We start from the raw sequence: 57,671 nt of genomic DNA on the forward strand, positions 1-57,671 counted from the left end.
AACCCCCGCTCTATCCACCTGAGCTACGAGGCCATATAGATTGCATGGCGGAGGGGGTGGGATTCGAACCCACGGCTCCTTTCGGAGTCACCGGTTTTCAAGACCGGCTCCTTAAACCGCTCGGACACCCCTCCAGCAGTAAGACGATAGATAGTATAACATAAACTTTATAACTAAACAAGAAGCTGTTTGCGCCAAATTTAAACAATAAAGCAACAAACAATATAATAATCTAATTGCATTAATGCTCTTAGCATTAATCAAAAAAACTTTATTCTAATCTAACCGATAAATTCCGTACCCATGTATGGAACCAGTGCTTTCGGAATCCTGATTCTACCATCTTCTTCTTGATAGTTCTCCAGAATAGCCGATACGGTCCTGCCGATGGCCAGTCCGCTGCCGTTTAAGGTATGCACAAACTCCACTTTTTCCTTAGGTCCGCGCCGAAAACGAATATTCGCTCTTCTAGCCTGAAAATCATTAAAATTGCTGCAGGAAGATATTTCCCTGTACAGATTAAAGCTTGGCAGCCATACTTCAAGGTCATACGTTTTAGCAGAACTAAATCCAAGATCGCCGGTGGATAAAGCAATAACGCGGTAAGAGAGTTCCAGTTCCTGCAGAATCGCTTCAGCATCCGCGGTCAGCATCTCCAACTCATGGAAGGAATTCTCCGGAAGGGAGAATTTTACAAGCTCAACTTTATTAAACTGATGCTGGCGGATCAGCCCGCGGGTATCCCTCCCGGAAGCTCCAGCTTCGGCACGGAAACATGCACTGTAGGCACAAAATTTAATCGGAAGCATATCTGCTTCAAGGATCTCATCTCTGTAAATATTGGTGACTGGTACTTCTGCTGTAGGAATCAGGAAATAATCGGTTTTTTCCACTTTGAAAGCGTCTTCTTCAAATTTGGGCAGCTGACCGGTGGAAAACATAGACTGCCGGTTGACCATAAACGGCGGAAAGACCTCCGTATAGCCTTTGGCGGCATGCCTGTCCATCATAAAATTGATCAAGGCTCTTTCTAGGCGCGCTCCGAGCCCTTTGTAGAATGTAAATCGAGTTCCAGTTACTTTGCCGGCCCGGGCAAAATCTAAAATATCAAGTTTTTCCCCCAACTCATAGTGGGTTAGCGGTTGAAATTCAAACTTCCTGGGTTCACCCCATTTGCGGACTTCGATGTTATCGTTTTCATCTTTACCAACCGGAACAGATGCATCGGGAATATTCGGGATCAAATAGAGTACTTCCAGCATTTTTTGCTCGATCTCGTTTAAACTGTCATCCAGCGTTTTAATGTTCTGACCAACCTCACGCATTTGAAGGATCAGCTTCTCGGCATCCTGCCCGCTTTTCTTCCGCCGGGCAACTTCTTCAGATACCTTATTGCGTTCCGCTTTCAGATTTTCCGCCTCAAATAAGATTTGCCGTCTTTTTTCCTCTTGGCGTAAAAAATCATCCAGGTTGATATCGGCACAGCGTTTCGCTAACGCTTCTTTGACAATCTCGGGATTGCTGCGCACAAATTTTAGATCGAGCATAACGGGCCCCTCCTATTTTCGATACTGATCAACGATGTTAATGAAATATTTATGAATTCTGGTATCGTCTGTAAGCTCGGGATGAAACGCGCTGGCCAGAATATGATCATCCCGAACCAAGACAATCTTTCCGGCATATACGGCCAGCACATCGACCTCCGGACCTGCTTCCAACACATACGGCGCTCGAATGAATACGGCCCGCAGATTTCCGCCTTCCAGTCCCTTAACCGGGATATCCGCTTCAAAACTCGCAATCTGCCGCCCAAAAGCATTTCGTTTGACGGAAATATCCAGAAGACCCAAAGAATACTGGCTGCTCTGATCAATTTTTTTACTAAGTAGAATCATGCCGGCGCATGTCCCAAAAATGGGAAAACCTTCACCAGCCATTTCTGCAATTTTGTCACCAAAACCGTCAATTTCGAGCTGCTTACCAATTGCTGTGCTTTCCCCACCGGGAATAATTAATCCACTGATTCCTTTTAAATCATCGACACTGCGGACTTCAACCGCCTCAACTCCAAGTCTTTCCAATAATTTGCAGTGCTCGCGAAAAGCGCCCTGGATAGCCAGGACACCAATTTTCTTTTTCATGCTCACCAGCCCCGATCCTGCATTCTTTCCGCCGGAGCAATCGAGGAAATCTCCAGACCAGGCATTGCTTCCCCAATTTCTTCTGAAAGCTTAGCCAGCATGTCCGGATCATTGTGGTGGGTGGTTGCGAGAACAATCGCTCTGGCTCTTTTGGTCGGTTCAGAGGATTTAAATATGCCGGAGCCAACAAAAATACCATCGCAGCCCAGCTGCATCATAAGGGCCGCATCGGCCGGGGTCGCAATTCCGCCAGCTGCAAAATTAACAACCGGAAGTTTTCCGTGTTCGGCAACATATAGAACTAAATCGTAGGGCGCGGCCATTTCCTTGGCCGCGGTCATCAGTTCCTCCTTTGGCATCGTGGTCAGTCTGCGGATATCGGCCATGACCGTCCGCATATGGCGCACAGCCTCGACTACATTGCCTGTTCCGGGCTCGCCTTTGGTGCGGATCATCGCAGCACCCTCACCGATTCGACGCAGGGCCTCACCGAGGTTGCGTGCACCGCAGACAAACGGCACTTTAAATTGATTCTTGTCGATGTGATAAAGGTCGTCAGCAGGGGTTAGCACTTCGCTCTCATCAATGTAATCTGCACCAAGTGCTTCCAGGATCCGGGCTTCGACAAAGTGTCCGATTCTTGCTTTGGCCATAACTGGAATCGTTACAGCCTCCATGATCTTTTTAACGATAGTCGGATCGGCCATTCTTGCTACACCGCCTGCGGCCCGGATATCAGAGGGTACCCTTTCCAGGGCCATAACTGCACAGGCTCCGGCTTCCTCAGCTATTTTTGCCTGTTCGGGTGTTGTGACGTCCATAATGACGCCTCCTTTTAACATCTCCGCCAAGCCCGTTTTTACTTTCCATGAAGCTACCTCAACCATGAATGATTCCTCCTAATAGATCTGTTAATCGTAATATTGTTCCCTGTTATAATCATTTTATTAATCGTTTATTCTTCTTCTTCTTTACTTACAAATTTAGCTACGGCCACAACCTTACTGTCGCCTGTCCTCATTGCGGTTACCCCCTGGGCCGATCTTCCCTGAACGGAGATGCCGCTGACTTCCTGACGTATCACAATACCTTCATCGGTAATGACCATCAGTTCCTGATCGGCGGTGACGACCTTGACGGCAGCCAGAGGCCCGGTCTTGGAAGTGACTCTGTGCCCGATGATGCCTTTGCCACCACGTCCCTGGATCCGGAAATCATCCAGTTCGCTTCGTTTGGCAAAGCCATTCTCGGTAACTGTCAGCAATTCTAAATCACTGGCGGTTTTATCGACAACATCCATCGCAATAACATAGTCATTTTTCCTGAGAGAGATTCCTCTTACACCTCGGGCTGTCCGTCCCATAGCTCTGACATCCTCCTCGGAGAAGCGGATCGCCAGGCCCAGGCGGGTTGCAATCACGACATCGTCATTTTCTTTCGTGAGACGCACGCCGATCAGTTCGTCATTTTCATCCAGCGTCAGCGCAATCAAGCCATCACTTCTTTTCGTGTCATAATCCTGGAGCGAAGTCTTTTTGACAATCCCGTTTCTCGTTGCTGTCAGCAGGTTGAATTGGTCTTTAAACTCCTTGACAGCAATCGTCGCGGTGACTTTTTCATCCTGCGCGAGACTCAAAAGGTTCACGATCGCAGTACCTTTGGCTGTTCTGCTTGCTTCAGGTATTTCATGCGCCCGCAAACGGTAAACCTTGCCGCGTGAAGTGAAGAAAAGAATATGATGATGCGTAGAGGCAATAAACAGGCTCTCCACAAAATCATTTTCTCCGGTAGACATACCGGTGACTCCACGGCCGCCTCTCCTCTGGCTGTGGTAGGTATTTAAAGGCAGTCTTTTGATATACCCTCTGTGCGTGACCGTAATCACAACGTCCTCATCCGCGATCAAATCTTCAATTTCCATCTTCGTCGCATCAAAAGTGATTTCAGAACGTCTCGGATCCGCAAATTTATCCCTGATTTCCTTCAGCTCTGCTTTAATAATTTCGCGGACCATCTTATCTGAGTTAAGAACAGCCGTGAGATAGGCGATCTCATCCATCAGCTTCTGATACTGGGCATCCAGTTTTTCGCGTTCCAAACCGGTGAGCCGCTTTAAGCGCATGTCCAGAATAGCCTGAGCTTGTCTGTCGCTGAAATCAAAGCGCAGAATCAGTTTTGCTTTAGCAATGTCATCATCCTTGGAAGAACGAATGATTTCAATGACTTCATCGATATAGTCCAGCGCCTTGCGCAGTCCTTGCACGATATGTGCCTCATCTTCCGCTTTCTTCAGTTCAAACCGACTGCGCCGGACAATAACCTCTTTTTGGTGTTTGATGAAGTATTCCAGCATTTCCTGCAGGTTGAGTACTTTCGGGGTATTGTCAACAAGCGCCAGCATATTGATCCCGAAGCTGTCTTCCATCTGGGTATGCTTATACAGCTGATTCAGGATGACTTGAGGAGTAACATCCCTACGCAGTTCGATCACGATGCGCATCCCTTTCATCGTGGTCTCATCGCGCAAATCGGTTATACCTTCAATTTTCTTTTCCTGAACAAGTTCAGCAATCTTTTCAATCAGCCGGGACTTATTAACCACATACGGAATTTCCGTAACAACGATTTGCATTTTCCCGTTTTTCTCAATCTTTTCGATATTGGCCTTCGCCCGGACCTTAATTGATCCTCTGCCGGTTGTGTACGCGCTGATGATACCCTCCGTGCCCATGATCTGGGCGCCGGTCGGAAAATCAGGTCCTTTAATGAATTTCATCAGATCTTTGATTCCCGGTCGGGACGCTCCATCCTCATTATCTTGACTGTCTATCAGATAAATGACACCGTCGATGACTTCGCCCAGATTATGCGGCGGTATGTTCGTGGCCATCCCGACAGCAATCCCGGAAGAACCGTTAACCAATAGGTTTGGGAATTTTGCCGGCAAGACGTCCGGTTCTTTTTCTCTTTCATCATAGTTCGGACTAAAATTAACTGTATCCTTATCAATATCAGCCAGCATATACGTAGCCAGCGGAGCCATCTTCATCTCCGTATAACGCATGGCAGCCGCTGAATCACCATCGATCGAACCAAAGTTGCCATGCCCGTCAATTAAAGGGTAACGACTGGAAAAATCCTGCGCCATCCTGACAGACGCATCATAGATTGAAGAGTCTCCATGCGGGTGATATTTCCCCATGCAATCTCCGACCAGTCTGGCCGATTTACTATACCCTTTATTAGGCGTCATCCCTAATTCATTCATCGCATAAAGGATCCTGCGATGAACCGGTTTCAGCCCGTCGCGTACATCCGGCAAGGCTCGACTGACAATTACGCTCATGGAATAATCTATAAATGATTTTTTTAATTCATCGGAAATCTCAATGGGCAAAACCTTGCCACTAAAAAGTTCCATGGACATGGTTCAACGCTCCTTTAAATATCCAGATTTCGTACATCCCTGGCATGTTTTTGAATAAATTCCTTACGGGGCTCTACTTTGTCACCCATGAGTATCGTGAATAACTCATCCGCTTTCATGGCGTCATCCATTTGAACCTGGAGAATGGTCCGGGATTCAGGATCCATTGTTGTCTCCCAAAGCTGTTCGGGATTCATTTCACCAAGACCTTTATAGCGTTGGATTTCTGTCTTTTCTCTGCCGACAGTTTCCATAACCTTACTCAATTCTTTATCACTATAAGCATATTGAATTTGTTTACCGTTTTTAATCTTAAAAAGCGGTGGCTGCGCAATATAAACATAATGATTTTCAATCAGCGGTTTCATATACCTGTAGAAAAATGTCAATAAGAGAATCCGGATATGTGCACCATCGACATCGGCATCTGTCATAATCACAACTTTATGATAACGGGATTTTTCAATATCAAACTCTTCAGATATTCCGGTACCAAGTGCTGTAATCATTGCTCTTATTTCTGTATTTCCTAGGATCCTATCCAAACGGGCTTTTTCGACATTCAGGATTTTACCTCGCAGCGGTAATATAGCCTGGAATTTTTGATTTCTTCCTTGTTTGGCTGAGCCGCCGGCACTGTCTCCTTCAACAATGTACATTTCACAGTACCTTGGATCCTTCCAGGTGCAGTCCGCCAGTTTACCCGGCAAAGAAGTACTTTCCAGCGCACTTTTTCTGCGCGTGAGGTCTCTGGCCTTGCGGGCGGCAAGTCTCGCTCTGGTCGCCATCAAGCCTTTTTCAACAATCTTTTTAGCAACGGCCGGATTTTCTTCAAAAAAGGTCGATAGACCCTCGCCAACCACGCTGTCGACAATGGATCTTACTTCACTATTGCCCAGCTTAGTCTTCGTCTGTCCTTCAAACTGAGGTTCCATGATTTTAACCGAAATAATGGCTGTAAGGCCTTCTCTGACATCCTCACCACTTAAGTTATTCTCATTGCCTTTTAAAATATTGTTTTTGCGCGCATAGTCATTCACTACCCTGGTTAAAGCAGCTTTAAAGCCTGCTTCATGCGTTCCGCCTTCTGTGGTATTGATATTATTGGCATAAGAAAACAGGGTTTCGGTATAGCTTTCGTTATACTGAAGAGCAATCTCAACCTTCGTATTATCTTTCTCCGTTTCAAATACAATCGCTTTTTGGTGAATCGGATCTTTATTTTTATTTAAATATTCTACAAAATCAATCAGCCCATTATTGTGATTGTAGACATCTTTCATATCCGTTCGTTCGTCGATCAGCGTAATCGTGACACTTTTATTCAGAAAGGAAAGCTCCTTTAAACGATGTGCCAGAACTTCATAGTCATAAACGATATCTTCGAAGATTTCCGGATCAGGCTGGAAAGTAATCATCGTCCCTGATCTTCCCTGGTACGTACCAATTTCCTTGAGTTCAGTCAGTGTTTTTCCGCGTGAATATTCCTGGCTGTACTTTTTTCCATCTTTTTTAATCTCAACACGCAAATTGACGGAAAGCGCATTCACGACGCTCATCCCAACTCCGTGCAGGCCACCGGAAACCTTATAAGCTTCATTATTGAATTTTCCGCCGGCATGTAATACTGTCAAGGCAACTTCTACTGCCGGCTTTTGCATCTTTGCATGCATATCGACCGGTATACCGCGTCCGTTATCTTTAACAGTAATACTCTCACCCTGATGAATGATAACCTGTATTTCATTACAGTAGCCAGCCATTGCCTCATCAATGCTATTGTCAACAATCTCATATACCAGATGGTGCAAACCACGGCTGCTGGTGGAACCAATGTACATACCGGGGCGCTTGCGAACAGCTTCTAATCCTTCAAGTACTTCTATCTGGCCGGCATTATAATCAGATCCGGGATTTATTTGATTTGCTAATTCCGATTCATTTTGCAAAGCTGTTCCCTCCCAAATTTATCCTTTAACCTTAATATTATACTATAAAAACTGCTTTCATTCAAATATGAAGACCTCCCAGATTCCGGAGGTCAATAAAACAACGAATCGTCTTTCTTAAAGAAAACTTGGCTGGTGCCAAGCCTTTGGCAGAAGCCTTAGCATTACTTAGATGTATCAAAAAGTACTTACACTTGCTGATATACTAAAAAATACTTCCGCTTTGTGATCTTTTCATTAACGTCGATGAAGAAATCGGAGATAGATAATATTCTGAATCCGTCATCACAAATGATTTTTCTTTTCCTTTTTCAGTAATATTCTGTACAGTTCCCTTTTTCATCATTTTATTCAACAAACTTCGGGAAATCTGACTGCTTCCTGCTGTATCCAAATCAAGAATCAGAATGATTTTGTCTTTTCTTACCATAATATTATTACCGATGTGTAAAAACATCAACTATTCCCTCCTTATATTTCCATTAAATACCCGATATACCGCTGCGTTCTGATTTAGACGATCATCTACATCCGTCATAGTGATGATCGTCTGTTTTTGCAGGGTATTGATATATTCAATTAAATAGTCCCTCCGATATTCATCCAATTCAGAAAGAACATCGTCCAACAGCAAAATTGGATATTCATCTTTTTCATTCCGAATGATTTCCATTTCAGCCAGCTTTAGACTGAGCACCAGAGAACGCTGCTGGCCCTGAGATGCAAACATTCTTGTATCATTTCCATTCAGATAAATAATTATTTCGTCGCGGTGTGGTCCGAATAATACAGCTTTTCTCTCAATTTCCTGCATCATTTTTTTCTCAAGTATTTCCGGAAAGCATTGTAAAGCCTGCTCTAAATCCTTTTTTCCTAAGGCTTGATAAACAATATCAAGATGGTCCTCATCCGAAAAAATACTTTGAAATATCTTTCTGCAGTGAGTATTCAGTTTATCTGTAAATTCGAAGCGATTAATGATAATTTTGGAACTAATCTCACAAATCTGCTCATTCCAGGCCTGGAGCTGAATTTTTAACAGATTAAAATTCCTTTCGTTTTTTAAAAGAATATTTTTCTGATGAACAGCCCGTAAATAAGCATTGAGCAGGGCAAAATGCGCAGGTCTAACCTGGGCAATCAACAGATCAATAAAACGCCTTCTTTCGTTGGGTCCTTTTTTGACAATATTTAAATCATCCGGATAAAAAGAAACCCCATTGACTGTACCAACATAATCTGAAAGACGTTTACAAGCCAATTGGTTAATCTTCATGACTTTTTTTCCGGTCTCGTAATAACTCTCCAGTATGAAGAGCCTTTCTGAAACCTGAAAAGAACCTGAGAGATAAAAATTTTTTTTTCCCCTGCGTATTAAATCATTTTCTGACTTGCAGCGGGCCGATTTACCGCTAATAAGATACCCGATTCCTTCAAGGATATTCGTTTTTCCCTGACCATTGGAACCCATCAGCAAGTTTATTCCCGGCTGGAAGTCCACCTTTTGTTCTTGATAATTTCTGAAATTAACCAAATGTAAGTCTTTAATATACATATTTAAACACGAATCATCATGCTAATTTCTTAGCGGCAGAACTAAGCATAAGTATTTATCATTACTTTCGGGCCTGAAGATACAAGGACTAGATGATCCAGATACTTCCATAACCACACTTTCGGTGTCAACAACTTTAAGCAGGTCGATGATATACTTGGCATTAAAAGATATTGCAACGTCCTCTCCATTCTGTTCCACTTCAAGCTGTTCAAATACTTTACCCATTTCCGAAAAATGATTGATGTTTATATGGGAATTTTCAATATTAAAACGGACCGTATTGGTCTTCAAGTAATTGTCTTTAGATAAAAGCGAGGCTCTTTCGACTGCATCCATCAATTTTCGAGTATATATCAAAAGTTTCGTGTTGCATGTTGACGGAATGACCTGTTTGTAGCTTGGAAACTGTCCTTCAATTAGACGGGTGACAATTTGAACCTGGCTAAATTTAAAAATAATTCTGGAATTGTTAAAACTGATTAAAATAATGTCATCATCTTCCATTAGCCTATAAATCTCGTGCAGGGTCTTGGCTGGAATAATCCCGTTGAATTCTTTCTGATTTCCCTGTAAAAATTCATTGCTGAGTGCAAGTCGGTGTGTATCTGTTCCGACAAGTGTAATATTTTCTTTATTCACCTGAAGCAGCACACCGGTAAAAACAGGTCTTGTTTCTTCGACTGAACAGGCGAATATTGTCTTACGAATCATACTTTTAAAAAGTAAAGCTGGAAGTTCAATACTTTCATTGGATTCAATATCAGAAATCTCAGGATACTCTTCAGGATCATATCCGTTTACTGCAAAATCAGAGGAATCGTAAAAGATATTAATATTATTGTCAGTGCTTTCAATTTTAATTTCGGTATCCGGAAGCTTCCTGGCAATTTCCGAAAAAAGCTTGGCAGGTAAAACCACTTGTCCTTCTTCCTGAATATTGACCGGAACCTGGCAGCGGATGCCAATTTCCAGATCAGTGGCTTCAAACCAAAGGTTTTGTCTTTCTGCTCTCAGTCTGACTCCTTGAAGTATAGGAAGCGTATTTTTAGAGGACACTGCTCTTTGTACAGTGTTAATTCCTAAAATCAAATCTTCCTTTTTGCATAAGATTTTCATCGGATACCTCCTATGTATTCTGACTCCAATTCAAAATTATAACATAACTATTTACTATTCATAATAAGATATTAATTTAGTAGTAACCGTAGTAGTATAGCGTCAAAAATTGTGGATAAAAGGATCTGAAAAGCCAAGTATAGTTTCTATCTGATTGGATAAAAGTATTGATATTATGTGGAAATGATGGAAAGATATCCACAATTTTTAATATACAGTGTGTTTAAATAAATAAAATAAAGGTTCATCAGATTCTAACTTGATTTAATCTTACTGATAATGTCATTGATACTCTTTTCAACCAACGGATCATTCTTTTTTAGTTCACTGATCTTTTCACAGGCATGAATAACTGTCGTATGGTCCCGGCCTCCGAATTTATCACCGATCTGTTCCAAAGAAAGATCTGTCATCTCGCGGCAGAGAAACATTGCAATTTGTCTTGGAAAAGCAATGGTTCTTGTTCTTTTCTTCTGTTTGAATTCATGAATGGACATCTTATAATGTTCAGCCACACTTTTTTGAATCATATCGAGAGAAATTAATTTTTGATTTTTTTGAGGGATCATATCCTTTAATATCTCTTCTGCCAGGGTAACAGTTATCGGTTGATTAGTGAGCATGCAGTAAGCTGTTATTTTACTTAAGGCACCTTCCAGTTCCCGGATATTCGATTGAATCTCGGAAGCAATGAAAATAATAATTTCATCAGGCACAATAAAATTTTCCAGCTCAGCTTTTTTGCGTAAAATAGCAATTCTTGTTTCGTAGTCAGGCGGATTAATATCCGTTGTTAAACCCCATTCAAACCGCGAACGAAGTCTTTCCTCAAGTGTTGGTATTTCTCTCGGCGGACGATCTGAAGAAATAATGATTTGTTTGTTGGCTTCATAAAGGGTGTTAAATGTATGGAAGAATTCTTCCTGGGTACCTTCTTTGCCTGCCAGGAACTGAATATCGTCGATTAATAAAATGTCAATTTTGCGGTAAGTGTTCCGAAATTCGACCTGTCTTTCATAACGGATAGAATCAATCATTTCATTTGTGAACTGTTCCCCCGTGACATAGAGAATTTTCATCGAAGGAAAGTTCTTACTGATCACGTGGCTGATCGCATGCATCAGATGCGTTTTGCCAAGCCCGCTGCCGCCGTAAACAAATAAAGGATTATAGGATTTGGCAGGAGATTCTGCAACTGCGAGTGCTGCGGCATGTGCAAAGCGATTTCCGTTGCCGATTACAAAAGTATCAAAAGTGTACTTTGGATTCAAAGAATGAGACAAAATACCAAAATTTACGCCAGGGGTTTCTATTGGAGTAAGATCGGACTGATCTTGCTCAGCGATAAAGTTTAGAGTAACCGGTGCATTCAGGTAATTTTGAACAGTAGATTTAACGAGAGAGGAATACCTGCTTTCCAGCCAGTCTTTTGCGAACTCATTGGAAACACTGATGGTTAGCCGATTGTTGGAAAAATCAACGAGCTTTGTTGAAGATAACCAGGTTTCAAAACTGGGCTTAGATAATTCATCTTTCAATTTCTCAAGGATATTTTCCCAGAAAGCGTTTAAATATATAATATTAGGAGACATAGAGAACCCCCTTATTGATAGTGCAATAGCATCAGTAAAAAAAAGTTATTCACAAATATCAGGTTATTTGTGGATAACACCTCGGATAAAGAAGAAAAATTATACACATCCAATCATCAAACTATGGGCCGAACATTTACATTTATCATAACAAGTTTTCATTTCGTTATCAACAGTTAATTCAGAGTATCCAGGAAACTTCACAAACAATCCGGAGCTTCTCCATATTGTATTCACCTAGTTATTAACCAGTTATTTTCTTGACATAATAAAAATAATTGGAGTATAATTTTCTGTAGTCTGTCTTTCGTTTTTTGTTAGATCTATCAGAAAACCTCTAACATCTTTCTGATAGATTTAAGTGCAGCTAAGGCTGCGGCTAATAGCTTGGTGCCAGCTGAGTTTTTATTCTTGGAATTATAAGGGGGTGTTTGCTTTGAAAAGAACATATCAGCCTAAATCCCGTCGCCATAAAAGAGTCCATGGATTCTTAGAACGCATGAAAAGTACTGGCGGTAGAAACGTTTTAAGACGTCGTCGTTTGAAAGGTCGTAAGAAGTTAGCAGTTTAGGGCCGCAAGTTTGTGGCCTTTTTTGTACTGAACGCCCTTTGGCAATGCAAGGAGGGCTATATGCTGCTGAAGTCTTACAGATTAAAAAATAAGGCCGATTTTCAAAGTGTCTTTACCAATGGAAAAAGTTATACCTCAAGACAAGTTGTCATATACATCTTTCGAGGAAACAACAAAAAATTTGGATTTATTGCTTCCAAAAAAGTTGGCAATGCAGTTAAGCGCAACCGAGCCAAAAGGCTTATGCGTGAAGCTGTCCGTTTGAATATAGGCGGATTGAAAACGGATTGTGAAATGATTTTGATTGCCCGTACGGCTATCAACAAAGCAACTTTGCAGGAAGTTGAAAAATCTGTACTATATATTTGGAGAAAAGCGGGAATTTATGATGGTAAGAATGCGTAAAATCATGGAAACGGTTTTTGTTTCCATCATCGTTTTCTATCAACGATTTATTTCACCTCTGAAAGGACGAACCTGCAGATTTTATCCTACATGTTCGGATTATGCGATTCAAGCAATTAAAAAGTACGGGATCATCAAAGGGATTGGGAAATTGTTAATTCGGGTTGTCAAGTGCCACCCTTTTCATCCCGGCGGATATGACCCAGTTTAAGGAGGGTTCTTGTGGATATCGTTTATCAGGGAATGGCCGGGATCTTAAAGTGGTTGTTCGATCTCTCGTCCATGATCGGATTGCCATATTGGGGTATGGCAATTATCATCTTTACCATCATCATTAAGATTGTTCTTTACCCATTGACCTGGAAGCAAATGCAGTCTATGCGCAAAATGACGGATTTGCAGCCCAAAATGAAAGTGCTGCAGAAAAAGTATGCCAATGACAAGCAGAAGCTAAATCAGAAGATCATGGAACTGTATAATGAAGAAAAAGTTAATCCTTATTCGGGGTGCTTGCCGATTTTAGTACAGCTTCCTATCTTGTGGATATTTTATAGAACGTTGGCGAATTTCCCTTACGGAAATGATGCCAGTGTCTGGTTTTTAGGTTTCAATATTACTCAGGCATACGGCTTTCAATTGTCCTATCATTTAATCTTACCGATTCTTGCTGGGGTGACGTCTTTCTTAATGACTAAAGTCTCGATGGCAACAAGCCCCACTAAGAGTCAGCCTGGTGCGAAAAAGGATACAGCTGAGGCCACTGCCGAACAAACTCAGAAAATGATGTTGTATGTCATGCCATTCTTTATGGCTTATATCGTAATTACGCTTCCTTCTGGTTTAGGTTTTTATCTTATAACGATGAACATTGTGTCGATCCTGCAAACTGTCTATATCAATAAGAAGTTGTCGGCAGAGAAAAAAGGAGCCTCTGTTGACTGAGGAGGTACACGAATGAAGGTTGCAGATAAAACTGCAAAAACGGTTGAAGAGGCTATTGAATTGGGATTAGCCGAACTTGGTGTCAGCAGAGATCAGGTTACTATTCAAGTGTTGGAAGAACCGGGAAAAAAAGGACTTCTTGGACTTTTTGGCAGCAAAATGGCTAGGGTCAGAATTAGTTATGAGGATGATCCAGGAGCACTGGCCTGTGAATTTCTCAAAGGGTTGACCCAGGCAATGTCCGTCGATGCCGACTTCGAGGTAGTTAACCGTGACGAACAGGTCAAAATAAATATCACCGGTCTTGATCTTGGCATACTGATTGGTCGCAGAGGGGATACTTTGGAATCCATACAATTTCTAACAAACTTAGCCGTCGCAAAAAAACTGTCTAATAAGACGAGAATCGTAATTGATATTGAGGGTTATCGGAAGCGCCGGGAAGAAACGCTGATTGTTCTTGCCAAAAGACTGGCTGAAAAGGTTAAGAAAAGCGGCAATAGAATTGTTTTAGAACCGATGAGTCCTCAAGAACGGCGAATTATTCATACGGCCCTTCAAAATGAATGGAAAGTAACGACTTTCAGTGAAGGGGAAGAGCCTCACCGAAGAGTTGTCATTGCTTTAAAACGGAATCATATTGAAAAGGAATAATAATGTAGAAGGGGGCAACCCCTTTTACTTTTCTATCAAAAAGGTTTATTATTTTGAGATAGAATGTCTTACTATTTCTGGAGTTGAGAAAAATGGATGATACGATTGTTGGCTTGGCTACACCGGCCGGAGAAGGGGCCATTCATGTTATCCGTTTAAGCGGAAAGCAAGCCCAAAAAATATTGGATGTTTGTTTTTGTCCCGTCCATCAGGATAAATGGCTGTCCGATACAACATTTACGCTTCATTTGGGAGACTTTTATGATGGTGCGATGCAGCTTGATCAAGTCCTGATCAGCAGGATGAAAGGACCTCGTTCTTTTACAGGTGAGGATGTCTATGAAATAAACTGTCATGGTGGATTGATACCGGCAAGAAGGATTATTGAAGCCTGTCTCCGGCAGGGAGCGCGCTTGGCAGAACCCGGTGAATTCAGCAAAAGGGCTTTTCTGAATGGGAAAATAGATCTTGTTCAGGCCGAAGCGTTGATTGACTTGATTTCCTCTAGGACAGAGTTGTCTGCGGACTTGGCTTTACTTCAGCTCGGAGGTAGATTGTCCTCCAGAATTAATGAAGTGAGACAGGATATTTTGGATATCCTATCCTATATTGAAGCAACCATTGATTTTCCTGAAGATGAAATTGACGATTTGGCACTGAAAGAACTGTCTGAAAAAATATTAAATGCTAAAGAAAATTCTATAGAAATTTTCAAAGGGAGTAAAACCGGTAAAATTATCAGGGAAGGTCTTTCCGCGGTAATTGCTGGTAGACCGAATGTTGGAAAATCCAGTCTGCTGAATGCACTTTTGCGTGAAGAAAGGGCGATTGTCACAGATATTCCGGGAACAACCCGGGATGAGATTCATGAATATATCAAAATTGGTGAAGTACTGCTTCACCTTACCGATACTGCCGGAATCCGAGAAAGTGATGATCCTGTCGAAACAATTGGCATTGAGAGAGCTTGGAAAGCGCTTAACATGGCAGATGTCATTCTGCTCTTGCTCGATGCCTCCGAGATCCGTTCTGGGAGGCTCACGAACGAAGAAAAAATAATTCTTGAGGAATACGCCAATAAAACGATTGTTTTAATTAATAAAATTGATCTTTTATCTTCTTATGAATTTAACGATACTTTTCTGCCTCCTGAAGTTTTTGCACTGCCGTTTTCTGTAAAAAACAGGATTGGCTTTGCTGAACTAGAAACGGAAATCCTAAAAAGAGTTTTTGAAGGAGAGATCTTCGTCACAATTGATCCTTTATTATCAAATATCCGTCAAATTCAAGCTCTGGAAAATTGCATTCACTCTCTGGAAAAAGCACTTGAAGCTGTCTATGCAAATGTCCCATTTGATTTGGTATCGATCGATGTCCGTTCAGCCCTTGAAGAAATCTCTTCGATTACGGGGCATCAGGTTCAGGAAGAGTTGTTAAATAATATTTTTTCCCGATTCTGTATTGGAAAGTAGGTTAATTGTGGATTATTTTGCTGGAAAATATGATGTGATTGTTGTCGGGGCGGGACATGCCGGATGTGAGGCTGCTCTCGCCTCTGCCCGTATGGGATGTGATACGCTGTTGCTTACGATTAATCTAGATAAAGTTGCGCATATGCCGTGCAATCCATCCGTAGGTGGTCCGGCGAAAGGCCATCTGGTACGGGAGATTGATGCGTTAGGTGGTCAGATGGGAATTGTTGCTGATGAGACAGCACTTCAGGCCAGGCTGCTTAATACGGGTAAAGGTCCGGCTGTCCATGCATTAAGAGTACAATCGGATAAAAAAGCTTATCATCATCGAATGTTAAGCAACCTATACAATCAGGCCAAGCTCACCTTGATTCAGGCTTTGGTCGAGCGGCTTCATTTTGATGGGGATAAACTTAAAGGTGTTGTCACGCGTACAGGGGCAATCTTTGAGGCAGACAGTATTGTTCTGACGGGCGGAACATACCTCAAAAGCAGGATAATAATTGGAGAAGCGCTTTATGAAGGCGGACCGGCCGGAGAGATTACCTCAGGATCCCTGTCTGAAGATCTGAAGCTGCACGGTATAGAACTTGGCCGGTTTAAAACCGGAACGCCTCCCCGGATTCTGAAGAGCTCAGTAGATTTCTCTAAGTTCGTAATTCAGCCGGGTGACAGCGAGCCAAAAAATTTTTCGTTTATGCCGACTAGAAGGATCTTTTGGGGAAATAACCCGGAAAATCAGCTTCCTTGCTGGCTAGGCTACACGACGGAAACAACTCATGGCATCATCCGCGATAATCTGCATCGTGCGCCGCTTTATACTGGCGTGGTGGAAGGCGTTGGCCCGAGGTATTGTCCTTCTATTGAAGATAAGGTTGTGCGTTTTGCGCAGCGGCAGGCCCATCAGCTTTTTCTTGAACCAGAAGGAAAAGACAGTGAGGAATTATATGTTGCGGGGATGTCAACCAGCCTGCCGGAAGAAATCCAGCATATGTTTTTCCGTAGCATTCCCGGCTTAGAAAATGTTCAGATTCTGCGGCCCGGATATGCGATTGAATACGATTATGTCAAACCGTATCAGCTCTCTTTGACGCTGGAAGTACGAAATCTCCCGGGACTCTTTACAGCGGGACAGCTTAACGGAACATCCGGGTATGAGGAAGCAGCCGGGCAGGGCTTAATGGCGGGAATTAACGCAGCGCTTAAAGCTTTACGCCGAGAACCTTTCATTTTGAAGCGTTCCGACGGATATCTCGGTGTACTGATTGATGACCTGGTCAATAAAGAGATTTGTGAGCCGTATAGGCTCCTGACCTCAAGAGCAGAATACCGTTTGATTCTACGCCAGGACAACGCTGATCTGCGTTTGACTGAAAAGGGAAAAAAGCTAGGACTAGTTGCAGATGACAGGTGGCAGATTTTTGAGCACAAGCTGAACAATCTGGAGGAGATCTTTCAGCAATGGAAGACCATCACATTTTCTCCAGCCAGTGCAGATATTCAAGAATTGCTGATCCAGGCAGGGTCTACTCCGCTCCGAAGTGGAATAAAAGCAGAGGAACTTATGAAGAGGCCGGAAATTATGCCGGACTTGCTTCCACGTTTTATGCCGGAGATGGAAGCGTATGATGCTGAAGTATTAGAAGAAGCGTTGATCCAAATTAAATATGAAGGGTACATTCAGAAGCAACAGGAAGAAGTAAACCGATTTATCAAACTTGAAGAAAAAGTTTTGCCTGTTAATCTGGATTATTTGAGAATCAAAGGTCTATCCAATGAAGCCAGACAGCGGCTTAACGGCGTGCAGCCGATCAACGTCGGACAGGCATCGAGAATCAGCGGAGTGAGTCCTGCAGATATTTCGGTTTTATTGATTTATCTGGAACAAAGCCGGAGGAGTATTTCTTATGAATGACCAATTTATGGAAGTGAATCTTAAGGAAACGCTTAGCATCTTGCACAATAAAGCCCGGGATGTCCTGAGTCTGGAGCTTTCGGCCGAACATCTTGAAAAATTTGAACAATATACAGTACTGTTACTCCAGAGGAACGAACAAATGAACTTAACAGCCATTACTGATCCGGCAGAAATGGTGATTAAGCATTATCTAGATTCTTTGGTGTTTGTCAAGTGGATAATGCATTATTGTCCTAATGGACAAATTGTTATTGCGGATCTTGGTACCGGAGCTGGATTTCCGGGTATTCCTATTAAGATACTGTTGCCGCAGATTAGACTTGTGCTTGTCGATGCGCTAGCCAAGAGAATTCATTTTCTGCAGGAGGTCTGTGATAGCCTTAGCTTGAAAGTCGAAACCTGCCATGCACGAGCTGAAGATATTGGCAGTAGCAAGGCATACCGGCAGCGATTTGATATTACGGTGGCTAGAGCAGTTGCGAAGTTGCCGGTACTGCTTGAATATGCAACTCCTTTGCTGAAAGTTGGCGGAAGATTTATTGCAGCGAAGGGCATTAATCCTGAAAATGAAATAACTTTGGCTCAGAACGCTTTGCGTATCCTAAACTGTGAAGTTGAGCATGTCGAAAAATATTCATTGGCAGAAGGCGCGGATAACCGTTCTTTGATTATAATTAAAAAAATATTGAACACACCTGCTCAGTATCCACGTCAAGCTGGAAAACCAAAAAAAACCCCTCTCTGATATTGTTTTATTATGGGAAAGAACCTTTATAAAGAATGATTGGATGGATATTTCAGTCAGCTTTTTAAGTGATCATCCTGCTGAAATGATCAAGAATGATTAAATAAGTGGCTTTTTTTAAACATTTTATAGTATAATTTTGTAGTATAATGATATAAATAATTTTTTACAGGCCAAGTTCCATGTTAACCTTATATCTTATCTATCCTGTCGGTATATTTTATGTAATACGGCGTAGTCTTTTAGCTCAATGCCTTGTCTTATAAAAAATGCTGCTTGTCATTGTATTATTTTAGGTTGACTAGGTACTCGTTGATCAAGTCTGTGAGGAAGGAGATACAAAATTGGCAAGAATTATTGCTATAGCAAATCAAAAAGGTGGAGTCGCCAAAACAACGACTGCTGTGAATCTCTCCTCCAGTCTGGTTGAGAAAGGGAAGAAAGTTCTTCTTGTTGATCTTGATCCACAGGGAAATGCCACCAGTGGTTGTGGTATTATGAAACATCGGTTGTCCCGTTGCATTTATGATGTAATTATCAATGAAGAAAACATTCGAAGTGTGATTGCCGATACCGAGTTGAAAAACTTAAAGGTTGCACCTGCCCGTATTGAGTTGGCCGGTGCAGAGATCGAACTGGTCTCCCAGCTGTACCGCGAAGGAAAGCTTGCAACCTCTTTGCAGGAAATAAAGGACGAATATGATTTTATTATTATTGATTGTCCCCCTTCCCTCGGACTTCTTACGTTGAATGCGCTTTGTGCTGCAACAGATGTTCTAATTCCTATTCAATGTGAGTATTATGCGCTGGAAGGTTTAAGTTTACTGGTCAATACGCTTGATAAGGTCAAACGTTCTATTAATAGAGACCTTGAAATTATAGGCGTACTTTTGACCATGTTTGATGCGAGGACAAATTTATCAATTCAGGTTGTCGATGAGGTCAAGAAATATTTTAGAGATAAAGTCTTCAGGACCATTATTCCCCGGAATGTTCGGTTAAGTGAAGCCCCAAGCCATGGTCAGCCGATCATTCTATACGATAGCAAGTCGCGTGGAGCTGAAGTATATCGAGATTTAGCCGAGGAGGTCTTGGAACGTGTCTAAAAAAGGTTTAGGCCGCGGGCTTGGTGCTTTGATTACAGAAAGAGAAACGGAAAGCAGTGAAATTAAAGAAATAATGCTGGCGGATATTGTACCAAATCCTAGCCAGCCGAGACGGGAGTTTGACCGCGAAAAACTACAAGAGCTTGCGGACTCCATCCAAGAACATGGATTGCTGCAGCCTATCCTTGTAAAGCCTGAAGGAAGCAGATACATCATTATCGCGGGAGAGAGACGTTTCCGGGCTACACAGCTTGCAGGGAACGATAGGATTAACTGTATTGTGAGAGACTGTACTGAGCAGGAAATGACGGAAAAGGCTTTAATTGAAAATATTCAGCGTGCGAACTTATCTCCTGTAGAAGAAGGCCTTGCATATGCACGCTTAATTCAGGATTATGGATTGACTCAGGAACAGGTTGCCAAACGCGTTGGTAAAGGCAGGCCTACTGTAGCCAACTTACTTCGAATTATACAGCTGCCTGCTGAAGTTTTAGAACTGATTAATAAAGAAGCAATTTCTTTAGGACATGCCAAGGTGATACTTTCTTTAGACAATAAAGAGCAGCAGATTTCTCTCGCGAAACGGGCTGTTGAGGGATTATTATCTGTAAGGGAAACGGAAATGATTGTTCAGAATAGTGAAAAGAAAGTGCAGCCTGCCAAAAATGCTATAAAGACACCGAAAAATAAGAGATATAGTTCTTTAAATGATATTGAAGAAAAATTACAACACAGTTTTCAGACGAAGGTAGCTGTATCAGGAAGTGAAGAAAAAGGAAAAATTGAGATTAACTATTATTCTCGGGATGAACTTAACCGGCTTTTAGAACGGTGGGAGATTGAAATTTAATATGTTCCACGTGGAACATATTATCATTTACATTTTATAGGGGGAATCTTTTTGTTTACTGTTTTGGAACCCGAGATGATTGTCGTTTTGATAGTATCTTTTGTAGCATTGATCGTTACCGTGATTGCGATTATTATGACCAATGCTCTCCGAGTACGTATGAGTAAATTTGAAAAAGCCTATATCAGCCTGCAGACATTTTTATCCGGAATACAGCTGGAAGAACTGCTGAGTACCAATTTAAAAGAAGTTGCTGAATTAAGCCGTGTTGCTTTAGAGCATGGACAGAGGCTTAAACTTACCGAAGATAAAGTTCGCAGCGGAATTGACCGCGCGGAACTGGTTCGGTTTAATTCTTTTGAAAATATGGGCGCCGACCTGAGTTTTGCCCTTGCTTTACTGAATCAGGAAAAGACCGGTGTCGTCCTTACAGGAATCCATAGTGTTGAAGAATGCAGAATCTATGCCAAAGGGATCGAAAAAGGGCAGGCCAATGCAAAACTTAGCCCCGAGGAAAAGCTTGCTATTGAAAAAGCCTTGAGGAATGAGCTAAATATTTAAAATTACGATTGATTCAACAAGAAGTAAGTCCGCTGGAACAAATTACATAGTACTTCAGACATTTGCCATACGATACTCAATCTGGTGTTTTGCAGCACCATGTATTGCATAAAACCGTTGATATTGACGATGCCGGTAAGATGGATTTCTCCTACCTCCGGCAGTTCTTTTTTTACGGCCGCTCCAGGCTTCAAAGGGCCTTCTGCCAGACTGATGTAGCCGACGGAGTCAAGTTGACCCAGGCAGGCATCCAGGGCAATAATATAGGGATTGTAATACTTGGCAAACAAGTTTTTCAGGGTGGAGTCAAGGTTTTCTGCATGAACAGGCTTTTCAAGCGTTCCGATAACCGTTAATCCTGAAAGACCTTTTCCATCTAGTTTTGTACCGGTTAAAGGTCCCAGGGAATCGCCGGTAGAACGGTCCGTTCCTATACATAATAGAACCACTGGTCTACCGGCCGCAGCTTTCAGATATTCTTTCAACCTTAACTGAAGCAGATAAAGGCCGGGACGGTCTGTGTAATGGGCACGCAGATATTCTTTTTCCTTAATCCCTGGCAATGGGTTCAATGCGGATACCTCCGGAGGTTAAATGAAATAGAGTCGCTGCAAAATAAGATGCAAATTATTTTGTTAGGGTAAATCTGTGGGCCACAATACTGCTTTTCGGCAGATCCTTTTCATCCATGGCATTGCCGATTATATGGTTGTTTATGTGAGTCTACATACAAAATAATATTTAGAATACTTTGCTAGTATTTCCACAATCAGTAATAATTATGCGTAACAAATCAGAATCAGAATCAGAATATGAAAAAATCTAAACCCATATTATAATAGAGTCGGGAATATCCGCAATAAAATATAAGGTATAAGTACCATGTCAACGCTATAATCAAAATATGGGGTTGACCTGTACTTCAGGTATTAGCTATGGAAAGATATCTAATTATTGGAACAGCAGGCCATGTAGATCATGGAAAAACCCACCTTATTCAAACCTTGACAGGTATAAGCACGGATCGGCTTAAAGAAGAGAAGGAAAGAGGAATTTCGATCGAGCTGGGGTTTGCTTATCTGACGCTTCCAGACGGCCGCAAAGCAGGAATTATTGATGTACCTGGTCATGAAAAATTTGTCCGCCAAATGTTAGCCGGTGCGAGCGGAATGGATATTGTTCTGTTGATTATTGCTGCCGATGAAGGCGTAATGCCTCAAACCCAGGAACATCTGGATATATTGAACATGTTAAATGTAGAGAAAGGAATTGTTGTATTCACAAAAATTGACCTTGTCGATCAGGAATGGCTTTCCATGATTGAACTGGATACCAGAGAAAAACTCCAAGACAGTTTTTTGCGGGATGCTCCGTACTGCAAAGTATCTTCTGTTACTGGCCAGGGAATTTCGGAGTTACTGCAGACAATTATGACTGTACTCCAAACAACTGAAGGGAAACGTTCGGATCTTCCGTCAAGAATGCCGATTGATAGAGTTTTTACGATTCGGGGGTTTGGAACAGTGGTTACAGGGACTTTAAACACAGGGACGATTCAGAAGGGACAGGAAGTATGCCTGGAACCGGGAGGACAAGCCGTGAAAATTAGAAATATTCAGGTTCATGGTGAACAGGTCTCCGAGGCTTATGCCGGACAGCGGGTTGCGATAAATATAGCAGGACTGGCTGTAAGTGATATTCCTAAGGGGGCAAGCCTTGTTGATCCCGGATATTACAACGCAGGACAAATTTTAGACGTAGAGTTGTTTAACCTCGCGTCGGAACAAAGAACGATCAAACAAAGGCAGAGGATACATTTTCATTTAGGAACGGCCGAAACGCTGGGGCGGGTTCATCTTCTGGCCCAAGAAGAATTGGTCCCCGGGGAGAAAGGGTTTGCCCAAATCATTCTGGAGGAACCGGTTGTCGCAGCGAAAGGGGACCGGTTTGTAATTAGGTATTATTCACCTGTCGCGACAATCGGCGGAGGAGTTGTACTGAGCCTGGCTGCCGCCAAACAAAAACGTTTTCGGGAAAAGGTCATAACCGAATTTCAGTCTAAAGCAGAAGGTGGCTTAACTGATCAAATAAAAAAAGAGCTTACTATCCCTTTATCTTCTGATGAAGTCAGGAAAAAGTCTGCTCTTGGGCAGGAAGAAGTTCAGCTGGCTTTGGATCATCTCAAGGATGACCAGACTGTTGTGATCTTATCTGAGGATGGATTATCATTATTCTGGCTTAAAAGTACAGCAGAGGAATGGGCTCTTAAAGTAAATGCGGCAGCAATGAAATATCAAAAGACATATCCGCTGCGCGGAGGAATAGGCAGAGAGGAATTAAAAAAAATTCTTAAAACGGCTGTCTCTCATAAACGCTGGCAGTTGATTTTGGAATGGGGAGCAGATCATCAGTATTTTAGGCTAAGCAGTAGTCTGGTTCAGGCAGCATCTGAAATCGAGCTGCCTGAGGATATCAGGCAGAAGCTTGACGCTTTGCAAAAAATCTGGGAAAAGACCGGGCTAAATCCTCCGGGGCAGGAAACTGCGGTTGTAGAATGCGGCGTACCCGCTGCAAAATTTTCGGAATATGCCGAATATCTTAAAACAAATAACATCTGGAAACAGATAGGAGAATTTTATATTGCAGCAAGTGCAATAGAAAAAGCTAAAATTATATTGGAAAAGCACCTACAAGAAAATGGACAGATTACGGTTTCTGAAGCACGGGACTGCTGGCAAACTAGTCGTAAATTTGCGGTGCCTCTACTGGAATATTTTGATTCAACTCATGTTACGGAAAGAAACGGAGATATCAGGATAAAACCAGGATTTACCCAAAATCCAGGCTAAGCTTTCTTTATTCCCTTCAGAGAATATTGATTTGGCCGCTTAAGATCAACTTCGACCCGATATCCGGCAACTCTCAAAAACCGTTCAACGTTAATTTTGGATGTCTCATTATCGACAATGATCATGATTTCTGAAGGATCATCCACTAAAGCTCTTTTGGTAAAAATCACGGGTTCTGGACAGGTATATCCTCTGGCATCAACAAGTTTCATAAGATTTAGCCTCCTTTTACGTTCTATCCTATTGTACCATAAGCGGAAATTTCAACAATATCATATAATTTTGAATTAAAGATAATATAATATGCTTGATATATGCACAATATTTTTACGAAAATTAATAGTTATATTTTAATAGCTGCATTATGAAATGCATGCAAATATGCATGAAAATAAAGTGTAATTACACATGTAAATAATCATATAAATAATATATAAGATTATCTGTATTTATATTGCTTATTGAATTCAGTACGACGTCCAGGTCTGCAGCAGTATATTACGTTCATATACAAGCTTTTTAATTGTATTGCCTGATGGATTTTAAGGTCAGTAGTACTTTAATAAAACCATAAAGCGCAAATATATTTGCATGTAAATATTAATGAATAAAGACATTAATATTCTTATTAGTATTTGAGTGTAAATATTATAATATATTTGGATGTATAAGAAAAATGTTTTTAAGCGCGTACAAAGAATTGCTAAAGAATAAGACAAAGATTCACATTCGAAGCATAAAGTGTTAAAATGATTCAGCAGACTCTAAAAGGTCTTGGGGATATATAGCGGCTGGTGTCGTTCCCGGACTTCAAATCCGTGTGTCGGGGCGCAGAACGTTCCGAGGTGTGTTCGATTCGCACATATCCCCGCCATTCCTGTAAAGGAGAGGTAGCGTGAATACATTTGATTATGTAATGCTGGCGCTGCTGGTTTTGGGAGGCATAACCGGTTTTCGGAAAGGCCTTATTACCGGTTTATCAAGATTTATCGGGAAGATTGCTGCGATAGGCATTGCGGTTTTTTTTCACAAACCATTTCTGAATCTATTGGAACCTGTTTTAGGGCTTGAAGCAAAACTGGAGCCCAAAATCGGAGATTTTTTGACCAAAATTGCTGAAAGCAAAGTATCCGGGACAGATGCCTACGGTGCCGCTGACAGCATCAGGCAATCCATGATTGGTCAGGCTACACCTGTTTTGACAGATTATGTCCTGAAGATTGGGGCTGTCCTGCTTTTGTTTATTTTGGCAGCATGTATTATTAATCTTATTATAGCTTTGGTCATTACCCCTATAGCAAAAAACTTAAGTTTTATCAATAGAGGGGGAGGACTGCTTTTTGGTTTGCTGAGTACCTTTCTCGTGATTTCTCTGGTCCTGGGGTTGTTTTCACCGTTGTTAAGCACCGGTGACTCTGGATTGCTTAAGACGGGTAGCTCCTTGCTTTATCCTTGGTTTATGCAGGGATATGGTATGATTTTATCAGGGATTTATGTTTTTGCAGGGGATATTCTGAATAATCCTTTGGATTCTATACCTTTGCTGAATGGGCTGGTTTGAAAGAGAGGTTGAACAACTATGGATCTTAATGTAGGAGATATTGTCAGGCTCAAAAAGTCTCATCCCTGCGGCAATACAGAATTTAAGATCATGAGAACAGGTATGGATTTTAGGATCGAATGTCTGAAATGTGGGCATCAGACTTGGATAACCAGGGCAAAGCTTGAAAGGAATATTAAAGAGATCTTGACGGCAAAAAACAGTCAGGGGATCTTGGACTGATTTAACAAGAATTTGAGGGGGAAAAACATGTCTCTGCATGTAGGAATAGTTGGGCTGCCCAATGTCGGCAAGTCAACACTATTTAATGCGATAACGAAAGCCGGAGCAGAATCGGCCAATTACCCATTCTGTACGATTGATCCGAATGTCGGAATTGTACAGGTACCGGATTTTCGGTTAAAAGCACTGGCTGAAATTGTGAATCCGCAGCAAATAGTTCCGGCAGTTGTCGAATTTGTCGATATTGCCGGTCTGGTAAGGGGTGCAAGTAAAGGTGAAGGACTGGGCAACCAATTTCTTTCCCATATCCGGGAAGTGGATGCCATTGTTCATGTTGTACGCTGTTTTGAAGATGATAACGTTGTTCACGTCGAAGGCAAAATTGACCCGGGACGGGATATTGAAACGATCCGGATGGAATTGATCCTGGCAGATATGGAAACCGTATACCGCCGTCAGGCCAAGCTGGTCGGAATGATCAGATCCGGAGATAAGAAGGCCAAATTCGAAGCTGAGGTATTGGAAAAGCTCATGAAAAAATTTGACCAGGGGATACCGGCTAATTTGGCTGGTTTCTCTGAAGAAGAAAAAGAATTGCTGAACTGTGTCAGTCTGTTGACCCTGAGACCGGTGATTTATGCCGCGAATGTTTCTGAAACAGAAGCTTCCAACGGGGAAAATAACGCCAATGTCCAAAAGGTACAGGAAATAGCCAGACTCGAGAATGCTGAAGTCATTCCTGTTTGCGCCAAGATTGAAGCAGAAATAGCAGAACTTGAAGAAGAAGAGAAAGAAATCTTTATGGAGGAACTCGGGCTCGCGGAATCTGGGCTTGATCGGCTGATAAGGAGCGCGTTCAAGCTGCTTGGACTGATAACTTTCTTTACGGCAGGTCCTAAAGAAGTAAAGGCTTGGACGATTCGTCGGGAAACCAAAGCGCCTCAGGCGGCGGGTACGATTCATTCCGACTTTGAGCGGGGCTTTATTCGGGCCGAGGTTGTCAAATATGAACATTTTATGGAGAATCGCGGTCTGAATGGGGCCAGGGACAAGGGCCTGATTCGTTTAGAGGGCAAAGATTATATCGTTCAGGACGGCGATATTATGCATTTCAGATTTAATGTCTAAATAACGTCTAAATAAAAGTCCTCAAGATTAGCAGATTAGCAAGATTACGCTATTTGCAAATAGCATAAGGAAATGTTATAATGTCATCTTGTAGCATAATAACCCTGCTCCACACTCGAGGTGGGGCCATTTAGTCCGAGGGGAGGTGCATTTATGCAAGCGTACGAAGTGATGTACATTATAAGACCGGATCTCGATGATGAGGCTTCAAAAGCGAATATTCAAAAATTTGAAGAGATCGTCAATGCCAATGGTGGTACAGACCTCAAGGTTGAGGTTTGGGGTAAAAGACGCCTGGCTTACGAGGTTAAGAAGTTCAATGAAGGTGTTTATGTCCTGATGAACTTCAACGGTGAAGCACGTACGGTTGATGAACTGGAAAGGCTGATGAAAATTTCTGATGCTGTGATCCGGTTTATGACAACCAAGAAGGAATAACAATGCGGAGGGGTTAAGATTGTTGAATCGTGTAGTACTTATCGGGCGATTAACGAAAGACCCTGAGTTGCGCTATACACCAAACGGTGTAGCTGTTGCATCTTTTACGCTAGCCGTCGACAGGAATTACAAGAATAGTCAGGGCGAGAAAGAAACGGATTTTATTCCATGCGTTGTTTTCCGCCAGTTAGCTGAACTCTGCGCGAATTATTTGGCGAAAGGAAGACTGGCTGCAGTAGATGGCAGGATTCAGGTTCGCTCTTATGATGGTCAGGATGGGCAAAAAAGATGGGTGACAGAGGTCTTGGGAGAAAACGTCAGATTTTTAAGTCCCAAAGACAATAATGCCGGATCATCTTCAGCTCAAAATGATTTTGGTTCTTTTGCACATGAAGTTAGTCTAGATGATGATATACCATTTTAGTTTGAAGGGAGGAGCGTTCAGTGGCAAACGCTGCCGTAAAAAAGGAACGGGGACGCCGTCCGCGTAAAAGAGTATGCAGCTTTTGTGTTGATAAAGTTGAGAGCATCGACTACAAGGATACACAAAAATTACGTAAATATATTACTGAGAGAGGCAAAATTCTGCCCCGTAGAATCTCAGGCAATTGCGCCAAACACCAGAGGCAAGTCACGATTGCCGTTAAACGGGCTCGCAGCATCGCGTTGCTGCCCTACATTATCGACTAGTAAAGAAAGGGAGCAAGGCTCCCTTTCTTTGTTTCATTTTCTTAATTTAGGCAACAGGGCAAGTTTTCTTTGTTCTGGGGAAAAGTAGAAGAAGGAGTTTCAGCTTGATTTCGCGAAATCTTACATTACTTTTTTGCAGGAGGTAATTGCCGTGGAGTCTGTTGCTGCGATCAATATTGATATCGTAAAATCCTCGAAAGCCATAGAGGAATTAAAAGTAGAGCTTCTCAAAGCTCAGTGGCTGGTCCAGCAGGGGACTTTAAGTGCTTCCCAGGAACAGCTTCTCGATAGTATGGCCGGACTGGTTGGTTTAAGTTATTTGCTTACCCGCAGGCTTGGCTTTGATTATTCCCGTTTGGATAGGGTTTTGTTTAATAAAATGTCCCGGTGGCAGCGGGAAGATTTCCTTAGTCTCGAAACTGAATGGGGTGACCTGAGTCTTTTGCTTGGTTATCTTGTTCCCGAGGAAGACTGAACAGGAGAAAATTAAATGGTTATAAGTGATAAGGATGCACTTCGGTATGGTTCCAGGTTGATCATGTTATTTCTTCCCTTACTTGCGTCTTTATTTGACTACTGGAGCTGGATGGTCGAGGTATTATTGATTTTTTTCGTGTTATTTCAGACCAGAAGTTCCGGCTGCCGAAACACGGCATTTTTTTTAGGAATTGGTTATATTTTATCTTTTATTCCAGTTGGAACCAGTGGAATCTCCTTGATCGGATTTACTCCCTGGGCAGGAATTTTGCTGGTTATCTTAAAAGAAAAAGGGTTCTCTACCAGTCAGAGTATATTCTGGAGTTTACTGCTGGCTGCACTTATCGGGGCGTTACCGGTAATTCCTGCAGTCAGTCAGGCTCTTCAGCCGGAGAATCTGGAAAAGAATATTGTTACAGTTCTCCAGTTCTATGAGCAGCAAGGCCTGTTTAGTGCTTTTCAGGAGCAGGGGATTTCAACTGAGCAATTCGAAAGCACTCTCCGGACCATGGTTCCGGTCTACTATCAATTAATGCCTGCTTTTTCCGGGATATTTGCGATGCTTGAGGTTGGACTGGTTTACCTGTTTTTCAGGATATTTTCTTTCGGAAACAAACCTAAACCTTTTTCTTTATGGAGAATGCCCTGGTATGCGGTGTGGTTAGCGATTATTGGAATTTCTGCCTATTTGGGTGGAGACTACTTTGCCAATAGTATTCTGAGAATAACCGGTATGAATGTGATGGCCGTTACAGCTTTGATAACCAGTATTATTGGGCTGTCCTGCCTGGCTTATTTGATCAAAGGCTTGAAGTTTTCTCATCTGCTGATCTGGATTATTGTAATTATGGTGGCTTTCGTTTCATCATTCTTTTTCATATGTTTAATATTTACGGGGCTTTTTGATTTAGTATTTAATTTTCGAAAGATCCCCGAAAAAATGGAGGAACAGAAACCGTGAAGGTAATATTAAAAGAAGATGTCAAGGCGCTCGGCAAAAAGGGTAAAGTATGCGAAGTCACGGATGGCTATGCCCGTAATTTTCTGATCCCGCGCGGACTCGCGGTTGAGGCAACTCAGGGAAATGTTCAGGATCTGGCGCATAAACAAAAACAGGAAGAACTGCGCAAACAGAGAGAAAAACAAGAGGCGCTGGATCTTTCCCAAAAAATCGAGAACATGGATATCATTGTCAAAGTGAAAGTCGGTGAAAAAGGCCGTTTATTCGGTTCGGTAACGAATAAAGAGATTGCCGAGGTATTGGAAAAGGAATATCAACTCAAACTAGATAAAAGAAAAATTGAAGTCAAGGAACCAATCAAAGGATTGGGAGAATATCAGACTACAGTAAAGCTCCATTCTGAAGTAACAGCGAGGCTGAAGATAAAGATAGAAGCCCAGTAAGACCGAAGAGTAAAGCACAAGGATGTGACCAGCGTGAAAGGCTTATTTAAGAAATTTTTACAGCAAGAGGGGCAGGAAAGTCACGAAAAATATACTGCGGAGATTGCGGACGGACAGTTAAAATTGGAGATAGACGCGCTGTATGTCGTGCTTTCCAATCTATACGGGACAGATAAATTGATTTTAAAAGCGAGCAAGCTTGAGGCCCTTACCCTGATGCGTTCTGACAAGATCGAGGAACGTGTCTTGGGCTTGCAAAAGCTTGTCAACGATGATCCAACGGACAAACCGGCGCCAAACCTGCAAGATATCCCGGCAATTTTGACGGAGGTTGAAGAGCAGATCGCAGAGACGGTCGCGAAGCGTTCTGTAGAAGACCGTTTAAATCAGGCGGTTGCCGAGAAAATGCAGGAGCGGCATGAAGAATATATCAAAGAGATCAAGACCCAAGTTCTGAAAGAGACCGGAGGTCCTGAGAATGCGCAAACACTTCGAAAGCTTGCGCAGCTGGAAAAGATGAAAGCAACAAAGCCGGTATCTTCTGCAATTGAAATCCTGAGACCGCAGACCCCGGAAGAAATTATCGGACAGGAAAGTGCCTTGCAGGCCCTGCTTGCAAAGCTTGCGACGCCTTTCCCCCAGCACATCCTGATTTATGGTCCACCGGGAGTCGGCAAAACATCAGCAGCCAGGGTTGCGCTGGAAACCGTCAAAAACTTTCCGGATTCGCCTTTCAGTAAGGATGCACCGTTTATTGAAGTCGACGGTACGACGCTGCGCTGGGATCTGCGGGATGTCACCAATCCTTTGCTTGGTTCAGTTCATGATCCGATTTATCAGGGTGCGAAAAGAGATCTGGCTGAGACTGGTATCCCCGAGCCCAAACTGGGCTTGGTAAACGATGCTCATACCGGTGTTTTGTTTATCGATGAAATTGGAGAGATGGATCCAACGTTGCTGAATAAGCTGCTGAAGGTCCTGGAAGATAAGCGGGTTCATTTTGAGTCCTCCTATTATGATCCTCATGATCCCCAAATTCCTTTATATATTAAAAAAATTTTTGATGAAGGTGTTCCCGCGGATTTTGTACTGATTGGGGCCACTACGAGAGAACCACAGGATCTGAATCCGGCCTTGCGTTCCCGCTGTGCCGAAGTCTATTTTGAGCCTTTGGAACCGGCTCATATTACCCATATCATCAGACAGGCAGCTTTGAAACTGAATGTCAAGTTGGAAGAAAATGTACCGGAAATTATCAGTGAATATATGATTGAGGGACGAAAAGCGAACAGCATCCTTTTGGATGCGTATGGTCTGGCAAGGTTTAGGAATCCCGGCAAAAAGGAAGTTCTAATTTCAAAAGACGATGTCAGAGAAGTGCTCAGGTCAGCTAGACTGACTCCTTTCGTTCAAAAACGTGTAACCTCTAGCAAGGAAACCGGCAGAATACTTGGACTGGGGGTATCGGGATTCCTTGGCTCGGTTTTGGAGATTGAGGTGAAAGTATTCAACGGAGAGACCGGCAAAGGAAGCATCCGCTTTAATGAGACGGCAGGTTCAATGGCCAGGGACGCAGTGTTTAATGCCGCAGCTGTAATCCGGAGCCTAACAGGAGAAGATTTGAAGAACTATGACCTCCATGTCAATGTGGTTGGTGGTGGCAGAATAGACGGCCCCTCAGCCGGACTTGCCACGACCATGGCGATTTACAGCGCCTTGAAGGAACAGCCCCTGAGAGGAGATGTAGCCGTCACCGGTGAAATCTCAATCCAGGGAAAAGTCAAACCGATTGGCGGCATTTACGAAAAAATATTTGGGGCCAAACAGGCCGGAGTAAAAACAGTGATCATTCCGACGGAAAATCGCGCAGAAGTTCCTCCTGGATTAAAAGGAATTGAAGTCCTTGCTGTTGAAAATATAGAGGAAGCTATAAAAATTGCACAAGCCTAACAAACGAGGAGAAATGAGCATGGAACTTTTGAAAGTTCCTCCCCATAATCTTGAGGCTGAACAGGCTGTTCTGGGCGCACTAATGCTCGATCCCCAGAAGGGCAGTACTGTATTCGAGATTTTACGCCCGGAGGATTTCTACCGCGATAACCATAAAAATATTTATCTGATCATCAGGGATATCTTCGAAAAAGGGGATCCTGTTGATCTGGTTACAGTGGCTGAGAACTTAAGGCAGTCAGGCAGGCTGGAGAGCATCGGGGGAATTGGAACGATCTCTCAGATTGCCGGATCTGTGCCTTCAGCGGCCAACGTGGAACATTATGCCCGGATTGTGGCGGAGAAAGCCCTGCTCCGTCAGCTGATCCGCATTGCCGGCTACATTGAAGAAAAAGGGTACGAAGCGGGGGAAGAAGCCCTTAGTTTATTGGAGGAAGCCGAAAGACTGATTGTTGAAATCTCTCAAAGACAGTCTAAGGAAGGTTTTGTTACAATCCGCAGCATTCTCCTGAAAACATTTGACAAGATCGAATACCTCTATTCCAATAAAGGGAACCTGACAGGAGTCCCGACCCATTTTCGGGAGTTGGACCGAATCACTTCCGGCTGGCAGGCTTCCGACCTAGTCATTATTGCCGCCAGACCATCGATGGGCAAAACGGCACTTGTCTTAAATATGGCACAGAATGCTGCGGTGAAATCTAAGGTTCCTGTAGCGTTATTCAGCCTGGAAATGTCCAAAGAGCAGCTTGTCCAGCGTATTCTTTGTTCTGAAGCGATGGTAGATCAGCAGCGGGTTAGGACCGGTGAACTATTGGATTCAGACTGGCCAAAGCTTACCCAGGCTGTAGGTCCGCTGTCTGAAGCACCAATCTTTATTGATGATACCGTTGGGATATCCCTGGCAGAGCTTCGGTCTAAAGCCAGAAGATTAAAAATGGAACAAGGACTTGGGCTGATCATTATTGATTATCTACAGTTAATGACCGTCGGCAAGAAGGTAGAAAGTCGCCAGCAGGAAGTCGCCCAGATTTCCAGAGGCTTAAAAGGCGTTGCACGTGAACTATCCGTGCCGGTTATTGCCCTGTCTCAGCTTAACCGTGGCGTTGAGCAGCGTCAGGACAAGCGGCCACTGATGTCCGACCTTCTGGAATCCGGATCAATCGAGGCTGATGCCGATCTTATTTCCTTTATTTACAGGGATGAATACTATCACTCTGATTCGGAGAAAAAAGGTATTGCTGAGATTATTATTGCCAAGCACCGCAATGGTCCTGTAGGTACAGTTGAGCTTGGGTATCTGAAGGAATTTACGAAATTTGTTAACCTCGATAAGAATTATGGTTAATGCACGATCGTTAATTAAAATTATTGCTTATATTTGATTGTATTAAATATTCGAACATTTAGCGTAGGAATACAGCAAATGTTCGGATTTTATTGACAACAGGGGTGATCGTTGTTAAGATGAAGTTTGGGTTGAAGTCATGATGGAAATGGGGGATTTGCATTGGCAGCAGTCATTCTGATCGGAACCCAGTGGGGTGATGAAGGAAAAGGTAAAATAACGGACTTTTTGGCCGAAAAAGCCGATATGGTAGTCAGATATCAAGGAGGAAATAACGCCGGACATACAGTTGTAATTAATAAGGAGACTTATAAACTCCATCTGATCCCTTCAGGGATCTTTTATCCGGAAAAGGTCTGCGTAATTGGCAATGGCCTGGTTATTGACCCGAAGGTGTTGATTGAAGAACTTGATTATCTCAAAGACAAGGGCGTAAGTACAGACAACCTTAGAATTAGCGGTAATGCCCATGTGATCATGCCCTACCATCGTATTCTTGATGTCCTAGAGGAAGAGTATAAGGGAGACCAAAAAATTGGAACAACCAAACGCGGTATCGGCCCGGCTTACAAGGATAAAGCTTCCCGTACCGGAATCAGGGTATTGGATTTCCTAGATAAAGACGAGCTGACAGCGAAGCTGCAATATAGCCTTAAAGAAAAAAATCTGCTGATTACAAAGGTGTATGGACAGGAAGCACTTAGCTATGAAGCTGTGCTTCAGGAATGCCTGGAATATGCGGAGAGGATCCGGCCTTATGTCCGTGATTCTTCCCTTGAAATCAACCATTTCTTAAGTGACGGGAAAAAGGTCTTGTTTGAAGGCGCTCAGGGAACACTTTTGGATTTGGACCATGGAACGTATCCTTATGTAACTTCTTCCAACCCTATAGCCGGCGGAGCCTGCATTGGTGCAGGAGTAGGACCAACCCGGATCAACAAGGTTGTCGGGGTTGTTAAAGCCTATACGACCAGGGTCGGCGAAGGACCTTTCCCAACGGAATTGACCTGCCAAACAGGGGAACTTATCCGGGAAAAAGGCGGAGAGTATGGGACAACAACCGGACGGCCGCGGCGCTGTGGCTGGCTGGACGCTGTCATTACCCGTTATGCGGTGCGGATCAGCGGCATTTCTGATTTTGCGTTTACCAAACTGGATGTCCTGACAGGAATGGACACGTTAAAGATATGTACAGCTTATCGCTACAAAGGTGAAGTTCTTCATGATTTCCCGCAAAGTTTGAAAGTCCTCTCCGAATGTGAAGCGATCTATGAAGAAATGCCGGGCTGGCAGGAAGATCTGACGGAGATCAGCGAATATAGCCAGCTGCCGGAGCAGGCCAAGAATTATATCCACCGCTTGGAAGAGCTGACCGGGGTTCCAGTTACCATGCTCGCTGTCGGGCCTGGCCGCAATCAAACGATTACGCGGGGTAATATCTTTTAAGGATTTTGATAATGAATCTGAATGTACTTTAATTTTTCCACATTAACGCCTGGTATCTTGGATGTCAAGGGTTATTAAAGTTTTACTTGACAGTCCGGGGACTGAAATGATAAAATCATGAATTGTGGCCTGGGCCATTAGCTCAGTCGGTAGAGCACCTGACTTTTAATCAGGGTGTCCCGCGTTCGAGTCGCGGATGGCTCACCAAAACTCGATAAAACGCTTGTGTCTTAACGGATGCAAGCTTTTTTATTACCCATCAAAATACCATACAGTATAATGTAATACCGGCAATTGAAGGATACACTATCTTTAAAATAAAAAATTTTAAAAAATTTAAAAAAGTTCTTTACTATTTGTCGTGTTATCTGTATAATACAGAAACATGAGCAAAAAAATTGGGTGAAACCATTATAGATGGTTCACAAATGTATCGCCTATGGCCCGTTGGTCAAGCGGCCTAAGACACCGCCCTTTCACGGCGGTAACACGGGTTCGAATCCCGTACGGGTCACCATATTTTTAAATTAAGCTGAGTTTCGATAGATTGGTAATCGATCACGCCTCGGTAGCTCAGTCGGTAGAGCAGAGGACTGAAAATCCTCGTGTCGGCGGTTCGATTCCGTCCTGAGGCACCATACGCTCCTGTAAAGCGAGTTATTAACGGTTTTTGCTGTTAAGGACTCGTTTTTGTTTTTGCCGCAACTTTACACACATCCTTTCGGATGGATCCCCATAGATTATAACAACGAACATAGATGGGGGGATTTAGGTGCGCGTACTTAAGATTGGAGTCAGAGGAAACGATGTGATGGAAGTTCAGGCTTTGCTCAAAAAGCTGGGCTACGATCCGGGGACGGTAGACGGGGTATTCGGAAACAATACAGAGCAAGTGGTCGAACAGTTTCAGGCAGCCAGTGGTCTCCAAGCAGATGGAATCATTGGTCCAATCACGTATCAAAAGCTTCTGCCGTTATTGAACGGCTACATCATGGTTACAGTTGCTGCGGGAGATACATTGTACCAGATTGCCAACCGTTATAAAATCAATACTAAGCGGCTTTTAGCAGCAAATCCCGGGATCAGTTCTGACAATATAAGAGCAGGACAACAGTTGACCGTGCCCTATGCTTTTGATATTGTCGATACAAACCTCAATTACACCTACGAAATCTTGCAGCGGGATATTGCCGGGTTACAGAAACGCTATCCTTTCTTGGAAACTGGGGTTGCCGGAAAAAGTATTATGGGACGGAATCTTTACTATCTGAGGCTGGGTAATGGACCGAATCAGGTATTTTATAATGCGTCACATCATTCACTGGAATGGATTACGACAGTTGTGCTGATGAAGTTCTGTGAAAACTATCTAAAAAACTATGTGGATGGAACTTCGGTCAGGGGATACAACATAAGAGAGATATGGGGTCAAAGTTCAATTTATTTAATCCCTATGGTGAATCCAGATGGTATTGATCTGGTCTTAAACGGACTTCGGATAAATCATCCATTCTACACATCTCTTCTAAAATGGAATGAAGGCCGAATAAATTTTGGCCAGGTCTGGCAGGCCAATATTCGTGGCGTAGATCTAAACCACAATTATGATGCATCCTGGCAGTTGTCGAAACAAGCGGAAGCCAGTCACGGAATAACCGGGCCTGGCCCGACCAGATTTTCAGGGACAGGACCGGAATCCGAACCTGAATCCAAAGCAGTTGCAGATTTTACGAGAAATCATAATTTTAGACTTGTCCTGGCCTACCACAGCCAAGGCAGGGTGATCTACTGGAATTACAGAGGTCTGGCTTCGGCTAGGGACCGGCAAATTGCACTCAGTTTGGCAGAAAAAAGTGGCTATGTGCTGGAAGAAGCGACCGGAATAACATTGTATGCAGGCTATAAGGATTGGTTTATTGAAAAGTACCGGAGACCGGGCTATACGGTTGAGGTTGGATTTGGCCGAAATCCCCTGCCGATTTCCCAATTCGCGCAAATCTATCGGGAAAATGAGGGAATGTTGTTACTGGCGGCACTTGCTACTGTGGGCTAAGAAAAAGGATGACAAAGTGCTGAAACTGGTAGTGTAGGAGTACCTAAAAGTGTATTAACCTTAAAATAAAGCCTGCACCAAATTGGGGTAGAGTCAACTGAGCTAGTAATATCGTCGAAATTGTAAAAATTAAACTTATAATCTTGCCTAGTATTAAATTTTGAAGTATAATAATGCTTACCCGACAAAGGTACGCCATGCTCCTAGAACATGCTAGGAAGTCTAAAGCCTTGAAATATCATGCGGAAGTGGCTCAGCGGTAGAGCATTGGCTTCCCAAGCCGAGGGTCGCGGGTTCGAATCCCGTCTTCCGCTCCAATTTAAGAATATAAGGCCAGTTTTAAGCTGGTTTTTTTATCGGAAAAGCTAATTAATGGTATTTTAGCGGGACGCATGTATAATAAAGATTACACGAGGCTTTAGTGAGGCGTTAAGCCGAAAGGAGCTGAAAGAAAAAGAATGTTATCTGACTCTAACAGCCGAATGTTTCGCAAGAAGGGCAAGCTCAAGAAAATTGTAGCAATTTTGTCGATTGTGATCATGACAGCAGTATTAGGCGGATGCAACTCATTGGAAGACGCGGTGGTGAAAGCTAAACCGCTTATTCCCAAGGGATATAACCTGGTGCATATTGAACAAGTCAGTGACAATTCCGGAATCGTGTTTTACACATTTGAAGAAGAATTAAGCACAGGGATATTTACGAAAAACAGTTTTGGCTGGAAATGGACAGGAAGTGCGATTGGCAAGCTTGTTACTTATCCCGATGGCCTACAGTGGCGATATGCGGATCTTGGAGAAGGCGGCACCCAATATTCAGTCTATTATGGCAAGGTGACGAATAAGGATATTGTACGTGTAAGTGTTACGACGACCGATGGGGAAAAGGTTCAGGGGAAGGTTGTTAACACCGATCAGCTGAGACTATGGTATGCATTTGTCAGTGAACCGCAGGTCCCATCGGTAAGCGCAGATATCACCGGATACTCCGCTGAAGGAAAGGTCATCTACTTGTTCAGTCAGCCTAAACAATAATAAGGAGGATACACATGGCTAAACATATTCAGACAGTCATTAAGGGGAACTTAGCTTCAACAGCTAAAACCGGAGGATGCGGAAAATGCCAGACATCTTGCCAATCGGCTTGTAAGACTTCTTGTACAGTTGGCAATCAGGTTTGTGAAAAATAACAGGAACATTATAGAAGACAGACGGTTATTTATAACGGGGTTCTGTAAAAAAGCTTGGCGTCAGCCAAGTTTTCTTTTTTCATAAAGGTATTTCAATGGTATAATTGTTCTGAAAACTATTACGATGGGTAGAGGATACAGAAACATGAAATTAAGGAACTACAATATAGCAAAAAATGTACACGTGTATACGCAAGGGAAACTTCAGATTGCCTACGATGTCAATTCAGGGTCGCTTCATGTGATCGATGACAAGACATATGCTTTTATTCAGGAATTGATAACATATCAGCAGAAAAACAGTTTGGAAGATTCAGAAGAGATGTTGGACAGTTGCGGGTATAATCTTTCTTCTGAAGAAAAACAGGAAATCCTGGCAGAATTGAAAGTGCTTCAGGATCAAAAGCTGTTGTTTTCTTGCGAGCCCGAAGAAACAGTACTGTCGTTTTCTGACCGGCCGGTGATCAAGGCGATGTGCCTGCACGTTGCGCATGACTGCAACCTGCGCTGTAAATATTGTTTCGCGGGAACAGGACCTTTCGGCGGCAACCGCGAATTAATGAACGTTGAGACAGGCAAGAAAGCGTTGAAATTTTTATTGGATCACAGCGGAGACCGGGGGCATTGCGAGGTTGATTTCTTTGGCGGCGAGCCGCTGATGAATTTGCCGGTTATCAGGGAATTGATTGTTTACGGCAGGGAAATAGCCGCTCAGGCCGGTAAAAAAATCAAGTTTACGCTGACAACGAATGCAGTTTTGATGAATGAAGAAACCACCAGATTCTTGGAAGACGAAGGAATCAGTGTTGTACTGAGTCTGGATGGACGCAAGGAAGTAAACGACAGAATGCGGCCTTTCCTGAACGGAGCCGGAAGTTATGACCGGATTATGCCGCAGATTCTTAAATTTACGGAAATGCGGTCGGAGACATCGCGTTATGCTGTTGGCAATTATTTTTATGTCCGGGGAACCTATACACATTTCAATAAAGACTTTTACAAGGATGTCCTGCATATGGCGGACAGCGGCATCCGAAGGATCTCTGTGGAGCCGGTGGTAGCTTCTCCGCAGGAAGTGTATGCTTTCAGAGAGGAAGATTTGGCAGAAATCAAAGAAAGCTACGATATTTTAGGAGAAAAAGTACTGGAATATCGCGAGGCAGGGAAAGAATTTGTCTTTTTTCACTTCAATGCAGGTCTCGATGAAGGGCCTTGCCTGATTAAGAGGCTATCGGGCTGTGGGGCCGGACATGAGTATGTAGCCGTTTCGCCGGAGGGGGATATTTACCCCTGTCACCAGTTTGTCGGACAGGAAAAATATAAAATGGGATCTGTGAATAATCTGAACTGTGAACTAAAGGAAGAAATTGTTCAGTCCTTCCGCCAGGCGCAGGTCTATGCGAAGGAAGAATGCCGCGTCTGCTGGGCACGCTTCTCATGCAGCGGCGGATGCCATGCAGCCAATGAAGCTTTCAGCGGGGAACTGACAAAAGTGTATCCGATGGGATGCGAGCTGCAGAAGAAAAGGCTTGAAGTCGCATACTATCTTAAAATCATGGAAGCCAGGCAAAGGGTTCTTGTTTAACAAGAGAACCCTGGCACAAAGGAAGAGCTTCTTTGACGCTATTGTTTCTAAGGAGAGATTAACTAGCCTTCCTATTATTGATAATAGGAAGGTTGCAGGTTAGGAGAAAGAGAAAAAATGAAAAAAAAAGTTCAAAAAATCACCGTAGGTATGATTATAGGGATCATCTGCATTTCCCTTATTGGATCAACATTTTATGCAATTTCCCTTCCGGGGTCTGATAATACGGAAGATACCCAGGGCCAGGAAGCGTTGGAGCAGGAATACAATCAGCGGAAGCAGGCCGTCGTGGAACTCAGCGCAGCACTCGAAAAGAACCCGGAAGACGTCGGAGCGCAGCTGGCTCTGGCCGACGCTTATTATCGTAAAGCGAGTACAACAATTGAGCTTAACGATGAAGAATACCAGGAAGATCTGCAGAATGCAATAACGCATTACCAAAAGGTCCTGGCACAGAAAGACGACAATGATGTAAGGTTAAAACTTGCAATATCCGCATTCCTTTCACGTGATTCTGATCTTGCGGATGAAACATACAAGGAATTAATCGAAAAGGAACCGCAAAATGTGGATGTGCTGTATTGGTATGGGATGTTCCAGTTTTACAGCAAAGAAGATTACAAGAAGGCCGAGCAGTACTGGCAGACGGCGTTGAAATACAATACGGATGAAAAGATGAAGACCAAGCTCGAGGAAATGATAGCAAGAGCTCAGGACATTGAGCCTTAGACAAACGAGCCAGAGACAAGTAACGACAGACATGTTAATGACAGAATGAGTAAGCGCCTGAATCACAGATCGGGAAGGTGAACAGATGTATTTTGCAACACTGGCCAGCGGCAGTTCCGGTAATGCCATATGTGTAGGGGAAGAAAACAGGAGTCTGCTTGTGGATTGCGGCATTGCGGCCAAGAGAGTGCTTACGAACCTCGAGATGATTGATATCACCGCTCTTCAGCTGGAAGGTATCATCATTACCCATGAACATTCCGACCATGTCAAGGGAGCCGGCGTGCTGGCCCGCAAGCTGAAGATTCCCGTCTATGCGACAGCCGGAATTTGGCAGGAAATTGAAACGGTGGTTGGGGATATTGATTCTGAACAGAAAAGAATTATTGATCGGGACATCTTTCTTGCGGGTATGGAGGTAAAACTCTTCCCGACTTCCCACGACAGCAGGGAAAGCTACGGTCTTAAAATAACAGGTAAAACGCATACGCTTGGCATAGCGACTGACAGCGGCATTGTTACGGAAGAGATGCATCGGAATCTTCGGGGCTGTAATGCCTACGTCGTCGAGGCAAACCACGATTTGGAAACACTATGGCACGGAAGATATCCGTACTATTTGAAGAAAAGAGTCAGCGGAAATGCTGGACATCTGAGCAATGTCCAGCTTGCTGAGGCCTTGACGGAATGGCTTGGTGAAAATACGCAAAAAGTCGTGCTTGCTCACTTAAGTGAAGAAAATAATACGCCGCAAATGGCGCTCAGTACAGTCGTGGAGATGCTTCGGGATTCGCAGGTTAAGAAAAAATGCGCGAATCTAAAAATCAGGGTCGCACCAAGACATTGTCCGCACGAACTTATTACACTGGGATAGTATGTCAAGAGAACATAACTGACAGACTAAATTTAAGGTAGACATGATACATACTGGATAGGAGGAATGTCAGATGGATGATTATAATGACCGGGACGATTTCGGACGAAGGAGTGGGAAACCCCGTATTGTTTCAACAGTTTTGCTTGCTGTCATCAGCGCAATTCTGGGAGGCTTGATTGCTGTCGTCCTTGTTCCTGCGGTATATCCTCAAGGCAATTATTTGGAGGGCGGTAATAAGGTTGTCGTTCAGCAGGCAGAAAATCCCCCGATTACATCCTCGAGTACTGCCGGTGGAGAGTCACCGGTGGTTAATATTGCCAGCACAGTAGGGCCTGCTGTCGTAGGTGTGGCCAACTTTCAGTATAGCGGGAATATTTTTGCCGGCAGCAGTGATGGACTCAGTGAAGCAGGAAGCGGTTCCGGCTTTATCATCAATGCTGCCCATGGCTATATTGTTACCAACTATCATGTCATTGGAGATGCTGAAAAAATTATAATTTCGCTTGCCGATGGTCGGGATGTTCCTGGAACGCTTGTCGGCGGTGATCCGCGGACCGATCTTGCCGTGCTCAAAATTGACGGTACGAAGGAACTTGCGGCTGTCCAGCTCGGAGATTCCGCAGCGTTAAAAGTCGGAGAATCTGTTGTTGCGATCGGGAATCCGGGAGGCCAGGATTTTGCCCGTACAGTCACAGCCGGTGTGGTATCAGCGACAGACAGGTTTCTTCAGCTGCAGGGGGAAGCCAGCTTCAATCTGATTCAGACGGATGCGGCGATTAACCCAGGCAACAGCGGTGGGCCGCTCGTCAATTACAGCGGCCAGGTTGTCGGAATCAATTCAGCCAAAAACGATACCCAGGGCTTTGAAGGTATGGGGTTTGCGATCCCAATTTCCGATGCGCTGCCTGTAATTCAGCAGCTCATTGAAAAAGGATTTGCGAGTCATCCGGCTTTGCAGATCAATATCGACGACCGCTACACGGAGGAATATGCTTCATTCAAAGACTGGCCGGCAGGCTGCTATATCGCCAGTGTTGAAAACGGTGGGGCGGCAGCTAAAGCCAGTATCCAGGCCGGAGATATCATTACGGCCATTAACGGAACAGCCATAACCAATTCTCTGGAGCTGACACACGAACTCTTTAAATACAAGCCGGGAGACAAAGTATCTGTCAGCTATTTCCGGGGTGGCAGCACGTATAAAACGGATGCGGTCCTCGGAGAAATCAGATCAGAATAGAGTAGCCAGAAACTAGAAAGGTCGAACGAATCAGCTATAGGAAGACATTCGACTATATCAGCTAAAGACTGCCGCCAAAAGCTTGGCGGCAGTCACATTTTCTATAGGGATAGGCGTTTTTCCCGGTATTCTCATACAATAATAAGGACGAGATACTAAGCAGGACGAGACACAGGACCGGACAGAAAAAGTTGCTATTTTGTTACACAGATGAAACCTGATATAATAAAGTTTGATACAAAAAAATATTAAAACGCTGTTTTTTATAGATTGAGCAGGTTGTTTAAACAGAAGGAGACAGGTGAATGACGAAACAAATGCATATCGGACTGGATGTCGGTTCGACCACCGTCAAAATTGCAATACTTGATGAAAAAGATAACTTGGTTTTCAGCAGCTACCAAAGGCATTTTTCAGATGTCCAGCATACAGTCAGCAACCTCCTGCAAAAGATTTACAGTCAGTTCCGCAATGAAAAAGTCACCATGAACGTGACAGGTTCAAGCGGTATGTCCACTTCCGAACAGATTGGGATTCCTTTTATTCAGGAGGTCATTGCCTGCCAAAAAGCTGTTGAACGATTTATTCCGGATACGGATGTCGCGATAGAGCTGGGCGGCGAAGATGCCAAGATCACATATTTTGGGGAATCGCCCGAACTCAGGATGAACGGTACCTGCGCCGGCGGGACAGGTGCGTTTATTGATCAAATGGCCATCTTGCTGAAAACCGATGCTGCGGGTCTCAATGAACTGGCTTCGCATCATCAGGAGATTTATCCGATTGCTTCGCGCTGCGGGGTTTTTGCTAAAACAGATATTCAACCGCTCTTAAACGAAGGTGCGGCCAAGGAAGATATTGCCGCCTCGATTTTTCAGGCTGTCGTGAATCAGACCATTGCGGGTTTAGCCTGTGGCAAACCAATCCGGGGCAATGTGGCATTTCTGGGCGGACCGCTTTCTTTCCTGCCTGAACTGCGCCAGCGCTTTATTGAGACCTTGAAGCTTAAACCGGAAAATATTATCGTGCCAGATAATGCTCAGTTTTTTGTGGCGATTGGGGCAGCCCTGGCTTCGAAACAGAGTGAAGTCTGCGATCTTCACGTGATCTATGAGAACATCCCGAATCTGCATAATTCGGATTCGGCCACTACCCTCCTCCAGCCTTTGTTTGCCAGTGAAGAAGAGTATGAAGCCTTCAGTCAAAGGCATCGAGGAAATTCCGTCGCGAAGAGACCGCTGGCAGAAGTCAGGGGAACCTGCTTTTTGGGTATCGATGCCGGATCGACCACGACGAAACTGGCTCTGATCGATGAAGATGGCAATTTACTTTATTCCCATTATGGAAGTAACGGAGGAAGTCCGTTAAAATCTACGGTTTCTGCTCTGCAAAAGCTTTATCAGGCTTTGCCGTCCGGAGCTACGATTGGCGGTTCCGTCGTGACCGGCTATGGAGAAGCCCTGCTAAAGGCTGCCCTCAAAGTTGATTACGGAGAAATAGAAACGGTTGCCCACCTTAAGGGCGCCGAATATTTTCTGCCCGGTGTTGACTTTATCCTCGATATCGGTGGCCAGGACATGAAATGCATGCAGATCCGCGACGGCGTTATTCATAATATCATGCTGAATGAAGCATGTTCTTCGGGCTGTGGGTCATTTATCGAGACGCTGGCCCAATCTCTGAGTTTATCTCTCTCAGAATTTGTGCAAAAAGGTTTATTTTCGAAGACCCCGGTCGATTTGGGTACCCGTTGCACCGTATTTATGAATTCCAAAATCAAACAGGTTCAAAAAGAAGGCGCGGATATCGGCAGCATCGCGGCCGGGATCTCGTATTCAGTTGTCAAAAATGCGTTATACAAAGTCATCCGCCTGCACAATTCTTCCGAAGTTGGTAAGAAAATTGTTGTTCAGGGCGGAACGTTTAATAATGATGCTGTTTTAAGAAGTTTTGAACGTGTCACGGGCCGCCAGGTCATTCGTCCGGACATTGCCGGTATCATGGGCGCGTTCGGAGCAGCTCTTATTGCCCGCGACCATTATCAGGCCGGAGAACAGACTACCCTGCTTGGTGAAAATGAACTGGAGGATTTCCTTACGGAGACCCATACGCGCCACTGTGGCCTATGCGGCAATAATTGCCTGTTGACGGTCAACCAATTCTCGGACGGCAGGGAGTTTCTGACAGGAAACCGCTGCGAGCGCGGAGCCGGACTGGAAAACACCTCTGAGGATATTCCGAACCTTTTTGCCTATAAATATGAGCGTCTATTTGCCTATAAACCACTCAAAAAGGAAGAAGCAACCCGTGGCGAAATCGGGATTCCACGGGTCCTGAATATGTATGAACATTATCCGTTCTGGTTTACGCTGCTAACGGAGCTCGGTTTCAGAGTTATTTTGTCCGGCCGCTCCTCAAAAAAGATATTTGAGCTCGGCATGGAGACCGTAGCTTCTGAGTCGCTGTGCTATCCGGCCAAACTGGCCAACGGGCATATTAAGGACCTTCTGAACAAAGGGGTCAAGCGGATTTTCTATCCGTGCCTTCCGAGAGATGAAAAAGAGCTGGCTGGCGCCAATAATAATTACAACTGCCCGATTGTCACTTCTTATCCGGAATCTCTTCATGCCAATGTGGATGAAATAAGGAACAAAGAAGTTGCATTTATTTTCCCGTTCCTGCCGATTGATGATATGGCGCGTTTAAAAGTTCGGATCTATGAAGAATTTAAAGCGATGGGTATAACACGACAAGAGGCAGCAAGTGCTGTAGATAAGGCTTTTGCCGAAAGAGATGCTGTTCGCCAGGACCTCAGAAACAAAGCGGAAGAAGTATTGGACTATTTGCAAAAGAACAACCTGAAAGGCATCGTACTTGCCGGTCGGCCGTATCATACCGATCCGGAGATCAACCACGGGATTCCAGAGATGATTACCGGTCTGGGGATCGCTGTGCTGACTGAAGATTCTGTCGCTCATCTTGGTCAGGTGGAAAGGCCTCTGCGCGTCCTCGACCAATGGGTCTACCACTCCAGGCTGTATGCGGCAGCAAGTTTTGTGGCAACCAGGGATGACTTGGAACTTGTCCAATTGAATTCGTTTGGCTGCGGACTGGATGCCGTCACCACGGATCAGGTTCAGGAGATACTGCATCAGTACAGAAAGACCTATACCTTGGTTAAAATTGATGAGATCAATAATCTGGGTGCTATTCGTATCCGGATACGGTCATTGCTCGCTGCAATGAAGGAAAGAGACAAAAAAGAAATTCATGCGCATAAGCTTTTTGAGACACCTAAAAGAGTCATGTTTACAGAAGAAATGAAGCATGAGTATACGATTCTTTCTCCACAGATGGCACCGATCCATTTTGAACTTATTGAAGAAGCTACCCGTTTGGAAGGCTATAAGATAGAGATTCTGCCTGATGTCGAGATGGATGTCGTCGAACAGGGACTTCTGCATGTGCATAACGATGCCTGCTATCCGTCAATCTTAGTTGTCGGTCAAATTATGGCGGCACTGAAATCAGGCCGTTATGACCTGAACAAGACGGCAGTCATCATGTCGCAAACAGGCGGCGGCTGCCGGGCCAGCAATTATATTGGCTTTATCCGTAAAGCCTTAAAAGATGCCGGCATGGAACAGATTCCGGTTATTTCCCTTAATGCCGGCGGTCTCGAATCCAATCCCGGGTTCAAACTTTCCATGAAGATGATCAAACGTTGCGTGATGGCTACGGTTTATGGCGATCTGCTGATGCGCGTAACTAATGCCATACGACCCTATGAGAAAAATAAAGGAGAAACGAATGATCTTCTGGCCAAATGGCTGAAGAAACTAAAGCCGACCCTGACTGCGATGAACCTGCGGGAATATCACCGAAATATCCGCCGAATTATCAAGGACTTTGATCATATTGAGATCCTGGATGTTAAGAAACCAAAGGTCGGGGTGGTTGGGGAGATCCTCGTCAAATTTCATCCATTTGCCAATAATTTTATTGTGGATGTTCTGGAAAAGGAAGGCGCCGAAGCCGTTCTGCCGGATCTGATGGATTTCTTTATGTACTGTGCGTATGGAACAATATTCAGAAGAAAAGAACTCGCTGGCTCACTGAAAAGCGAGCTTATCAGCCGCTATATTATCTGGCGATTGGAAAACTACCGCCGGGTAATGAAACGCACTTTGGCAAAGAGCAACCGTTTCCATCCTCCCAAATCGATTTATGAGTTGGCCGATATGGCCGGCAAGATCATGCATCTCGGACATCAGACCGGTGAAGGCTGGTTCCTGACCGCAGAAATGCTGGAACTGATAGAAAGCGGAGCAACAAACGTTGCCTGTCTGCAGCCGTTTGCCTGCCTGCCAAATCATATCACGGGTAAAGGGATGGTCCGCGAACTTAAACGGCACTACCCGCTGGCGAATATTGTGCCAATCGATTACGATCCGGGTGCCAGCCAGGTGAATCAGATCAACAGAATTAAACTGATGCTTTCAGTCGCTTTCAAAAATATGGAGAGGTCGGAAGCACTCAATAATGCCAATACGAACGATAGAAACAAAATGAATAACAACGCCGGGCAAATGCAATCTGCACCCGGCGAGGAAGCGGCAGCTTTGCATAACACTGAAGAAGGTACAGAGCAGTCGTATTCCGAACAGAAGATTATATAACAAAAAACCTCTTCAGTATTGTAGGCTGAAGAAGTTTTGAATATTTATTGAAGTAGATTAGGAATACTAAATGAGTCCGTTATTCTATTTCATCTGCTGTTTGGCATAGGCGATCATTTTTTTGACCATCTGGCCGCCGATCGGGCCTCCTTCCAGACCATTCTGTCTGGCAGTAACATCGCCTTTATAGTGATCGTTATTTTCCCTTACAAAATCAAGATGGCCGATTTCAGCCGCAGCCTCCATTTTTAGATTCTGCAGCAGCTTTTTTTTGCTTTCACTTGTTTTACTCATTTTTTTTCACCTCCATCAATATTATTGACACTTTTGAAAAAAATCTTCATTGTAAATAATCCAATATCAGAGAGATTTAACCTTCAAGTTTTTGATTGCAAATGTTTGGACGCAAACATAGTGACTGGAGTTGGAGAAAACATGCTGCAGATCAAAGTTCTAGCGGTAGGGAAAATCAAAGAAAATTATTTAAAAGAAGGGCTGAAGGAATACGCCAAGCGTCTTAGCGCGTACATCCGGCTTGAGATGATTGAAGTTGAGGACGAACCATGCCCCGAAAGGGCATCAGCTGCCGACGAAGTAAGAGTAAAACAGAAAGAAGCTGAAAAGGTTCTTAAATTAATTTCACCTCAGGATTATGTGGTTTTGCTGGATCTTCTGGGGAAGGAACTTTCTTCACCCGAACTTGCCGTTTTGTTTGATGAAAAAGGGCTTTCAGGCCAGAGCCGGATCACTTTTGTGATTGGCGGATCTCTCGGTACGGCAGATGAAATCCGAAAACGCGCCGATTACCGGTGGTCGTTCTCGAAGCTTACCTTTCCGCACCAGATGATCAGGCTTATCCTGCTGGAGCAGATTTACCGGGCGTGCAAGATTAGCAAAGGGGAACCCTACCACAAATAGAATTGATGGAGGTAAAGATACTTCAATTAATATGTTCAAGGCTAAAGTAAAAATAATATTGATTCCTTGTCGAAAGAGCGATATAATGAATCAGGATTAAAACTGAATAGGCAGAACAGGTGTTGAATGAAGCTGATAAGCGTATCATTCAATGAATAAGGAAAGTCGGGTAGAAGCCCGCGCGGTCACGCCGCTGTGAAAGTGGAGTTCTTCAGGTATACCACTGGGAAACTGGGAAGGTCTGAAGATCGATGATGCTTAAGCCAGAAGACCTACCTGTTTTAGTGTCTCACCATATACTCTACGAGTGATAGAGAGGGGGATGTATGTGCAAGACTACCGAGGAAAACTTCCTAGCATATGAGCCTCTCGACGTAAGATGTTGAGAGGTTTTTTGTTTCATATCTTATATAGGAGAGTTTGACGATGATAAATAAAAAGATTTGGATAATGGGTCTCGTACTTATGTTTATGTTCTTGCCCCAGCAGACATATGCCATGCATATCATGGAGGGCTTCCTTCCTGCGGGTTGGTGTATTACTTGGGGTGCTTTGGCAATACCTTTTGTTCTGGCTGGTTTTTTTTCTATCAGAAGAACTGTTGGAGAGCATCCCAAAACATTAATGCTTTTGGCGATGGCAGGTGCCTTTGCTTTTGTTTTGTCTTCCCTGAAGATTCCTTCCGTTACAGGAAGCAGTTCGCATCCTACAGGGGTTGGTTTTGGCGCTATCTTGTTCGGACCGACCGCAATGGCCGTAATTGGCTTGATCATACTGCTGTTTCAGGCTGTCTTACTGGCCCATGGCGGATTGACAACATTGGGGGCAAATACTTTTTCGATGGGCATTGTGGGGCCGCTGGTAGCTTTTGCTACATACAAAATGGTGAAGAAAGCAAATGGACCGCAGTGGCTTGCTGTGTTTCTCGCTGCCGCACTTGGGGATTTATTGACTTACGTCACGACATCGGTGCAGCTTGCACTGGCGTTTCCAGCTGAAACAGGCGGCGTTATGGCATCACTTACCAAGTTTCTAGGTATTTTTGCCTTAACGCAAGTACCATTGGCGATCAGTGAAGGTATTTTGACTGTGCTGATATTTAAGGCGATTTCATCCTATGCAGGGGATGAGCTTAAAGACTTAAAAATACTTTCAAAGGAGGTCTGAAAGTGTCTGTAGAAACGATGAAACCGAAGAATAAAAATCGGGTTATCATCACAAATATTATTTTAATTACGATTGTCATAGCGCTTGCCGTTATACCCCTCATTGTGCAAAAAAATGCGGAGTTTGCTGGGGCTGACAGCCAAGCTGAACAAGCTATAGCAGAACTTAACGGGAATTACCAGGCCTGGTTCTCACCAATTTGGGAGCCGCCTAGCGGAGAAATTGAAAGCTTGTTGTTTGCGCTTCAGGCAGCTGTCGGAGCAGGTGTTTTGGGCTACGGGTTAGGTTATCTGCGGGGTCGTAAGAAAAAGGAAGAATCGGTAAACAATGATTTACATCGATAAATACGCTTATTTATCCAGGCTTAAACAAACGAATCCATTGAAAAAGCTAGTCTTAGCCGTTTTGGTTTTGGGGGTCTGTCTCTGGGCTGATTCCGTTGCGGTGTCAATCTTGACGCTCCTGATCATGGGCTGGTATACCGTTTGCAAAGGCGGTACACCTGTTAGAATTTTTATTAGACTTATGCTTGTCCCACTTTCCTTTTTAGTGATCGGCGTTTTAACCATTGCGGTCAATGTTTCAGGGGACAAAGATGTTTTTGTATTCTCTGTATATGCATTTGGCATGTATATCGGGGTGTCGCAGTCCGGTATTTTAAGTGCGGCAAATCTGTTTTTTAAAGCGCTTGGCGCGGTTTCCTGTCTGTATTATTTATCGCTGAGTACACCAATGGTAGACCTGTTGGCAGTTCTTCGGAAGCTTAAAGTTCCAAGACTGATGGTTGAATTGATGGGACTGATCTACCGGTTTATTTTTGTATTTTTAGAAATGGCAGACACCATGTTTACGGCGCAGAATTCTCGCTTGGGCTATGCGGGGCTTTCCTCCGGATACCGTTCATTGGCGGCTCTGGCTTCGTCACTTTTTATCCGGTCTTATCAGAGGGCGGATGAACTGTATATTGCGCTTGAAGCCAGGGGATATGACGGTGAGCTCAGTGTGATCCATGAGCAGGCGGAGACCCATTGGACAGAATATATTCCGATTATGCTGATTAACCTATTCCTGATTGCAGTTGCGCTGTTTTCCAAACAATGGACAGGAGGCTTGCTATAATGGCCGAAAATGGCTTGATTGAAAATGTGGAGGCTAAAAATATCTTGGAAGTCAGAAATCTCCACTACATCTACAGTGATGGAACCCAGGCCTTAAAGGCCCTGTCACTTGGGATTAAACAGGGGAAAACGACAGCAGTCCTCGGAAGCAACGGTGCTGGAAAATCAACGTTGCTGCTTTCCTTTAACGGCATCAATAAGCCTTCAGGCGGCGAAGTCCTATTCAAGGGCCTGCCGCTGGATTATTCAGTAAAAGGTCTCAAACAGCTTCGAAAATCTGTTGGCATTGTTTTTCAGGATCCGGATAAGCAGTTGTTTTCAGCCAGTGTCTATCAGGATATCTCCTTTGGAGCGATGAATCTAAAGCTGCCTGAGGAGGAAGTCCGCAGAAGGGTGGATCTAGCCATGAAGAGAACCGGGATATCCCACCTGAAAGACAAGCCTACACACAGCCTCAGTTTTGGCCAGAAAAAACGTGCAGCCATTGCCGGCGTTCTGGTGATGGAGCCGGAAGTGCTTATTTTGGATGAACCGACTGCAGGGCTTGACCCACTCGGAGTCAGCGAGCTAATGAAGCTGCTCAGAAAACTGCAAATTGAGCTGAATTTGTCCGTTGTGATCTCAACGCATGACATTGATATTGTCCCGCTTTACTGCGATTATGCGTATGTAATCGATGACGGCAGGCTTGTAATGGAAGGTACGCCTCAGGAAGTGTTTTCGCATCCGGAGGAAATCAGAAGGATTAATCTCAGACTCCCAAGAATTGGGCATCTTATGGAAATCTTGCACGATAAAGATGGCTTTGAATTTGCCCAGCCTGCCAATACCATATCTGAGGCCAGAAAAGCTTTAATTAACTGGAAAGATACAAACTGATTGAAGGAATATAAAAATGATGAATCATGACATCCACCATCTAAACGTTGAACAAAACAGTCCACAAAACAGTCAATCCGGTGAACTCTTTATCATCAAACAGAATAAAAGACTGAGATGCGGCTTTACTACGGGATCCTGTGCGGCTGCTGCTGCCAAGGCTGGGGCGGTAATGCTGCTCTCGGGAGACCTGTGCACACAAATAGCCATTGCGACACCGAAAGGGATACCGGTTACGATGCAGGTGCTGGAAGTTCGGAGAGACATGAACCAGGTGACGTGTGCTGTAAAAAAGGACAGCGGCGATGACCCGGATGTGACTAACGGCATCCTTATTTTTGCGACGGTCACCAGAGCGAACCATAATAATATTCAGGTTGATGGCGGCCAGGGCGTCGGCAGAATCACTAAGCCCGGGCTTGCCTGTTCTATAGGAGAACCGGCCATCAATCCTGTTCCCAGAAGTATGATTATGTCGGAAGTGGCGAAAGTCTGTGCCGAGTACGGTTATGAGGGAGGCCTGGAAATTACGATATCAGTTCCGGAAGGGGAGGCCATTGCCAGAAGAACCTTTAACCCACGGCTGGGCATTGTTGGCGGAATCTCTATTCTGGGAACAATAGGAATTGTCGAGCCGATGAGCGAAAAGGCCCTGATCGATACGATTCGACTGGAGATGAATCAGCAGAAAGAAAAGGGCTGCAGAGATCTGTTGGTCTGCCCTGGAAATTACGGTGAAACTTTTGCCCGCAGTACGCTGGGGCTGGAGAGTTCTCTGATTCACTGCAGCAATTATATCGGTGAAATGCTGGATTTTACCTTGGAATTAGGCTTTGACGGCCTGCTGCTGATTGGACATGCCGGAAAATTGGTCAAGCTGGCAGCGGGCATTATGAATACCCACTCCCGCTATGCGGACTGCCGCATGGAAGTTATCGCCGTACATGCTGCCTTACACGGTGCCGGGAAGGAGATAGTCAAAGAAATTATGGCTAGCCTGACAGCACCGCAGGCCGTTACGGTATTAGACCGGCACGGGCTTAGAAACCAGGTATTTGAGTCCATCATGTTAAAAATTGATGAATATGTGAATTACCGCCTGCAGAATAAGGTGAAAGCCGGTGTGATCCTGTATTCCAATGAACAGGGTATCCTGGGCAAAACACCGCAGGCGGATGAAATAGTCAATAAAATAAAAAGGATGAAGCCATCATGAAAGCAGCATTATACGGAATAGGCGTAGGTCCGGGAGACTTTGAACTGATGACCTTAAAGGCCGTCCGAATCATCAGCGAGGCAGATCTTATTGCTGTTCCGCGGACGGATGAAAAAGAAATGACCGCCTGGAATATTGCCAAGCAGGCTGTGGACCTCTCCACAAAAGAAATACTGGAACTTTACATGCCGATGACACGGGATGCCCAAATGCTGGAGCAAAGCCATCAGGAAGCAGCTGAACAGATCATCGACCAGCTCAAACAAAACAAATCTGTGGCTTTTCTTACGCTAGGGGATCCATCGATCTATTCCACATACATTTATCTGCATAACCGGGTTTTGGAAGCAGGCTATGATGCCCGGCTGATTCCGGGGGTCCCGTCCTTCTGTGCTGTAGCAGCAAGACTTAATGTGCCTCTCTGCGAGGGCGCCCAGCCGTTGCACATTATCCCCGCATCCTATGAAGGGTCCTTTGATTACCTGGACTGGGGCGGAACCAAGGTGCTGATGAAATCAGGAAGGGAATTTGGCAAGGTTAAGGAAGAGCTTATCAGCAAAGATCTGGTTAAGCATACCCAGATGGTGGAATGCTGCGGGATGCCGTCAGAGAGAGTTATAAAAGATATCAGTGTAGCCGAGGGGAAAGCAAGCTATTTTTCCACGATCATTGTGAAAGAAAAGGAGATTGTCAGATGATTTATTTTATTGGGGCCGGTCCGGGCGCGGTAGATTTAATCACGGTTCGCGGAAAGACGCTTTTGGAACAGGCCGATGTTGTGATTTATGCAGGCTCGCTGGTCAACCCGGAGCTATTGAATGTTACGAAGAAGGAATGCACCGTTTACGACAGTGCCGGGATGACACTGGAAGAGGTGCTTGCTGTGATGGTTCCTGCCACCCGGGCAGGTAAACTGGTCGTGCGTCTGCATACCGGCGATCCAAGCATTTACGGAGCGATCCGTGAGCAGATGGATCTGCTTGATGCCGAGGGCCTGTATTACGAAGTCGTACCTGGAGTCAGCTCGTTTTTCGGAGCTGCTGCCTCCTTGAAGAAGGAGTATACATTGCCGGATATCAGCCAAACTGTAATTATTACCCGCATGGAAGGAAGAACCCCGGTACCGCCTAAGGAAGACATTGCTCTCCTGGCGTCGCATCAGGCGACCATGGCAATTTTCTTAAGTACAGGGATGCTGGAGAACTTAAGTGCCAAGCTTATGGAAGGCGGTTACGCCGCTGACACTCCGGCAGCGATTGTTTATAAGGCAACCTGGCCGGATGAGAAGCAGTTCCGCTGTACGGTAGGGACATTGGCGAGGACAGCTAAAGAGAACCATATCACCAAAACGGCCTTGATTCTAGTGGGCAGATTTTTGGGAAACGACTTCGAAAGATCTAAACTTTACGATCCGGCATTTACGCATGAATTTCGGGAAGGAATCGATCCACTGCCTTCTTGGACTGAGGATTTGAAATGAAGATAAGCATCCTGGCTTTTACCGCCAATGGAGTCGCTCTCAGCCTGAAAATAAAAGAGCTGTTGGATGCTCAAGGTAATCATACGGCTTGCTATCAGCCGGAAAAACTTACCGGGGCCGTCAATACAGCCGGCATGGCAGAACCCATTGCTCCGGATTTAAAGGTGTTTACAGGCAGACAGTTTGCAGAAAAAGACGCGCTAATTTTTGTTGGGGCCTGCGGGATTGCCGTCAGGGCAATCTCCTCCTTTGTTCAGGACAAGACGAAAGATCCGGCCGTTTTGTGTATTGACGAAAAGGGACGGTTCGTTATACCGCTCCTCTCCGGCCACATCGGCGGCGCCAACATGCTGGCGGACAGGATATCCGAAGCGCTAAACGCAATCCCTGTGATAACGACTGCAACGGATATAAACAGGCTTTTTTCGGTCGATGAATGGGCAGCTTTCCATGACGCCTGGATTTCGGATCTGAAAGTAGCGAAAGAAATTTCGGCACGACTATTGGCAGAAAAGCCGGTCGGGTTTTATAGCGAGCTGGACATAGAAGGAGAGATGCCGCGTTTATTGGAGAAGAATGAAAACAGCATGGGTATTGGCATTTGTGTTTCTCTGAATGACAAATTAAAACCCTATCCCATAACGCTGAATATCGTTCCCCGGACGGTGTATCTCGGAATTGGCTGCCGAAGGGGTACGCCGCTGCAGCGTATTGAGGATCTTGTCCTTGAGCAGTTGAGCAGGAACAACATCAGCTTTCAGGCCATTGCGGGCATTGCCAGTATTGACCTCAAAACAAAAGAACAGGGGCTGCTTGATTTTGCCGCAAAAAATAATCTGCCACTGCATTTTTTTAGTTCAGATGAACTTCTTTCCGTACCAGGCAAGTATACAGAATCGGAATTTGTAAGTAGTATTACCGGTGTCGGCAATGTCTGTGAGCGGGCGGCCTTAATGGTAAGCGCAGGCGGAGGGCTGATTAGCCGAAAAGTATCCGGGAATGGGGTAACAATAGCTCTTGCTCAGAAGGAATGGAGGGTTAGCTTTGAATATTAGAATGATCGGGATCGATCATGAAAAAGCATCATTAAAGGAACGCGAAATGTTTGCCTTTACACCGATTCAAAGCAGACAGGCCATGGAAGCTGCTGTAAATAATTATGGTGTGGAAGGCGCAGTAATTATATCCACCTGCAACCGTACGGAGCTATGGGTCAGCGAAAATGAAGGATCTCTAGTTAATTTGAAAGAAATTCTCTACGGTCTGAAGCGAATTGAGAAGGAAGACAGGGATAAATATGAGCGCTTATTTGTTATCCGGCAGTCCCGTGAGGCCTTTGTTCACCTCTTTCAAACTGCCTGCGGATTGAAGTCTCAGATTTGGGGAGAAAGCCAAATTTTATCCCAAATTAAAAAAGCCATTGAAGAGGCCAGAGAGACAGGTACTGCTGACCTTTATCTGGAAAAACTTTTTCAGATGGCCATAACCTCGGCGAAGAAAGTAAAAACACAGATTCAGCTGACGACGACGGACGTATCGGTAGCAACGAAAGCTCTGGAGCGGATCCAGGAAGTCTTTCCTGACTTGGGGGAAAAGCGGTGTCTGGTCATTGGCAACGGCGAGATGGGAAAGATTGTAGCCGCACAGCTTGCAGATTGTGGGGCGGAGGTTTTGATCACCTTAAGACAGCGTAAACACGGAGCTTATTTATTGCCGAAACAATGTACGGGCGTGGATTACGAAAAACGCCATACGGTGCTAGCCGACATGGATGTAGTGGTAAGCGTGACGTCCAGCCCACATTATACGATTAAAGCTGATGCCTTAATTTCAGCTCTGGCGCAGAATCATAGGCCAAGAATCTTTTGTGATCTGGCAGTACCGAGGGATATCGAACCGAAAGTCGGAGATATGGAGAATATTACATTACTGGATATGGACAATTTGGGTCTAGGGAAGGCAGAGCTCAGAAACCAGAATGCTTTAGCAGCGGCTTATGAAATTATTGATGAACATATCGACAAATTTATAGAATCATTTGAAATCCGCAGTTATCTGCCGCTACTGCAAAGCATATCCAATTCAACATCGGAAAGGATATGCCGGAATTTGCAAAAAGATCTTGCGTACCTGAATTTAAGCGACCAAGACAAAGCATTCTTTGAAAACAGGCTGGCGCAAGTGGCAGAAAAGGCAGTAAGTTCGGTGCTGTTTGGGTTTAGGGACAGTATTGACCGGGATCTGTGGGATGAATGTTTTACAAATTTAGAGAAAGTAGTTAGGTAAGAAGGGCAATGAAAATATATGTCGTGGGATTAGGACCGGGCGGACCGGAGCAAATGACAAACCGTGCGCAGGAAGCACTTAGAAAAAGTGATATTTTAGTCGGATATACGCTTTATATCGATTTAATCAAGGATCAGTTTCCAGATAAAAAGTTAATTGCTACGCCGATGAAGAAAGAGGTGGATCGCTGCAGGACCGCGGTTGAAAAGGCGCTGGAAGGTGCAACGGTTGCTGTGGTCTCGAGCGGGGATGCCGGGGTCTATGGCATGGCAGGAATTGTGCTGGAGCTTGCAGAGCCGTATCCTTTCCTCGAGGTCGAAGTAATACCAGGAATCACAGCGGCCTGCAGCGGTGCAGCTGTTCTCGGAGCGCCGCTCATTCATGACTTTGCAGTCATCAGCCTCAGTGATCTATTAACGCCGTGGGAGAAGATCGAAGCCAGGCTTGCAGCGGCAGCCCAGGGAGATTTTGTCATTGTACTATACAACCCATCGAGTATCAAAAGGCACGATTATTTGAAAAAGGCTTGCGATATTGTGATGCGCCATCAGAATGCTAACCTGCCGTCCGGTATTGTCCGCAGCATCGGCAGAGAGGGCGAGAATTATGAAATTGTCTCCAGCCTGACTGAATTGAGAGAGAAGAAAGTTGATATGTTTACGACTGTCATTATCGGGAATTCACAGACAAGGGTAATCAACAACAAACTGGTCACACCGAGAGGATATAGGAAATGATGAAAATGCCGGTATTTTGGATCATTGCCGGGACAACTGAAGGCAGGGAGCTGATTGATGAGCTGCGGCGAAGTAACGCAAAAGTGTATGTTTCAGTGGCCACGGATTATGGCAGGGAGCTGATCGAACCGGATCAAAATCTTCACATCCAAGCGCGACGTTTGGGCCGGGAAGAAATGGCCGCCTTCATTCGGGAGGTTCAGCCGGACTGTGTCATTGATACAACACATCCTTACGCCCAAATTGTTACGGACAATATCTGCGAAGCTTGCCGCGAAACCGCAACGGACTATATCCGTCTGCAAAGGGAACCGGGCAGATTGGTCTCGAATAATCCGTCATTTAACGCAAATATATTGGAAAACATGATTTATGCGGACAACAGCGAGGATGCGGTACGGGTATTAAATGATAAGACTGGGAACATCTTTCTGAGCTGCGGAAGCAAGGAGATTGAAACGTTTACCGGAATCAAGGACTATCAGGAGCGGGTATTTGCCAGGGTCCTTCCGATGCAGGATGTAATGGAGAAGTGTGAAAAGCTGGGCTTTAAGAAGTCAAATATAAGCTATATGCAGGGCCCATTTTCCAAAGAGCTGAACATTGCCATGCTGAAAGCATCTCAAGCAAGATTTCTGGTGACAAAAGACTCCGGAGAGACCGGAGGATTCCAGGAAAAAATTGAAGCAGCACGTGAGCTGGGAATTACAGTGATTCTAATCAGGCGGCCGGAACAACCAGAGACACTGGAGCATCCAGGTAAAATAGATGAGAAAGAAGATGCGCAACAGCATACGTTTTACAACAAGGAACAGGTTTTGCACAAGCTTGCCTGGGACTATTCTCTGGAACAGCGTCCGAATCAGCCTTGGTTTCCGCTTTTTGTTTCTCTTCAGAATAAAAAGATTGTTGTCTTCGGGGGCGGAAAGATTGCGGCAAGAAGAATCAGAACATTACTGCCGTTTGATGCCGACATTACCGTGATTACGCCTGAA

Annotated in this window: 56 protein-coding genes, 6 tRNA genes and 1 riboswitch (1 of these 63 running past the window's edge); of the genes, 49 read left to right on the plus strand and 13 right to left on the minus strand. The window is 44.2% G+C overall.

Translation table 11 applies throughout. The features are described 5' to 3' along the window. Window positions 1-45: 45 nt before the first annotated feature. The 10 genes from A7K50_RS07825 to dnaA all read right to left on the minus strand — a co-directional run bounded on the left by A7K50_RS07825 (window position 46) and on the right by dnaA (window position 11,786). Window positions 46-134: transfer RNA gene (locus A7K50_RS07825), tRNA-Ser, on the minus strand. Window positions 135-281: 147 nt separating this feature from the next. Then, complete coding sequence (gene serS / locus A7K50_RS07830) at window positions 282-1,547, minus strand: serine--tRNA ligase (protein ID WP_119775412.1); 1,266 nt, start codon at window positions 1,545-1,547, stop codon at window positions 282-284. 12 nt (window positions 1,548-1,559) lie between these two features. Beyond that, the gene (pdxT, locus tag A7K50_RS07835; protein ID WP_119775414.1) at window positions 1,560-2,150 is read right to left on the minus strand and encodes a pyridoxal 5'-phosphate synthase glutaminase subunit PdxT; all 591 of its coding nucleotides are present in this window, start codon (window positions 2,148-2,150) and stop codon (window positions 1,560-1,562) included. Continuing rightward, window positions 2,147-3,031, minus strand: coding sequence for a pyridoxal 5'-phosphate synthase lyase subunit PdxS (gene pdxS, locus A7K50_RS07840; RefSeq protein WP_119775416.1), 885 nt, complete (start codon window positions 3,029-3,031; stop codon window positions 2,147-2,149). The genes pdxT and pdxS overlap by 4 nt, the downstream gene beginning before the upstream one ends. Before the next feature lie 68 nt (window positions 3,032-3,099). Continuing rightward, window positions 3,100-5,571, minus strand: coding sequence for a DNA gyrase subunit A (gene gyrA / locus A7K50_RS07845; RefSeq protein WP_119775417.1), 2,472 nt, complete (start codon window positions 5,569-5,571; stop codon window positions 3,100-3,102). 14 nt (window positions 5,572-5,585) lie between these two features. Then, window positions 5,586-7,520, minus strand: coding sequence for a DNA topoisomerase (ATP-hydrolyzing) subunit B (gyrB, locus tag A7K50_RS07850; RefSeq protein WP_119775419.1), 1,935 nt, complete (start codon window positions 7,518-7,520; stop codon window positions 5,586-5,588). Window positions 7,521-7,725: 205 nt separating this feature from the next. Next, window positions 7,726-7,977 (minus strand): DUF370 domain-containing protein, encoded by a 252-nt coding sequence (locus A7K50_RS07855; RefSeq protein ID WP_119775421.1) that lies wholly within the window; start codon window positions 7,975-7,977, stop codon window positions 7,726-7,728. Window positions 7,978-7,980: 3 nt separating this feature from the next. After that, window positions 7,981-9,075: a DNA replication/repair protein RecF gene (gene recF / locus A7K50_RS07860; protein ID WP_119775422.1), complete on the minus strand. Its 1,095-nt coding sequence runs from the start codon at window positions 9,073-9,075 to the stop codon at window positions 7,981-7,983. 21 nt (window positions 9,076-9,096) lie between these two features. Then, window positions 9,097-10,194 (minus strand): DNA polymerase III subunit beta, encoded by a 1,098-nt coding sequence (gene dnaN / locus A7K50_RS07865; protein WP_119775424.1) that lies wholly within the window; start codon window positions 10,192-10,194, stop codon window positions 9,097-9,099. Window positions 10,195-10,448: 254 nt separating this feature from the next. After that, window positions 10,449-11,786 (minus strand): chromosomal replication initiator protein DnaA, encoded by a 1,338-nt coding sequence (gene dnaA / locus A7K50_RS07870; RefSeq protein ID WP_119775425.1) that lies wholly within the window; start codon window positions 11,784-11,786, stop codon window positions 10,449-10,451. A gap of 436 nt (window positions 11,787-12,222) precedes the next feature. Between dnaA and rpmH the strand changes: the two genes are divergently transcribed. The 11 genes from rpmH (at window position 12,223) to A7K50_RS07925 (ending at window position 21,010) form a co-directional block, all read left to right on the plus strand. Continuing rightward, the gene (gene rpmH / locus A7K50_RS07875) at window positions 12,223-12,357 is read left to right on the plus strand and encodes a 50S ribosomal protein L34 (protein ID WP_081580541.1); all 135 of its coding nucleotides are present in this window, start codon (window positions 12,223-12,225) and stop codon (window positions 12,355-12,357) included. A gap of 60 nt (window positions 12,358-12,417) precedes the next feature. Further along, on the plus strand, window positions 12,418-12,762 hold the full coding sequence (gene rnpA, locus A7K50_RS07880; protein ID WP_119775427.1) for a ribonuclease P protein component: 345 nt from the start codon (window positions 12,418-12,420) through the stop codon (window positions 12,760-12,762). A 1-nt stretch (window position 12,763) separates the two neighbouring features. Then, window positions 12,764-12,973 (plus strand): membrane protein insertion efficiency factor YidD, encoded by a 210-nt coding sequence (gene yidD, locus A7K50_RS07885; RefSeq protein ID WP_207666499.1) that lies wholly within the window; start codon window positions 12,764-12,766, stop codon window positions 12,971-12,973. Window positions 12,974-12,984: 11 nt separating this feature from the next. Further along, entirely contained in the window at window positions 12,985-13,704 is a 720-nt protein-coding gene (locus A7K50_RS07890; protein WP_119775429.1) for a YidC/Oxa1 family membrane protein insertase, read from the plus strand. A 12-nt stretch (window positions 13,705-13,716) separates the two neighbouring features. Then, on the plus strand, window positions 13,717-14,358 hold the full coding sequence (gene jag / locus A7K50_RS07895; RefSeq protein WP_119775430.1) for an RNA-binding cell elongation regulator Jag/EloR: 642 nt from the start codon (window positions 13,717-13,719) through the stop codon (window positions 14,356-14,358). 92 nt (window positions 14,359-14,450) lie between these two features. Next, complete coding sequence (gene mnmE / locus A7K50_RS07900; RefSeq protein ID WP_119775432.1) at window positions 14,451-15,830, plus strand: tRNA uridine-5-carboxymethylaminomethyl(34) synthesis GTPase MnmE; 1,380 nt, start codon at window positions 14,451-14,453, stop codon at window positions 15,828-15,830. A gap of 7 nt (window positions 15,831-15,837) precedes the next feature. Continuing rightward, window positions 15,838-17,745, plus strand: coding sequence for a tRNA uridine-5-carboxymethylaminomethyl(34) synthesis enzyme MnmG (mnmG, locus tag A7K50_RS07905; RefSeq protein WP_119775940.1), 1,908 nt, complete (start codon window positions 15,838-15,840; stop codon window positions 17,743-17,745). Beyond that, the gene (rsmG, locus tag A7K50_RS07910; protein WP_119775434.1) at window positions 17,738-18,493 is read left to right on the plus strand and encodes a 16S rRNA (guanine(527)-N(7))-methyltransferase RsmG; all 756 of its coding nucleotides are present in this window, start codon (window positions 17,738-17,740) and stop codon (window positions 18,491-18,493) included. Before mnmG ends, rsmG begins: the two co-directional genes overlap by 8 nt. Before the next feature lie 344 nt (window positions 18,494-18,837). Further along, on the plus strand, window positions 18,838-19,599 hold the full coding sequence (locus A7K50_RS07915; protein ID WP_119775435.1) for a ParA family protein: 762 nt from the start codon (window positions 18,838-18,840) through the stop codon (window positions 19,597-19,599). Next, window positions 19,592-20,449, plus strand: coding sequence for a ParB/RepB/Spo0J family partition protein (locus A7K50_RS07920; RefSeq protein WP_119775437.1), 858 nt, complete (start codon window positions 19,592-19,594; stop codon window positions 20,447-20,449). The genes A7K50_RS07915 and A7K50_RS07920 overlap by 8 nt, the downstream gene beginning before the upstream one ends. A gap of 51 nt (window positions 20,450-20,500) precedes the next feature. Then, a complete protein-coding gene (locus A7K50_RS07925) occupies window positions 20,501-21,010 on the plus strand; it encodes a DUF4446 family protein (protein WP_119775439.1) in 510 nt (169 codons plus the stop codon). A gap of 2 nt (window positions 21,011-21,012) precedes the next feature. On the opposite strand, the gene yyaC is transcribed toward A7K50_RS07925, so the two are convergent. Next, window positions 21,013-21,582: a spore protease YyaC gene (yyaC, locus tag A7K50_RS07930; RefSeq protein WP_119775440.1), complete on the minus strand. Its 570-nt coding sequence runs from the start codon at window positions 21,580-21,582 to the stop codon at window positions 21,013-21,015. A 363-nt stretch (window positions 21,583-21,945) separates the two neighbouring features. Between yyaC and selB the strand changes: the two genes are divergently transcribed. Next, window positions 21,946-23,859: a selenocysteine-specific translation elongation factor gene (selB, locus tag A7K50_RS07935; protein ID WP_119775442.1), complete on the plus strand. Its 1,914-nt coding sequence runs from the start codon at window positions 21,946-21,948 to the stop codon at window positions 23,857-23,859. On the opposite strand, the gene A7K50_RS07940 is transcribed toward selB, so the two are convergent. Further along, window positions 23,856-24,071, minus strand: coding sequence for a sulfurtransferase TusA family protein (locus A7K50_RS07940; protein WP_119775444.1), 216 nt, complete (start codon window positions 24,069-24,071; stop codon window positions 23,856-23,858). The two genes, selB and A7K50_RS07940, sit on opposite strands and share 4 nt — an antisense overlap. 564 nt (window positions 24,072-24,635) lie before the next feature. Here A7K50_RS07940 and A7K50_RS14035 point away from each other — a divergent pair. The 25 genes from A7K50_RS14035 (at window position 24,636) to A7K50_RS08060 (ending at window position 46,875) form a co-directional block, all read left to right on the plus strand. Next, a tRNA-Sec gene (locus tag A7K50_RS14035) sits at window positions 24,636-24,733 on the plus strand. Between the two features lie 21 nt (window positions 24,734-24,754). Further along, window positions 24,755-25,420 (plus strand): CvpA family protein, encoded by a 666-nt coding sequence (locus tag A7K50_RS07945; RefSeq protein WP_119775445.1) that lies wholly within the window; start codon window positions 24,755-24,757, stop codon window positions 25,418-25,420. A gap of 18 nt (window positions 25,421-25,438) precedes the next feature. Further along, window positions 25,439-25,642, plus strand: a complete 204-nt coding sequence (locus A7K50_RS07950; RefSeq protein ID WP_119775447.1) for a DUF951 domain-containing protein — start codon at window positions 25,439-25,441, stop codon at window positions 25,640-25,642. A gap of 27 nt (window positions 25,643-25,669) precedes the next feature. Then, window positions 25,670-26,770, plus strand: coding sequence for a redox-regulated ATPase YchF (gene ychF / locus A7K50_RS07955; RefSeq protein WP_119775449.1), 1,101 nt, complete (start codon window positions 25,670-25,672; stop codon window positions 26,768-26,770). A gap of 153 nt (window positions 26,771-26,923) precedes the next feature. After that, entirely contained in the window at window positions 26,924-27,208 is a 285-nt protein-coding gene (rpsF, locus tag A7K50_RS07960) for a 30S ribosomal protein S6 (RefSeq protein WP_119775451.1), read from the plus strand. Window positions 27,209-27,227: 19 nt separating this feature from the next. Continuing rightward, window positions 27,228-27,632, plus strand: coding sequence for a single-stranded DNA-binding protein (gene ssb / locus A7K50_RS07965; protein WP_119775452.1), 405 nt, complete (start codon window positions 27,228-27,230; stop codon window positions 27,630-27,632). Between the two features lie 20 nt (window positions 27,633-27,652). Next, window positions 27,653-27,898 carry a 30S ribosomal protein S18 gene (rpsR, locus tag A7K50_RS07970; protein ID WP_119775454.1) on the plus strand — a complete coding sequence of 82 codons (246 nt, stop codon included), beginning with the start codon at window positions 27,653-27,655 and terminating at the stop codon, window positions 27,896-27,898. A 151-nt stretch (window positions 27,899-28,049) separates the two neighbouring features. Next, a complete protein-coding gene (locus A7K50_RS07975) occupies window positions 28,050-28,373 on the plus strand; it encodes a MazG-like family protein (protein ID WP_015044995.1) in 324 nt (107 codons plus the stop codon). A 15-nt stretch (window positions 28,374-28,388) separates the two neighbouring features. Next, window positions 28,389-29,336, plus strand: coding sequence for a DUF2232 domain-containing protein (locus A7K50_RS07980; protein WP_119775455.1), 948 nt, complete (start codon window positions 28,389-28,391; stop codon window positions 29,334-29,336). Then, window positions 29,333-29,779, plus strand: a complete 447-nt coding sequence (gene rplI / locus A7K50_RS07985) for a 50S ribosomal protein L9 (protein ID WP_119775457.1) — start codon at window positions 29,333-29,335, stop codon at window positions 29,777-29,779. The genes A7K50_RS07980 and rplI overlap by 4 nt, the downstream gene beginning before the upstream one ends. 33 nt (window positions 29,780-29,812) lie before the next feature. Next, complete coding sequence (gene lonC / locus A7K50_RS07990; protein ID WP_119775458.1) at window positions 29,813-31,729, plus strand: Lon family ATP-dependent protease; 1,917 nt, start codon at window positions 29,813-29,815, stop codon at window positions 31,727-31,729. Between the two features lie 19 nt (window positions 31,730-31,748). After that, window positions 31,749-33,077: a replicative DNA helicase gene (gene dnaB / locus A7K50_RS07995; protein ID WP_119775460.1), complete on the plus strand. Its 1,329-nt coding sequence runs from the start codon at window positions 31,749-31,751 to the stop codon at window positions 33,075-33,077. 162 nt (window positions 33,078-33,239) lie between these two features. Further along, complete coding sequence (locus tag A7K50_RS08000; RefSeq protein ID WP_119775462.1) at window positions 33,240-34,523, plus strand: adenylosuccinate synthase; 1,284 nt, start codon at window positions 33,240-33,242, stop codon at window positions 34,521-34,523. Window positions 34,524-34,654: 131 nt separating this feature from the next. Further along, window positions 34,655-34,730: transfer RNA gene (locus A7K50_RS08005), tRNA-Lys, on the plus strand. A 234-nt stretch (window positions 34,731-34,964) separates the two neighbouring features. Continuing rightward, a tRNA-Glu gene (locus A7K50_RS08010) sits at window positions 34,965-35,040 on the plus strand. A gap of 45 nt (window positions 35,041-35,085) precedes the next feature. After that, a tRNA-Phe gene (locus A7K50_RS08015) sits at window positions 35,086-35,161 on the plus strand. A gap of 134 nt (window positions 35,162-35,295) precedes the next feature. Next, on the plus strand, window positions 35,296-36,576 hold the full coding sequence (locus A7K50_RS08020) for a M14 family zinc carboxypeptidase (RefSeq protein WP_119775463.1): 1,281 nt from the start codon (window positions 35,296-35,298) through the stop codon (window positions 36,574-36,576). A gap of 242 nt (window positions 36,577-36,818) precedes the next feature. Next, a tRNA-Gly gene (locus tag A7K50_RS08025) sits at window positions 36,819-36,893 on the plus strand. A gap of 165 nt (window positions 36,894-37,058) precedes the next feature. Then, complete coding sequence (locus A7K50_RS08030) at window positions 37,059-37,610, plus strand: hypothetical protein (protein WP_119775942.1); 552 nt, start codon at window positions 37,059-37,061, stop codon at window positions 37,608-37,610. A 14-nt stretch (window positions 37,611-37,624) separates the two neighbouring features. Then, a complete protein-coding gene (scfA, locus tag A7K50_RS08035; protein ID WP_019224921.1) occupies window positions 37,625-37,765 on the plus strand; it encodes a six-cysteine ranthipeptide SCIFF in 141 nt (46 codons plus the stop codon). 145 nt (window positions 37,766-37,910) lie between these two features. Continuing rightward, window positions 37,911-39,350, plus strand: coding sequence for a thioether cross-link-forming SCIFF peptide maturase (gene scfB, locus A7K50_RS08040; RefSeq protein ID WP_119775465.1), 1,440 nt, complete (start codon window positions 37,911-37,913; stop codon window positions 39,348-39,350). A 117-nt stretch (window positions 39,351-39,467) separates the two neighbouring features. Continuing rightward, on the plus strand, window positions 39,468-40,079 hold the full coding sequence (locus A7K50_RS08045; protein WP_119775467.1) for a tetratricopeptide repeat protein: 612 nt from the start codon (window positions 39,468-39,470) through the stop codon (window positions 40,077-40,079). 85 nt (window positions 40,080-40,164) lie between these two features. Next, the gene (locus A7K50_RS08050) at window positions 40,165-40,953 is read left to right on the plus strand and encodes an MBL fold metallo-hydrolase (protein WP_119775468.1); all 789 of its coding nucleotides are present in this window, start codon (window positions 40,165-40,167) and stop codon (window positions 40,951-40,953) included. Between the two features lie 73 nt (window positions 40,954-41,026). Beyond that, window positions 41,027-42,196 (plus strand): trypsin-like peptidase domain-containing protein, encoded by a 1,170-nt coding sequence (locus A7K50_RS08055; protein WP_119775470.1) that lies wholly within the window; start codon window positions 41,027-41,029, stop codon window positions 42,194-42,196. A gap of 305 nt (window positions 42,197-42,501) precedes the next feature. Continuing rightward, entirely contained in the window at window positions 42,502-46,875 is a 4,374-nt protein-coding gene (locus A7K50_RS08060) for a 2-hydroxyacyl-CoA dehydratase (protein WP_119775471.1), read from the plus strand. Between the two features lie 84 nt (window positions 46,876-46,959). On the opposite strand, the gene A7K50_RS08065 is transcribed toward A7K50_RS08060, so the two are convergent. Further along, window positions 46,960-47,169, minus strand: coding sequence for an alpha/beta-type small acid-soluble spore protein (locus A7K50_RS08065; protein ID WP_119775473.1), 210 nt, complete (start codon window positions 47,167-47,169; stop codon window positions 46,960-46,962). A 144-nt stretch (window positions 47,170-47,313) separates the two neighbouring features. On the opposite strand from A7K50_RS08065, the gene rlmH reads away from it, so the two are divergent. From rlmH to cobK, 12 genes are all read left to right on the plus strand, one after another. Then, window positions 47,314-47,793, plus strand: coding sequence for a 23S rRNA (pseudouridine(1915)-N(3))-methyltransferase RlmH (rlmH, locus tag A7K50_RS08070; protein ID WP_199698273.1), 480 nt, complete (start codon window positions 47,314-47,316; stop codon window positions 47,791-47,793). A 100-nt stretch (window positions 47,794-47,893) separates the two neighbouring features. After that, window positions 47,894-48,088, plus strand: a riboswitch (cobalamin riboswitch). A 131-nt stretch (window positions 48,089-48,219) separates the two neighbouring features. Beyond that, window positions 48,220-48,960 carry an energy-coupling factor ABC transporter permease gene (locus A7K50_RS08075; RefSeq protein ID WP_119775477.1) on the plus strand — a complete coding sequence of 247 codons (741 nt, stop codon included), beginning with the start codon at window positions 48,220-48,222 and terminating at the stop codon, window positions 48,958-48,960. 17 nt (window positions 48,961-48,977) lie between these two features. Further along, a complete protein-coding gene (locus A7K50_RS08080; RefSeq protein ID WP_199698274.1) occupies window positions 48,978-49,304 on the plus strand; it encodes an energy-coupling factor ABC transporter substrate-binding protein in 327 nt (108 codons plus the stop codon). Further along, complete coding sequence (cbiQ, locus tag A7K50_RS08085) at window positions 49,288-50,079, plus strand: cobalt ECF transporter T component CbiQ (protein WP_119775480.1); 792 nt, start codon at window positions 49,288-49,290, stop codon at window positions 50,077-50,079. The genes A7K50_RS08080 and cbiQ overlap by 17 nt, the downstream gene beginning before the upstream one ends. Next, the gene (locus A7K50_RS08090) at window positions 50,079-50,957 is read left to right on the plus strand and encodes an ATP-binding cassette domain-containing protein (RefSeq protein ID WP_119775482.1); all 879 of its coding nucleotides are present in this window, start codon (window positions 50,079-50,081) and stop codon (window positions 50,955-50,957) included. The genes cbiQ and A7K50_RS08090 overlap by 1 nt, the downstream gene beginning before the upstream one ends. 19 nt (window positions 50,958-50,976) lie before the next feature. Next, on the plus strand, window positions 50,977-52,173 hold the full coding sequence (gene cbiD / locus A7K50_RS08095; protein WP_119775944.1) for a cobalt-precorrin-5B (C(1))-methyltransferase CbiD: 1,197 nt from the start codon (window positions 50,977-50,979) through the stop codon (window positions 52,171-52,173). Beyond that, entirely contained in the window at window positions 52,170-52,871 is a 702-nt protein-coding gene (gene cobI / locus A7K50_RS08100) for a precorrin-2 C(20)-methyltransferase (protein ID WP_119775484.1), read from the plus strand. Before cbiD ends, cobI begins: the two co-directional genes overlap by 4 nt. After that, entirely contained in the window at window positions 52,868-53,653 is a 786-nt protein-coding gene (gene cobM, locus A7K50_RS08105; RefSeq protein ID WP_119775485.1) for a precorrin-4 C(11)-methyltransferase, read from the plus strand. Before cobI ends, cobM begins: the two co-directional genes overlap by 4 nt. After that, window positions 53,650-54,708: a cobalt-precorrin 5A hydrolase gene (locus A7K50_RS08110; RefSeq protein WP_119775487.1), complete on the plus strand. Its 1,059-nt coding sequence runs from the start codon at window positions 53,650-53,652 to the stop codon at window positions 54,706-54,708. Before cobM ends, A7K50_RS08110 begins: the two co-directional genes overlap by 4 nt. Further along, window positions 54,698-55,939, plus strand: a complete 1,242-nt coding sequence (hemA, locus tag A7K50_RS08115; RefSeq protein WP_119775489.1) for a glutamyl-tRNA reductase — start codon at window positions 54,698-54,700, stop codon at window positions 55,937-55,939. Before A7K50_RS08110 ends, hemA begins: the two co-directional genes overlap by 11 nt. Window positions 55,940-55,947: 8 nt before the next feature. Further along, entirely contained in the window at window positions 55,948-56,676 is a 729-nt protein-coding gene (gene cobJ / locus A7K50_RS08120; protein ID WP_119775491.1) for a precorrin-3B C(17)-methyltransferase, read from the plus strand. After that, window positions 56,673-57,671, plus strand: the 5' portion of a protein-coding gene (gene cobK / locus A7K50_RS08125; RefSeq protein ID WP_119775493.1) for a precorrin-6A reductase. Its footprint extends 333 nt past the window's final position; the window shows 999 of its 1,332 coding nt (coding positions 1-999); its start codon is at window positions 56,673-56,675; its stop codon lies off the right edge, out of view. The genes cobJ and cobK overlap by 4 nt, the downstream gene beginning before the upstream one ends.

Origin of the sequence: Dehalobacter sp. MCB1 (genome assembly GCF_003590275.1) — a bacterium.
In the GTDB taxonomy this organism is placed as follows: Bacteria; Bacillota; Desulfitobacteriia; order Desulfitobacteriales; family Syntrophobotulaceae; genus Dehalobacter.

Excerpts from the sequence above, each read along its gene's own strand:
- serS (WP_119775412.1), bottom strand. The coding sequence starts at position 1,547 with ATGCTCGATCTAAAATTTGTGCGCAGCAATCCCGAGATTGTCAAAGAA.
- pdxS (WP_119775416.1), bottom strand. The coding sequence starts at position 3,031 with ATGGTTGAGGTAGCTTCATGGAAAGTAAAAACGGGCTTGGCGGAGATG.
- gyrA (WP_119775417.1), bottom strand. The coding sequence starts at position 5,571 with ATGTCCATGGAACTTTTTAGTGGCAAGGTTTTGCCCATTGAGATTTCC.
- A7K50_RS07855 (WP_119775421.1), bottom strand. The coding sequence starts at position 7,977 with ATGTTTTTACACATCGGTAATAATATTATGGTAAGAAAAGACAAAATC.
- recF (WP_119775422.1), bottom strand. The coding sequence starts at position 9,075 with ATGTATATTAAAGACTTACATTTGGTTAATTTCAGAAATTATCAAGAA.
- dnaN (WP_119775424.1), bottom strand. The coding sequence starts at position 10,194 with ATGAAAATCTTATGCAAAAAGGAAGATTTGATTTTAGGAATTAACACT.
- dnaA (WP_119775425.1), bottom strand. The coding sequence starts at position 11,786 with ATGTCTCCTAATATTATATATTTAAACGCTTTCTGGGAAAATATCCTT.
- rnpA (WP_119775427.1), top strand. The coding sequence starts at position 12,418 with ATGCTGCTGAAGTCTTACAGATTAAAAAATAAGGCCGATTTTCAAAGT.
- jag (WP_119775430.1), top strand. The coding sequence starts at position 13,717 with ATGAAGGTTGCAGATAAAACTGCAAAAACGGTTGAAGAGGCTATTGAA.
- mnmE (WP_119775432.1), top strand. The coding sequence starts at position 14,451 with ATGGATGATACGATTGTTGGCTTGGCTACACCGGCCGGAGAAGGGGCC.
- rsmG (WP_119775434.1), top strand. The coding sequence starts at position 17,738 with ATGAATGACCAATTTATGGAAGTGAATCTTAAGGAAACGCTTAGCATC.
- selB (WP_119775442.1), top strand. The coding sequence starts at position 21,946 with ATGGAAAGATATCTAATTATTGGAACAGCAGGCCATGTAGATCATGGA.
- A7K50_RS07940 (WP_119775444.1), bottom strand. The coding sequence starts at position 24,071 with ATGAAACTTGTTGATGCCAGAGGATATACCTGTCCAGAACCCGTGATT.
- A7K50_RS07950 (WP_119775447.1), top strand. The coding sequence starts at position 25,439 with ATGGATCTTAATGTAGGAGATATTGTCAGGCTCAAAAAGTCTCATCCC.
- ychF (WP_119775449.1), top strand. The coding sequence starts at position 25,670 with ATGTCTCTGCATGTAGGAATAGTTGGGCTGCCCAATGTCGGCAAGTCA.
- rpsF (WP_119775451.1), top strand. The coding sequence starts at position 26,924 with ATGCAAGCGTACGAAGTGATGTACATTATAAGACCGGATCTCGATGAT.
- A7K50_RS07980 (WP_119775455.1), top strand. The coding sequence starts at position 28,389 with ATGGTTATAAGTGATAAGGATGCACTTCGGTATGGTTCCAGGTTGATC.
- dnaB (WP_119775460.1), top strand. The coding sequence starts at position 31,749 with ATGGAACTTTTGAAAGTTCCTCCCCATAATCTTGAGGCTGAACAGGCT.
- A7K50_RS08030 (WP_119775942.1), top strand. The coding sequence starts at position 37,059 with ATGTTTCGCAAGAAGGGCAAGCTCAAGAAAATTGTAGCAATTTTGTCG.
- scfA (WP_019224921.1), top strand. The coding sequence starts at position 37,625 with ATGGCTAAACATATTCAGACAGTCATTAAGGGGAACTTAGCTTCAACA.
- scfB (WP_119775465.1), top strand. The coding sequence starts at position 37,911 with ATGAAATTAAGGAACTACAATATAGCAAAAAATGTACACGTGTATACG.
- A7K50_RS08045 (WP_119775467.1), top strand. The coding sequence starts at position 39,468 with ATGAAAAAAAAAGTTCAAAAAATCACCGTAGGTATGATTATAGGGATC.
- A7K50_RS08050 (WP_119775468.1), top strand. The coding sequence starts at position 40,165 with ATGTATTTTGCAACACTGGCCAGCGGCAGTTCCGGTAATGCCATATGT.
- A7K50_RS08055 (WP_119775470.1), top strand. The coding sequence starts at position 41,027 with ATGGATGATTATAATGACCGGGACGATTTCGGACGAAGGAGTGGGAAA.
- A7K50_RS08060 (WP_119775471.1), top strand. The coding sequence starts at position 42,502 with ATGACGAAACAAATGCATATCGGACTGGATGTCGGTTCGACCACCGTC.
- A7K50_RS08065 (WP_119775473.1), bottom strand. The coding sequence starts at position 47,169 with ATGAGTAAAACAAGTGAAAGCAAAAAAAAGCTGCTGCAGAATCTAAAA.
- A7K50_RS08075 (WP_119775477.1), top strand. The coding sequence starts at position 48,220 with ATGATAAATAAAAAGATTTGGATAATGGGTCTCGTACTTATGTTTATG.
- A7K50_RS08080 (WP_199698274.1), top strand. The coding sequence starts at position 48,978 with ATGAAACCGAAGAATAAAAATCGGGTTATCATCACAAATATTATTTTA.
- cbiQ (WP_119775480.1), top strand. The coding sequence starts at position 49,288 with ATGATTTACATCGATAAATACGCTTATTTATCCAGGCTTAAACAAACG.
- A7K50_RS08090 (WP_119775482.1), top strand. The coding sequence starts at position 50,079 with ATGGCCGAAAATGGCTTGATTGAAAATGTGGAGGCTAAAAATATCTTG.
- cbiD (WP_119775944.1), top strand. The coding sequence starts at position 50,977 with ATGAATCATGACATCCACCATCTAAACGTTGAACAAAACAGTCCACAA.
- cobI (WP_119775484.1), top strand. The coding sequence starts at position 52,170 with ATGAAAGCAGCATTATACGGAATAGGCGTAGGTCCGGGAGACTTTGAA.
- cobM (WP_119775485.1), top strand. The coding sequence starts at position 52,868 with ATGATTTATTTTATTGGGGCCGGTCCGGGCGCGGTAGATTTAATCACG.
- A7K50_RS08110 (WP_119775487.1), top strand. The coding sequence starts at position 53,650 with ATGAAGATAAGCATCCTGGCTTTTACCGCCAATGGAGTCGCTCTCAGC.
- cobJ (WP_119775491.1), top strand. The coding sequence starts at position 55,948 with ATGAAAATATATGTCGTGGGATTAGGACCGGGCGGACCGGAGCAAATG.